Source organism: Kolteria novifilia (genome assembly GCA_007748055.1).
In the GTDB taxonomy this organism is placed as follows: Bacteria; Planctomycetota; Planctomycetia; order Kolteriales; family Kolteriaceae; genus Kolteria; species Kolteria novifilia.
The window spans coordinates 7,497,291-7,554,961 of the sequence record CP036279.1 but is presented as its reverse complement, the minus strand read 5'-3'; the positions used below and the strand labels follow the sequence as shown (position 1 = coordinate 7,554,961).

The window sequence follows — 57,671 nt, the reverse complement described above, 5'->3', positions numbered from 1 at the left end:
TCAAGTCGCGGCAGACGTCGCCGATCGAGCGGCCCTTGTGCCGCATGCTGACGGTGATCGCGCCGAGGTCGTGCACCGCCCCCATGAAGATGCAGCCGACGATGACCCAGATGACGGCCGGCACCCAACCCCAAATGACAGCGATCGCGGGGCCGAGAATCGGGCCGAGACCGGCGATCGACGCGAAGTGATGGCCGAACAGAACAGGCTTTTTCGTCGGTAGGTAGTCGACCCCGTCCTCCAACTCATGCGCCGGCGTTCGCCGATCGGGATCGAGCTGAAAGATGCGGCGGGCCAGAAAACGTCCATACAGGACGTAGGCGAGGCCCAATGCCGCGAACGAAAAAAGCGTGACGAGTGCCGCGTTCGGACCCATCGCGATAGTTCTCCCTCAATGGTGCTTACTGGTTACTTCACGGGTTGGCATGCGCCCTTTCGATCGGGCGTGCATGGAAGGTGGGTCTTGACCCACCAGGAGCGCGTATCACCGCTCGGCCTTGATCTTCCACCCCGTAGGTCAGGCCATTGCCCGAAAGGAGCGCGGAGAGGTCCTCGCGTCAGCCTCGGACCGAATGCTCTCTATCCCCGTAGGAAACGAGTCCTCGTTTCGGCTCCGCTGGACATCAAAAACAGGCGGGTGTCGCGTTCCCACGGTACTTCCCCAGGCCCTAATCTACCGCAAATGATGGGTCTCACCTACCCCTATCTCCTGGGTTCCGCAACCCGGCTGCCCAAGACCTCCGGGCCGCAAATGAAGAGATGAAACTTCCCGCCAAGGTCGATCTCGCGGGCCCCTTCGAGCAGCGGGGTTGGCCGGACCTCCCCGAGTCGGCTGTCACGTGAGACGAAGATCGTCGGCACCTCCGGACGCTCTTGGATGTCGTCGTAGTAGACTCGCCGAAAGGTGATCTCCTTGCCGTAGTGCCGCGCCGACGGGGGGACGTGATTGAACCAGAGGACCGGCTGGGGGAACTCATCCATGGTGCGTAGTCGCTCCACGACCGACCGCGCCGAGCGTCGATACGCGACCTCCGGCAGGACCAACGAATTGGCCACCGCGACGAAGACGGCTACCCCCACCGCGATCGCTCCCAGATGCCAGCTCGCGTGGCGAGCGTCCGACGTCTCATTCGTAGGGTGGGTCTTGACCCACCAGGATTGCTCTTGTTCCCCTCTCCCCGTGGGAGAGTGAGCCTCTTGTTCCCCTCTCCCCGTGGGAGAGGGGTTAGGGGTGGGGGTGAGGGGGTTCTTCCCCAGCAGATGCTCCTTGCCCTCAGTGCCGATCATCCCCTCACCCGGATCGGGTTGCTCGCCGACCTCTCCCCAAGGAGAGGTGATCAAAGAACACCCCCGCCACCAGATCACCAACCCCGCGCCGACCAGCAGCGCGACGCCCCACCACGCCGCCGGGAGCGGTCGTCCATAGCCAAGGATGGCGCCGGCGGGCACGAGGATCGCCGTCAGCCCGATGACGACGAAGAGCGATCGCAGGGTGACATCCAATTGGCACTGACAGTAAGATGTCACCAAGGTTCCGGCGAGCGCGCGCCCCAAGAGGATCGCCAACGGAATGAACGCGGGCAGGAGGTACGCCGGCGAACGCGAACCGGCGAGGGCGAAGAACGCGATGGTCGCCCCGAACCACAAGAGGGCCATGCGAACGCGGCGGTCGTGCCAGCTTGCCAGCACCCCTGCCCTCCAGCCACGGTTTGGCCGGATCCCCAAGAGCACGATCCACGGGGCGGCCCCGATCAGCAGCACCGGCAGATAAAGGATCGCGGGCTTGCCACCGTGCCGCTGCCCGGAGGAGAGAAAGCCGAGCAAGTGCCGCTCGATGAAGAAGTAGTGCAAGTACCCTGGATGCTCGAGGTGCATCAGCGCGTACCAACTGCCGCCGACGAGCAGCGCGACCGACGTCTCGATCAGCAGCGGAATCGGTCGCGGCCAACGCCGCGCCGCCAGATGCCAACTCCCCAACGCCAGCCAGGGCAGGACGATCCCGAGTAGTCCTTTCGCCAGAATCGCGAGCCCCATGACAAGCCCCGTCGCCGCCGCCAACGCGAGTTGATGCCGCTCCGCGCGGCGCTGGGCAAGCCCCCAAGCGATCGTCGACGTGACCAAGCAAACCAGCAGCGAGTCGTGCCCGATCGCCAAGGAGATGACAACGCGGGCGGTCATGGTCGCGAGCACGAACGCGGTCGCGGCGGCGGCGAGCCGGCCGAGGAGCTGTCGCGCGATCGACCAGGCGGCGCCGACCGTCACCAGTCCGAGGAGCAGTCCCGGCAACCGGTAGGCCGCGTCGTGATCGCCGAGGAGAAACTCCGAACCGGCCAAGAGCCAGAAACCGAGGGCGGGGCGATCGAAGAAGGGCTTGCCCTGTTTGATCGGCGTGAGCCAATCGCCGGTAGTCAGCATCCGGTGGGAGATCACCGCGTAGAGCGACTCGTCCGGGTCGAGCAGCGGGAACGGATCGGTCAGGACGACATACGCTTCGGCCAGCAGGACAAGGATCGTCGCGCCGATCAGGAACCGCGTGAGCCGCGAGTGCCGGTTTGGCTCGGGTTGCTCCCGAGACACGAGCCGATTCGAATGGTATGCTGAGGCACTTGCCACGAGGTGCTGTTGCTCCAAAGCGGACCGTTGGTTCTTCCCCACCCGGCGTCGCCGAGTCATCGACGCATGGTCTCTCGGAGCTTCGTTTTGTCAAGACGAGGAGCGTGACGCGATGGATCGAGCATGGCGCTACCGCCTCGAAGCGATGCGCCGGGCCGGATTGGAGTATGTCGACAAGGGCCGGTTGGAGGAAGCCAGTCCGTCCCCTGCTCCGTCGATCGATGCTCCCATGGAGTCGGCCGTCGAGGCGGAGACGGCGATGGCGTCCTCACCACCGTCGCCAATCGAGGTTGTCGCCGAGCCCGTCACCATCCACCAGGCCGCCGAGGGACCGGAGCCAGGAATGCCGCGGAAGTCAAAATCGGACCTGCTCAAGCTTCTTTCCGAGGAGGTTGCCGACTGCACGTGCTGTTCCGTCTTGGCGGAGCATCGAACCCAAACGGTCTTCTCCGACGGCAGCTCCAAGGCGGAACTTTGCTTCGTCGGCGAGGCGCCGGGCGCCGATGAGGACCGGCAGGGTGTTCCCTTCGTCGGCCGCGCGGGCCAGCTCCTGACCAAGATCATTGAGGCGTGCAAGCTGCAACGCGACGAAGTCTACATCTGCAACGTCCTGAAGTGTCGGCCGCCGGACAATCGCAATCCGATGCCCGACGAGATCGAGAATTGTCGGCCCTTCCTTGAACGTCAGCTCGAGATCCTCAAGCCGAAGATGATGGTGGCGCTCGGTAAGTACGCCGCCGCCCACCTGCTCCGCGAGCCGCCCGCGAAAGTGCCGATCACGCGCCTGCGTGGGCAGATCCGCGAGTACTGCGGGATCCCGTTCATGATCACGCTCCATCCTGCCTATTTGCTCCGAAACCCCAACGCGAAGCGAGATGTTTGGGAGGACATGAAAGAGGTGATGCGTCAGATCGGTCGCCCTGTCGATTGAGAGCAGGAGGGCAGCTGGGGTGTTTTGCGCAATTGGGGAGAGTCCGGTAGAGTGGGGCTTGACCCACCACTGATAGGTACGACTCACCGAAAGAGACCTCCCTTCAGGAGACCAATCATGATGCCTGTTGCTGTCCTCCTCGTATGCCTTCCACTGCAAGCGTCGGCCGAGCACTCCCCCAAGCCGGTCCCCGCCGTTCAGTCCCTGCCCCTCCCGCGCGGCGAGGTCTCCTTCCAAAAAGACGGCCGGGAGATCACCCGCTACATCGCCGATCCAACCACCAATCGCCCCTTCCTCTACCCGGTCAACGGGCCGTCGGGACGGTCGCTCACTCGGATGGGGCACCCCCACGATCCTCATGGCCACCGCCATCACTACTCGGTTTGGACCTCCCATCAGAAAGTCGACGGCGTCAACTTTTGGGCCGATCAGGGAGACGGCCGCATCGTTCCCAAGGAGGTGATGAAGCTCTCCGATGGGGACAAGGGAGCCGCGATGCTGACCCGAAACGAGTGGGTCGATGGTGCCGGCAAGCGCCTCCTCAACGAGTTTCGCCAAGTCAGTGTCGAGCCGCTCCCAGATGGCGAGTCGTTGATTACAATCGATCTCGAGTTCAAATCAGACCGGCCGACGACGTTTCAGAAGACCCCCTTCGGCGTCATCGGCGTCCGCATGGCCAAGCCGATCGGCGTCCACGACGGCGGCGGCGTGATCCAAAATGCCGAGGGAGCGATCAACGAGAAGGCGATCTTCCGCAAGCCGACGCGCTGGGTCGACTACTCGGGAAACATCACCAACGACTCGCGCGAGGGGATCACGCTCTTCGACCACCCGGCGAACATCAACCACCCCGCTCCGTTTCACGTCCGCAATGATGGGTGGATGGGGGCGTGCCTGACGCTCGACGAGCCGATCGAGGTCGCGCCCGACAAGCCTCTCCGACTTCGCTACCAGCTCTACGTGCACGGCGACGCGGATCCCTCGACGATCGAGGAACGCTGGAAGCAGTTCGCCAAGACGACCCCTGAGCCGCTTCGGAAGTCGAAGTAGTCGTTCAACCTGTCTCCAAGTTTCACTCCCCTACCGGCAGGCAATTGGCAGAAAGCTTCGCAGCCCATGCCGAAGAAGGCATTGACGAGTGAGGCCCAGGGTCGCGCATCGCGCCCTGGGTGAGGAGGAGTCCCGCAGGGGTTGTCCAACTTTCCAAACAGGTCCGCGTTTGCCGAGGGTCCGCCTCATCCTATTTAGACAACCCCTGCGGGGTTCGGATCTCCTATGGTTCGGTACCCAGGGTGCGCGAAGCGCGACCCTGGGCTTCATTGGAGAATGGCGCTGCCGTTCGGATTCACTGGAGAATGGCGCTGCCGTTCGGAGAGTGACCATGTTGCGGCAATGAACCCCGCTCTCAACGGGAGAGGGGAATCGTGTGGCCAGACAGCTCGAGGGAGATGATGTGGTAGATCAGGTTCTTGCCCGGTGCTCGGAAGCGGACGGTTGCTCGTGTCGGGCAAGAGTCTGACCTACGGATTGCCGTCGGCGGCGATTGCCTACCTATCAGGTAAGGTTCTCCGAAGGAGCGCGAGGCTCTGACATTGCTGGCGCGGTTCGGTAGGTCTAGAATCGACGAGCGACCGTCTCGGGAATACCTGAGACGAGCGGCGCATTTCTCGGGGGGAAACCGCAGTGGCGACGAAGACAGTGGCGATTCTGGGCGCAAGCTCCAACCGGGACAAATTCGGCAACAAGTCGGTCCGAGCCCACTTGCAGCAGGGCTTCAAAGTCTTCCCCGTCAACCCGCGAGCCGAGACGATCGAGGGTCTTAAGTGCTACCCGTCGATCAGTGAGGTGCCCGGGCCGCTTGATCGCGTGAGCATCTACTTGCCGCCGGCGATTGGGCTCGAGGTGATCGAGGAGGTGGCGGCCTGCAAGCCGAACGAGGTCTGGCTCAACCCGGGCGCCGAGAGTAATGAGCTGATCCGCCGTGCCGAGGAGTTGGGCCTCCACGTCGTCGTGGCGTGCAGCATTCTCGGCGTCGGTTTGTCGCCCGCGTCGCTATGATGGTATAAGGAACATCTGAGCAATTCTCCCTTCGGTAGAGTGAGCCGGGATCGTGAACGACCATCGACCCTTGAGCTACCCCGACCATTCTGAGGCGTCGGTCGAGGATATCTTCATTGCTCGCTGGGGAGACATGGCCGCCGCTTGGGGCATCAGCCGGACGATGGCGGAGGTCCAAGCCCTGCTCTACATCACCGGCGCGACCCTTTCCGCCGACGACATCATGGCCCGTTTGGGCATCTCCCGAGGCAGCGCCAGCATGACGCTCCGGTCGCTTGTCGACTGGGAGCTCGTCCGGCGCGTCCACAAACGCGGCGATCGACGCGACTATTTCGAGTCGCTTTCGGACGTCTGGGAGATCTTCTCGCGGATCGCGCGTCAGCGGAAACGGCGCGAGATCGACCCAATTGTCCAGAGCCTCCTCGACTGCCAGAGTCGGTTGGAGGGCGAGGAATCGTCGGAGCCCGGGGAGCGAGAGCAGCGCGAAATCTGTCGCGAACGGCTCGGCCAGATGCTCAGTTTCCTCCAAACGATGGAGGCACTCGCACACCGCTTCGTCGCGACGGAGGATGATCTCGCTCGTGCGGTAGGTCTCCTAGGCGGACCGGAAAGTGAGTGGTGAATATTCCCCAAGCCACCAAGAGCCCTCATCTCGCTATTCTTCGCCATTGTTCCACGTGGAACATCTCCTCGTCGTGCTTGCCGTGTTGGCGGGATTCGCGCTGAGAGTCTACGGGATCTGGGAGGTTGGCCTCTCTCACTTCGATGAGGGGATCTACGCAATCAGCGGGCTTTGGCCCTGGACCGATCGCTTCGAAGCGAACCAAGGTTTCTATAGTCCTCCTATCCACCCCATCAATGTTGGCCTCGCCATGTTGGCGCTCGGGGGCCCGAGCGACACGGCAGTTCTTCTCCCGAGTCTCCTTTTTGGGACGCTGCTGATCCCCCTCGTCTGGTGGATCGGGAGGTCCTGGTGGGAACCGCGGATCGGAGTGTTGGCCGCCTGGCTGGTCGCGGTCGACGGGCTGCAAGTCTCCTTTTCGCGAACCGGGCTCACCGATCCGACCTTCACCTTCGCAGCGCTGCTCGCTCTCTACTTGTGCCGTTGGGCGCTCGACGCGAACCCGGCGAAGGGTCTCGGTCCGACGCTCTTCCGGGTCCTGATCGCTGGCTCTGCGATCGGCGTCGCGTGGAACGTGAAGTACAACGGGCTGCTCCCGGTCGTTCTCTCGTTCGGGTTCATCCCCGGTGAGCATTGGAAGCGGCGTGCGGTTTCTCTTGCGTTGATTGCCCTCTTTGCCACAGCCACCTACTTACCCTGGGCGGCAATGTTTCACGTGGAACATGGCTACGGCAGTCTGATGGAACACCAGCGCGGCTACGTTCAGGGCCTCGCCGCGATCCCGAGAAACCTCCTCGCGGCTTCGCATGGCATTCGATCCTTGGCCCTCGCGTGGCCCCCGTTGGTGATCGTGGTCGCCGGTGTCGGGCTCCCGCTCATCTCTGGATCGTGGCGATCGACCCTTCCCTGGGGAGTGCTCGTCGGTGGCTTGGCCGCGTTGGCACTCGCTTGGGTTCCGACCGTCACGCTGGTCGTGCTCGCTTGCGTCGGGATCTGGGGGATGGCGACTCGGCTCGACCGGATTGCGTTCTGCTGGATCCAGGTTCTCATCCTCATCATCCCTTCGCTCTACACCCCCTACCTGAGACTCTGGCTCCCGACCGATGCGCTCCACATGCTGCTCGCAGCGGTTGGGTTCGTGCACATCGTCGACACGCTTCCGACCCGATTCGCGGCCCCACGGAATCGTCTCGCGGCGTCTCTTGCAACAGGGATTGGCGGCGTGGCGAGTCTGCTGGCGCTCGTGGTCGCGCTTTCGACGAGCTTCCTCCCGGAGCGAGCAGTTGGCTATCGCTCCGCCGCGCGGTCGATGGCGAGCGCGCTGAAGGATTCGAATCGAGCTCCCGTCGGCTTGGTCCGGCCGCCGTTGGTCTTCTATCTGGCGCTGGACGGGATGAGCGTCGGGCGGTTGGCAGGCGAGTCACTGGGAGCCATCTCGGGCAACCAGTGGCTCCTCGTCGATCGGGCGGTCGAGGACAGTCCGGACTTCGAGCGTGAACTTCAAGCACGGGTGGGCGTGTCCCTCAGGGAAGTCGAGACGTTCCCTGTGGAACCGAGTCACATCACTCGGCTCGATGACGTCCCCTTCGCTGGTTCGTCGGAGGAATCGATCGACTACGACGTCCACGTCTACGAACCGGCGGCGGGCGGTCGATGACGCGATCGGGGAGGCTTGGCGAAATGGGATGTTCCACGTGGAACATCGAAGATGTAGCGATCACACCGATCGAGAAATGGTCGGTCTTGTCGCTGCCGTTTCCCGAGCCCGACTATAGAATGGATTGCTCGGTCGCAGTTTGAGGGCGTAGCTCAGTCGGTAGAGCAACGGACTTTTAATCCGTAGGTCCTGGGTTCGAGTCCCAGCGCCCTCACTCGGCCCGATCCCTTCCCGCACTCCCGCCGAGACTTTCACGGTGGGTCAAGCATCACCCTACAAGTGACAACTCGCCTTCCAACAATGATCGTTGTCGCCGGTCAGCGGACGGGTCTCTCCTTTCTGGTGGCGATCTCGATGAGGTCCGTGGGGACGCCCTGCTTCTTCACCTCGGGCATGATGCCGACGATGCGGTTGTCCTCAAGCAACGAGAACCAACCGTCTAGGAAGAGGCCGAGCTGATCGTGCCCCGCCCCGGACCAGTCGCCGGCGACGAGCGTGCTGCCCGGGACGCCGGCCGCTACCGTCGTGTCGACGCGCGGATCGTAGCGTCCGTCGCCGTTGGTGTCGACGATGGCCGAGGAGCCGCGAAGGACCCCGATGTCGTCGCGTCCGTCACCGTTCCAGTCCCCAGCGATCGGCCGATCGCTCGCCACGCCGTAGTAGACTTCGACGTACCCGTTCGGTGCTCCTACTTGGCGGAGGAAGAAGACGCCGTTGCGGAAGACTCCCACGTCGTCCTTGCCGTCCCCATCCCAATCCCCGATCACTGGATCGTCGCCTGGCTCGCCGAAACGAAGGGACAGTTCACTCTCGGCGTCGAACCGTCCGTTTCCGTTGAGGTCGAGCACGAAGGAACCCTCGCGGTAGACGCCCACATCGTCGATGCCGTCCCCGTCCCAGTCTCCGGTGACCGGCTTGTCGGAGGGAATTCCAAAGGCGACGACGCGATCGCATTCCGCGTCGTAGGCGCCGTCGCCGTCCGTATCGAGGGAGAAGAGCCCTTGCCGGAAGACGCCGATCTCGTGGCGCCCGTCCCCATTCCAATCACCGGCGAGCGGGATGTCTCGCTCGACGCCGTAGGTGAAGTGGCGACCTCGGGGCGTCGTCCAGAGGAGACTCTTCTCGACCGCGATCGACCAGTCGACTCCTGGAAGCGAGACGATGCCAAACCCGAAGGCCACCGGGTCGGCGAGGAACCGGTGGAAGTGTTCGTCGTCGGCGAGCTCCGGCAAGTTCTTCAGAGCCGGACTCAGGACGACCATGTTCGTCCCGCGATCCTCGAGGAGTTGCTTGAATCCGTCCTCGTTCTCGATCGGATCAATCCAGTAGAAGTGCCGACCGGCGAAGATCGCCAGTCCTCCCTCGGCGTCGAAGACGATTCCCGATTTCCGCGAGGTGACGAAGTCGAAGCTGCGTAGGTACGCGATCGCTTTGCGAACCGGTTGTCGGTAGGCGTCCGGGTGCAGTTCCGCGAAGGTGTGGCAACGCCGGGGATCCCAATGAGGATTCCGGCGCGGCTCCAGGCACCAGCCCGCTCCGACCAAAAGTACCGCGAGGGCGATCTGAACGGGCGCGGGAACTCGGTTCGGACGTCCCGAGAACGCGGCGGCCAACACCAGGCTTCCGACCAGGAGCAGCCCCGGAAAGAGATAGTGCACGCGTGGAAACAAAATCAGCGAGGCGGCCGACGTTGGAATGAGGATCACCACCGCGAGCCCCAAACCGATCAGCATGGGCGTTGCGGGGAGCCGGCCTCGGGCACTGGTGTAGAAGAGTCGCCCCGCTCCGAAGAGAGTCAGGCCGACGACGAGCGAGCCGATTAGGTAGCCGATCGCGCGGTACGGAAGGTCCATGTCCGGGTGGAGCAGCAGCATCGTTTGCGGAGCGAGCTTCGACAGGTTGTCGACGATGTGGGCGCTGAACGCCCCCGGGTTGGCCCAGAGACACCCGAGCACCGAGTCGGCGGAGCCGAAGTGCTCGGCCATGATCTCGGGGTGATTGAGCCACGGGTTCTTCGTCGAGCCGGTCCGCTTCACCCAGCTATACGAGAAGTGTTGACTGAACGCGAGGAACTTGCGGTTGGTCCGATCCTCGAATGGATTGCCCAGCGAGAGGACGAGCATCGGGATCGTGAACGCGAGCAGACCCACCCAAGGGGTCGCGGCGAGCACGTCCCGCCGATCGCGGAAGAGCTGGACGAGCAGACACAGCCCACCGAGTGACGCCACGATCAGGAAGCAGAGTCCGTACTCCGGACGGATGTAGTTGGCGATGAAGAGGCCTGTCGCGAGGATCACGAACCGCGCGGTCAGCGAGCGAACCAGCATCGCGAGGATCGCGAAACCGATCAGCATCGCCAGCGCGAAGTGCCCCACCCAGGGCCACGCGACGAAGACATTCGAGAAGATCATGACAAACGACACGAGGAAGGCGAGGAGCCGGCCGACCCCAAACATCCGCAAGAGAGCGAAGACGCTCGTTGTCAGCAGCGCGGTGATGAGCGTGTAGTTGAGCTGATAGAGGTCGAGTGTGTCGGGCGTGAAGGAGTGGAGGAACGAGTACCAACTCTGGTAGAAGGGAGCGTACTCCGGAGAGCGGAAACCCCAGAATCCGATCTGGGCACCATCGCGAAGGTAGTTCGCCTCGTCCCAGAGAGCGATGTCCCGAGCGGCGAAACCGGACTGCGTCCAAGGAATGGCCGTGAGCAGAAGCAACCCGACCATCACCAGGTCATAGGCGATGGAGGTGATTCGTCCCTCTGTCTGGGAGCCCGGCGTGTCGGCCATTGTCGATTTCTCCTAGCTTGCTATTCTCCCCGCGCGGCTGTCGAGCCCCGGATTCGTCGAGGTGGCCCAGGGCTATAGCCGCCCCGGAGTTCCGCGGCAATCCGAGTCCGTCCACCCAGGAGACCGCGTCTTCTCGTTCCCCCTCACTCCTGGGAGTTCTCTTCCGCTCCCCCTTGGCCGAGGGAACATTCTTCTGCTCCCCCTTGGCCAAGGGGGAGATAGAGGGGGTCTCTTCCTCCCGGCTTCGGGTAGCCTCGATTGCTTGCCAACCGACGTGGCGCAGCCACACGAGTCCCTTTGGAGACGGGAGCATCGGACGTTGGAAGGGCGCGTCCTCCGGGGTCTCTTGTTCGCTGCGCGAACCCAGATTGACGAGCAATCTGGACCACCCATGAGGAAAGCCGTCGCGCTTTGAACAAGAGAGCTGGACGGGCAAACTCAGCGGAGGGGCTCAACGTCGTCGCTGGCGAACCGAGCGGGAAGTTCGCGCAATCGCGGTGCCGTCTCCCAGCCGGGTCCAAAGAGTTGGGGATCCTCGATGAGCGAGAACCATCCGTTGACAAAGACCCCGAGCTGGTCGCGGCCGAGCCCGCTCCAATCGCCAGCGACGGGAATGCCCTCCGGGAAGCCCGTCGATACCACAGCGTCGCGCTCGAACTCGAAGACTCCGTCGCCGTTGGCGTCGAGGATGATGCGGTGACCGCGAAGAACGCCGAGGTCGTGGCGGCCATCCCCGTTCCAGTCGCCGACGAAGGGACGATCCCCCTTGGCACCGAAGATGACCGACCGCGGGCGCGAGTCCTTCCCCCGGCACAGGAGGTGGAAGACTCCGTCGCGGAAGACGCCGACGTCGTCCACACCATCGCCGTTCCAATCCCCCGACACGGGGAAATCGTCGGCGAGTCCGAAGGCGAGTTCTTCGTCGACAGCCGGGTCGAAGATCCCATCGCCGTTGACGTCGAGTGAAAAGATCCCGTCGAGAAAGAGCCCGACATCCTCGGTGCCGTCGCCGTTCCAGTCGCCGGGGACGGGTTGGTGGGCGTCCGATCCGATGCCGAGTTGCCGATCGCGTTCGCTCGAGAACGAAGCGTCGGCGTCCTGATCGAGCGTGAAGCTCCCCGCGCGAAAGACCCCCACTTCGTCTTTCCCGTCACCATTCCAATCGCCGGCGACGGGGCGATCGCCCGGGCCGCCGAAGTGGAATTGCCGGTTCGAACGCGTTGCCCAAAGGTGAGCTGTTTCGACCGCGAGCGACCAGTGGCTGTGGGGGATGGAGATCTCCGCGAAGCCGAAGGCGGATGGGTCGTTTGCGAATTCCTGGAAGGTTGCGTCGCCTGCGAAGCGAGATCGCTCCGTGAGAGATGGAGAGATCAAGACCATGTTCATCCGTCGCTCGTTGAGCAGGTCGGCAAAGTCGTCCGCTTTGTGCAGCGGGTTGATCCAATGGAAGTGCTCCCCAGCCACCAACGCGAGACCACCCTCGGCGTCGAGCAAACTCACGGGATGCTCGGGGCCGACCAGTTCGAAGCGTCTCAGTAGCGCGACGATCTCGCGGTGAATGTGGACTCGAGACTTCGTCGGCAGGGAGTTGATCGCGTCGCTGGGCATCGGTTCCCAGAGCGGGTTTCGTGTCGGATGAACGAGGTAGACCGACGCCGCGAGCACCACGAGCGTTCCGAGCTGGAGGCCTTTGGGAAGCGACACGCGTCGGTACCCCAAGACCGCGGCTGCCCCAAGGGACGTGACGACCACCAGCGCCGGAGCCAGGTAGTGGGGTCGCGGGTAGAGCAATAGCGCGGAGATCATCGTGGGTGTGAGGACTCCTGCCGCCATCGCGATCGCCGCTCCCCAGTGACCGGAACTCGATTCCGACGCGACGCGCGGCGTCTTGCGCGTCCACCAGATCGCGCCGGCAAACGCCAGCAAGAGGACTGCCGCCAAGCCCACCATCGCGGCTCTTGAGAGAGCGGCGTCGGGATGGAGTAGCGAGATCGTGTTCCCCGCGAGGTACGGCACGTTGTGAATGACGTGCGTGATGAACTCGACGGGGTTGGCGATCAGGCAGTCGAGCACGCCGTCGACGGGGCCGAACTGCTCTTCGAGAATCTCCTCGAACTCGAACCAAGGATTCCGATTCGCCCCGGTTCTCAAGATCCACTCGTGTCCGAAGTGCTGGCCGAACGCGACCAGCTTGCGGTTGGTTCGGTCCTCGAACGGGTGCCCCGCGAGGAGGAGAAGGTCCTGGCCGATGACCGCGAGTGGGATCGACCAGAGCAGCGACACGAGTACGAGGCGTCGATTGGAGCGAGCCTGAATTGCGAAGCTCACCGCGGAGGCGACGAGCAGGAGCAGGCACGAAAGGGAATACTCCGGGCGGATGTAACTCGCGACAAAGAAGCCGCACGCGAGGAAGAGCAAGCGTCCGGTCAGGGTCGCAATGGCGAAGGACGCCGTTGTCAGCAGCAGGACCATGGCCAGCGCGAAGAGAGCGACCCAGGGCCAGGCCACGAAGATGTTGGTGAGTTGCAGCGCGAAAGCGGTGACGAACGCGGGCAAAAGGCCGACGCCAAGACCCCGCATCAGGACGTAGACGGAGGCGATGACCAAGGTCACGATCGAGATGTAGTTGAGCCGACTGATGACCATCGGGTCGTCGCTCAGCAGGCTCAGCAAGTAGTACCAGCACTGATAGAGCGGAGCGTACTCCGGCGTCGACAGTCCCACTTGGGGAAGCTGCGTTCCCTCGTGGAGGTAGTTCGCCTCGTCCCAAAGACTGATGTCTCTCGCATCGTGACCCGTTCCGGCCCACCCCCAGGAAGCGATCGCCAAGAGCGCGACCGCGACGAGATCCCAACGAAGCGACGCTCGCCAGGTGGATGGTTGGGGCTTGTCATCGTCGGGCATGGGCCGCGCCTCGCGTTGGGTCATCAGGGACTGTCGTCGATGTCAGTTCCGGGATGCGGAAATCCCGTCGCTCCCGCTCGAACCGCGACGCTATATCGCTCGGCGTCGATCGCAACAATCCGGATTTCCGCGCGACGACACCGGGTGTGGTAAGTGTGTCGACTCGCTAACGTGTTGCTCGGGGGCGAGTTGCAGTCTCGTTGACAGGAAGGGGCCGGGGAGGTATCGACCGGGGAAGGCGCTCTCGTTTCAATCAGCCGGAGACCCCATGTTCTCGCTGCCTCTCCAGTCGCTACCTATTACGCTGTCAGTACTTGCGACGTGGCTTCTCTCCTTGGTCGTCATCGTTGGGATCGGTATGCTCGCGTCGCGCGTGCTTGGCGTGCGACACGATGGTCTCGAGGGTGGGCTCCGCGCGTTCTGGATAGGTTGGGCGACGCTCATCACGCTGCTGATGACGTGGCACTACGTGTTGCCCGTCGATGCGCGAGCGACCGACGCGGTCATCGGCTTGGGCGTGTTGGGTTGGTTCATCGCGGTGTTGGATCGTCATCCGAAAAGGCTCGTCTCGCGTCGAAGTCTTCGGGGCATGCCGCGGCATCCGATCTTCTTCGCGGGTGTCGGCGTCTGTGCGGGTTGGATATTGCTCACGGCCGCGAACGTCGCGCTCGGCCCGCCGTGGATGTATGACACCGGGCTCTATCACATTGGCGCGGTTCGTTGGTCGATGCAGTATCCGCTCGTCCCCGGACTGGGGAATCTAATGGCCCAGCTCGCGTTCAACAACAGTAGCTTCCTCGTCGCCGCGCTCCTTGGAAGTGTTCCCCCCTGGCAGGAGATCAGCTACCACGTCGCTAACGGCGTGATCCTGTTGCCGGTGGTGCTGCGCTGGGCGGTCTCGCTCTTCCGGGTGCTAGCTCGCCCCAAGCGAACGTCACTTGTCGATGGCTACTTCCTCGCGCTGACGCCGTGGATTTATGTCTGCGCCATCTCGCACGAGGTGCGCAGTTTCTCGACCGACTACGTGACCTCGCTGCTTGCCGTCGCGCTGGCGGGAGAGGTCTTGGGCATGTTCGGACGGCGTCTCTCCCAGCCCTCTCTCTATTCGCGGACAGTCGTGATCGTGGCGCTTGCGGCGGTCCTCGTGACGACCAAGGCGAGCGGGATCATCTTTGGCACGGCGGCGGCACTGATCGCGGGGATCTACTATCTGCGGCGAACTCGCGCGTTTCGGGCGAAGGACCTCATCGCGATCGGTTTGCTCCCCACCCTGATGGCGGTTCTGTGGGTGGGACGAAACATCGTGCTGAGCGGCTATCTGCTCTTCCCCGTCCCGTCGCTCGGCTTGCCGGTCGACTGGCGCGTCCCGCGCGCGGAGGTGCAGGCGCTGGCCGACATCATCAAGTCGTGGGCCCGGACGCCGGGCACCTTCCACACGCAATCGGTACTGGGCAACTGGAGCTGGGTGGCCGGGTGGGCGGAGCGCCTTTGGCTCGGTGAAGGTCGCTTCCATCTGGTGCTTCCGCTGGCGCTCGCCGCGGCGTTGGTGCCGGTCTGCCTCGTGCTCCGGCCGTGGCGACGCGCTCGGGGATGGTGGCCGATCGCCTTCTGCCTCGCGCCCCTGGTGGGGATCGGATTCTGGTTCTCGTCGGCGCCGGAGGTTCGGCTCGTTGGTTCACTTCCCTGGATTGTCGCGGCGGTCGCGATCGCGATCCTGCCACTCGGTCGTCGGCGATGGGTTCGGTTGATGACAGTGGGAAGCCTACTCGTGGTGGTGACCATTTCGGGTTGGCCGAGGGAGTTCCACGCGAGCACGTCGCTCGAGTCGACCCCATCACCGATGATCCGGGGAATGCTCACCGATGGCGGAGTGGTGATCTACACGCCGAGGTTGACCGACCAGTGCTGGGACTTGCCCTTGCCGGCGGCGCCGGTGGTTCGCCCGAAGCTCGCGATGCGTGAACCGGGGCGCCTCGAGTGTGGGTTCCGCAACATGGCCGAGTTCGAGTCGCTTACCCGAATCGCCGCCGAGCGCGCCGCGACCAACCGCCGATAGCGCGACATTTCTCTCAGCCTGGAGTGGCCATCGGTAGGTGGCCGTTCGGCGACTCGCTGGGTGCCATGTCCATGCCAGCGTGGGCATGTGGGTGTTGCCACGAACCCAGTAGAGCGATGCCGCTTGCCGGTCGAGAACGCTGTCGCAATGTTGAGTTGTGTCGGTGGTTGTCGCTGGCTGGCAAGCGGTCATTGACATTCGAGAAGCTCAACGCACGGGATAGTCAGGTTCCGTCTATTGTGATGACATGGCGTCGTCATTCTGCTCCGTCCAGCCAGACATTCCGACCGACAAGAGGAGGAGCCCGACGACCATCAACGCGGCGAGCGAGACGATCGCGCCTACGCGGGTAGTGCTCGACCGGTAGGCGAAGACGACCTGGTGGTCGCCGGCGGGAACGGGGACGCCGCGCATCGTGTGATTGACGCGTTCGATCGTCACCGGGGCGCCATCGACGGCGGCTTGCCATCCGGGGTAGTCGGCATCGCTGAGGATCAGGATCGACGCCGATCGCGAAGAGGTAGCGATTGTCACGCGGGTCGTGGTCTCCGCAACGACCGTCGCCGTCGCCTCCGGGTCGGGCGCCCCCAACTCCAGTTCGAGAGGGGACGCCAATAGCGCGGTCTTCCGGGGATCGAAAGGGTCGCCGTCGGGGAAGTGCCCCGTCTGTAGGGTGGCGAGCGTACCCTCCTCGCACGGCTCGCGCGCCTCTTGCACCAGCCAACAGCGCGGGCAGGCACGCTTATTCTCGAAGACGACGAACTTGTCGGTGCGGGCGACCTCGGCCAATCGGTCCGAGGTCAGCGAGGACGCGAGCACGGTGGCGTAGCGCTGGCACTGAGAAGTCGACAGCAGCAGGTAGCGGCAAGCGAGGACGTCGAGCACCCTGCTCTCGTCGCCGAGATTCGACTCGACGGCATCCCAATGTTTGGTCATCTCGAGCAGCGTTCTGGGTGCCAGCGGGTTGTCACCGGTTGCGATCGGGATGCGGTGAAGGCGCGCGTACTGGCCCGCCAACAACTCGGGGGTTCCGGTGGCGGGCTGGAAACTGAACGCCCGCTGGTTGGTGCTGGCTAGGTGCTCGCGAAGTGTCAGTAGAGTGTCGCTAGGTGTGAGGAGGACCGCCGGGGCGCTGCGTGGGCGCCACTCGCAAAACCAACCGAACGTCCCCAGGTCGAGGACGACCGTCGCGATCAGGAGCCCCGACCAGATGGCCGAGCACCGGCGCGACCAGCCGATCAGCACGGCGACTCCCAAGGCCGCGGCGAGCAGCGGGCCGCCGAGCGCCGGGTTGAGCCAGGGAAACAAACGGACGTCGTGCCCGGCGACGATCGGCATCTTTCCCGAACCGGTCCGGTGGAGATAGGTCAGCGCGAAGTAGCCGTAGGTGATGAAGAGAACGAATGCGAGCCCGGTCCCCGCGAGGATTGCGAGCTGGCGCCGCTTCTTCTGGGGCAGCCGCGCGAGCGCGTCGAGGCCGAGTCCTGAGAGAACCGCCAGCCCGAGTGACATCTCGAGGAAATGCCGTCCCGGGCACCGGAACCAGTTGTAGCCGGGGATGCGAAAGAGGAACACCGACAAGGGTTCGACATCGCTGCCGAAAGTCATCAACAACGCGACCAGGGCCACCGCGGCCCAGAACCAGGTGAGGGCTCGGAAGCGACTGGCGTGGAGAGCGATGCCCGCGAGCGCCCAGGTGAGCAAGCCGGCAAAACCGATCACCTCGACGTAGCTTTCGTATTCGCCAAAGGAGGGCTGCGTCGCCCCCGAGGCGGGATTCCAAAATCCGCCATAGAGATAGGGAAACAGGACGCGCGGCCACTCGCGCAACCGCAGGTTGAAGATGTCGTAGAAGTCGTACGTCATCGCGGCCCGGCTCGAGAACCGTGTCAGTTCGAGCATCGGAAGCAGCAAGATCGCGCCCAGAGCGACACCGAGTAGGACCGCGAAGGCGCAGGCGGAGAGGTAGCGAATTGGTCCCGAGCTGGCGTCCCACGAACGAACCAGCGCGTAGAGGCCGCCGAGCCCCATGGCGTAGATGAAAATTTGCGGATGCCCGGCGACGAGGCAGAGGCCAATCGCGAGCGCCGTCAGCGCGATCCAAGCGGGCCGGAGGCGATCGCGCAACGACTCGAGGCCGAGCAGGATCAGCGGTGGCCACGCGGCGGCGTGGATCATCGACGGGTGGCCCAGGTGGGAGACCATGAAGCCGCCGAGCCCATAGACCAGTCCGGCCAGGAACGCGGGCAGCGCGGCGGCTGTCACCTTCTTGACATACGCGTACATGCCGAGACTCGCCACGACATAGGCGGCGATGACGAACCCGTTCCAGGATCCGGTCAGGCGGAAGAGTTGTAGGATCGGGTACCACGTCATGTTCTGGGGATCGGCCGCGATCGGGAACCCGCACCAGTTGGCGTTCGACCACAGGCCCGTGGGAGCGAGGAAGGCGGGGAGGAAGAAGAGGCCGCCGTCGCCGGGGGCGAGCAGCCGTCCGCTCAGTAGGACGGGGGAGAAGAACGCCGCCGCGATCGCGACGTAGCCGATGGCCGCGAGGAGGCTTATGCCGGCGCGGCGCCCCTCGGGCCGCTTGGGGTGATCGGTTGCCGCATCCACGAGTGACGACTCCTTGTCACTGGCGTGCCGCCTACGCTCTCGTGGGCAAGGCACCCGGCTTGTGTCAACAGCCTGCTAGATCGCTTGGACCGCCGCGCCGCGTTCCCGCCGGCGGGCGACAGCGATCAGCGAAAGACCGGCAGGCATCGTCATGCGGGGAAGAAGGCGCGATTCGAAGGAAAAGATGGTCGCGAGCATTCGGTTGACCGGCCTCGGAGGGATCGAGAGATCCCCTTTCCCGCGGGAGACGCCGAACCACCTCTCCTTGAGGCGAATCATCGCGGCGGGTGGGAACAGGAGCGAATTGTAGTACGAGAAGAGTTCCAGCTCGACATCGAGGTCGGCGAAGAGTTGGCGGAACTGATTGCGGGCGTAGCGCCGGTAGTGGTGATGTTGCTCGTCGCGGGGCGAATAGAGCCACTGATAAGCCGGAACGGTACAGAGGAGAATGCCGCCGGGAACGAGAAGGTTCAAGGCGCTGCGTGTCGACGCGGCGTCGTGCTCGACATGTTCGAGCACGTCGGTCATCACGACGATGTCGAAACTCTCGGGGGCGAAGGGAATCTTGTCGGGCAGGCGGCCCTCGCGAACGCGCTCGCCGAGCCGGCGTCGGGCGAACTCCAGAGCGACGGGGGAGGCGTCCATGCCGTGAACGTCATGCGCGATCGCCCACGCGGCCAAGTTGGCGCCGCAGCCGCAGCCGAGTTCGCAGATCCGCTTGGGGCCCGAGCCGTCGATATTCGCATAGCGCTTGATCAACGAGGTGACGATCCGACGTCTTCCGAGAAACCACCAATGGGTCTCCTCGGTGCGCCACATCTCCTCGTACAAACTGACATCCATCCTAAGATCCCTCGTGACGTTCTCTCGGATCCCACTGCTCGGCGAGGAAGTAGAGGGGCCGACGTCTGACCTCGACGTAGATCCGTCCGATGTACTCGCCGAGAATGCCGAGCGTCAGGAGCTGCACTCCCGAAAGCAGGAACATGGCGATCACCTGGAACGCGTACCCCGGAATGCCGATCCCGAAGATGAGTTTCTCGGCGAAGACGACCAGTCCTCCGGTGAAGCTGAGGAGGGTGACGATCATCCCCAGGGTGTTGATCCAGCGTAGCGGTTCGCTGCTCATGCCGCAAATGGCGTCGAAAGCCAAGCGAAGCCTTTTGAAGAAGCTGTACTTGGTCGCCCCGGCGAGCCGCGCGTCGCGGTGGTAGTTGACCGAGGTTTGGCGATAGCCGGTCCAAGCGATCATGCCGCGAACGAAGCGGTTGCGTTCTGGTAGTTGGTTGAAGGCCTCGACGACGGAGCGGTCCATGAGCCGAAAGTCGCCCGTGTCGAGAGGGACCTCGACCTCCGAGACGCGCGAGAGGAGCCGGTAGAAGAGGTAGCTCGTCGCCTTGGTCAGAAGAGTCTCGCCATCCCGTTTGGTGCGTTGGCCGACGATCAGGTCATAGCCCTCGCGCCAGCGCTCGAGCATTTCGTGAATGACCTCGGGAGGGTCCTGGAGATCGGCGTCGATGATGACGACCGTTTGGCCGTTGGCGCGCTCGAGCCCGCAACTGGTGGCCGACTCATGGCCGAAGTTTCGTGAGAACGAGTAGTAGCCGACTTTGGGATCGCGCTCGGCGAGCTGGCGCATGATCTGGGCGGAGCGATCGCGGCTGCCGTCGTTGATGAAGATGATCTCGTAGCCGTCCTCGAGATCGGCGAAGACCTCGGTGAGACGTTGGTGCAGCGCCTCGAGACAGTCTTCTTCATTGAAGACGGGGACGACGATCGAGAGCAGCGGGCGATTCGGATCGCGCTGACGCTTCGTCGTCGGTTGGTCGGATGCCGTGTTGGAGTGCATGCCTCATCGCGCCTCGTCGCTGCGTCGGCCCGCGGATCTCAGCCGGCGAGGGAATTGGTTTCGTTGATGAGATTGAGTTTGTTGTAGAGGGTCTTGAGGCTGATGCCGAGTTGCTTGGCGGTCTCGGGCTTGTTGCCTTCGTTCTGGTCGAGCACGCGGACGATGTACTGCATTTCCAGTTCGTGCAGACTGAGCGTTTGGCTGGCGGGCGGAAAGATCGAGTTCGACGCCGCGCCTCTCAAGTGACCGGGCAGGTGATCGGGGCCGATCGGTTCGCCGCCGGAGACGATGTAGGCGTACTCCATGACATTGGCGAGTTCGCGGACGTTGCCCGGCCAGGTGTAGGTCTTGAGCGCGTCGATCGCCTCGGGGGTCAAGAGCCCCGAGATGTCCTTGCCCTTGGCCGCCCGCATAAGCAAGTGTTCGGCGAGGGTCGCGATGTCGTCGGGCCGCTCACGCAAACCGGGCAACTCGATCTCGAAGGTGTTGATCCGGAAGTAGAGGTCCTCGCGGAAGTCGTCGTCGGCGACCATGTCACGCAGGCCACGGTTGGTCGCGCACAAGACGCGGACATCGACGCGGAATGGCTCGTTTTCTCCGACGCGGCGCACTTCGCCCGACTCAAGAAAACGGAGGAGTTTGGCCTGCATCGATTTCGGCAATTCGCCGACTTCATCGAGAAAGAGCGTCCCGCCGTTGGCGACTTCGAAGAGCCCCTTGCGGTTCTGGTCGGCGCCCGTGAAAGCCCCCTTGCGATGGCCGAAGAGTTCGCTCTCGACGAGATGTTCGGGCAACGCGCCGCAGTTGACCGGAACGAACGGCATCGAGGAGCGCTGGCTCTGCTCGTGCAGCGTCCGGGCGACGACCTCCTTGCCCGTCCCGGTCTCCCCGAGCACCAAGACGGTCGAGTCGGTCGGCGCGACCTTCGCGATGATGTCCGCGACACGCTGCATCGGCTTGGAGCCGCCGACGAGCCTCGGCTGGCCCTCGGCGGTTCGCAACCGGTTCTCCAGGGCGATGGTCTTATTGAGCAGGGCCCGCTTCTCGGCGACGCGATGGAGCACCGCTTCGAGTTCGGCCATCTTGCACGGCTTGGTCAGGTAGTCGAAGGCGTGATAGCGCAGCGACTCGACCGCGGTCTCGACGGTCGCGTGTCCGGTGAGGAGGACGACCTCGGTCTCGGGAGCGACTTCCTTGATTCGTTTGAGGACCTCGATGCCGCTAAGCCCTGGCATGCGGATGTCGAGCAGCGCGACGTCGAAGCTCGCTTTCTCGATCACGTCGAGGGCGCAGCGGCCGTCGTCGCAGACGGTGACGTCGTGACCGAGTCGAGGTAGCTCCAGGCGCATCAACTCACGCAACGGCTTTTCATCGTCCGCAAAGAGAATCCGCAGCTTCGTGCAATCCGCCGTTGCCATTGAGGCCCCTCGTCCAAACGCTACCGAAACAGATCGTTGCTCGCGACGATGATCGAGCGATCGTCATCCGCAAGCGCCTAGTTGTCGCTCTCGATGCTGGCGGGACGTGGCCCACCAGAAAGTTTCCGTCTCTCGTGGTGGATCAAGACCCACCCTACGTCTACCCCAGAAGTCCTGTCGGCCGCCCCGAACTAGGCGGCGTGTGCTCTGATCTTCTCGCCGAGATGAATCGTGAAGGTGCTTCCATGGCCCGGACCATCGCTCGATGCGTCGAGCGTGCCGCCATGCTGGCTGATGATCAGATGGCTGATCGAAAGCCCGAGCCCCGTTCCCTTGCCCGAGCGATTCCGCGTGAAGAACGGCTCGAAGAGGTTCTCACGCACTTCCTCGGTCATGCCACAGCCATTGTCGGTGACCCGGATGACGACCGAGTCCTCCTCGCGGCAGGTGACGACGCGGACCACCCCCTGCTCGTCGACACTCTCGAGGGCGTTGACGACCAGGTTGAGCAGCACTTGCTTGAGCTCTTGCGGATTGACGCGAGCCATGACGATGTCTTCGGGCTCGAAGACGATCTGCTTGTCGACCGCCCGGCCGAGGTGCTGCACCATCTCGATGACGTTGCGAATGAGCGAGACGAGATCGGTTTCGACTCGTTCGGGCTCCCCGACGCGCGAGAAGTCGAGCAGTTTCTCGGTGATCGCCTTACAGCGGAAGGCCTCTTGTTGGATCATGCCGAGATAGTTCTCGACGACGTCAGCGTTCTCTCCGTCGGCGGGGAGAATTTGCTTGAGCCGTGCCTCGAGGGCCTCACCACAAAAGGCGATGCTCGCCAGTGGGTTGTTGATCTCGTGCGCGACCCCGGCCGCGAGGAAGCCGACGCTGGCGAGCCGCTCGGAGCGGATGAGCTGGCGGCTGCGTTCGCGGACCTTGTCGTTGAGTTCCTCGTAAACGTTTTGGAGCCGGTCGGCCATGTTGTTGAACGACTCGCCGAGTTCTTGCATTTCGTCGCCGGTTTCGAGGCGGACGCGGAAGTCGAACTTGCCCTCGGCCAGTTTGGTGACGCCGCGATGCAGCTCGCGAATCGGATGGAAGATCGCACGATAGCCCAGCCAGACAAGGACGACCAGCATGACCAAGACGAGCACCGTCGTGCTATAGACGACGGCGAGACTCGCGCGGTAGTTGTTGCGGTCGGTCTCGACGTGACGGGTGACCTCTTGATGGATGACGCCGCGCAGGTCGACGAGCGTGTTGATCAGCTTGGCGATGACGTCGCGTTCGTTGCCCAGGTACCAGATCGGTCTTGGGGTGTTGACCTCGACGGTCGGTTTCTTGCCGCTGACGGAGTCTCGCAACTCGGCGAGATAGCCACGCATTTTCTGAAGCATGGCGACTTGTTTTTCGGTCTCCGCCTTGGAGAAGGAATAGGCGGCGGCGTGCTTGAGGCCGTCGTCGTACTTCTCGAGCATGCGTTCGATGCGCTCGAGCCGTTCCAGCTTCTCTTTTCGGGCGAGATCCTGATCGAGTCCGGAAACGGTTTCCCCGCTCGGGAAGTTCAGGCCGCTTACCGCCAACTCGAGATAGCCGAGCACCGCCAGTTGCTGATGCTGGTAGTTGAACACCTTGTTGGTTCGGCGATACGAGTAGAGGCCGTAGAAGGAGCCAATGGAGAGCAAGGTGGTCATGCCGGCTACCAGGATCAACCCGGCGGCGAGCTTTTGCCGAATGCGCCACCGAAACTTCACCGCATGACCTCCTTGTCTTGCAGCCCGATCCCTGTTGATCGGGCTCCGCGCGAACCGTTCGACGTGCTCAGCGCAGTGACGTCCTGTCACGGCGTCGAGGGCGTGATAACAAGGTCCGAATAATTAACAAACCCCTTTTGGGTGCGGAATTCTCTCGCCGTCAAAAACACGCGGCGGCGAATGATCCACGCCTTCAGCGTCAATCGACCGACAGTCGCGTCGATCTCCGGGAACGCTACCGCTGGAGGCTCGGACGAATCGGCACAATTCTTCGCATCGGCCATCGCGACCGGGATCATTGAGTCCTGGAAAAAGAATGGCTCGCTCGAGCCGCCGGGGCCGCGCCGGCGCTTTCGTGCCTCTTTGACCACTGATCTGGGCGCGGAAGTGACGCGAGCGGATGGAAGAATAGGGGTCTCCGAGCGAACTTGGTGGTCCAGATAGGTTGAAAACGGGAGAGACTGGGGGGATCTTGCGGCTTGGTGGGTCCCGAATCGAAGAAGAATCGACAACATCGCCGCCGATTCGTCGCAATCGATTCTTCTACCTCTTAGGATGAGAGGACGTGCGCGGATTCAACCGGTCAATGGCATTGGCCGGATTTCGCGACACCGAACGAGACAACCAGGGAGAGGATCGCACCATGAAGGTTCGCAACGTGCTGTTGGGTGTCATCGCCGCCGGGACGATTTGGTTCGCCTCCGCGTCGAGCGCTCAAGCTCAAGTGGTGGTCAGCTACTACACCCCCGCCGTGCCCGTGGTGGCTCCAGCTCCGATGGTCGCGGCGCCGGTCGTTGCCGCTCCCGTCGTTTCCTACTATACGCCTCCGATCGTCGCGGCTCCCGTGGTGTCGTACTACGAGCCGGCGGTGGTCGCCGCGCCGGCGCCGGTCGTGAGCTACTACGCCCCGCCCGCGGTTTCCTACTACCCCGCAACGGTTCGCCGTGGACTCTTCGGCAAGACGATCGTGAAGACGCCTTTCTATAAGGTTAAATACTAAAAGAGGTTGTGGCCTAGTGCACTGGTCCAACTAGCTTTCGGGGTGCCACAGGCTGCTTGTCAGCCAGTGGCAAAGGGTTAGGGTTGCACGAACACCAGCGTCAAGTTGGAGAAGAGCACTCGTCGGCGCCGGCCCAATCGTTAACATCGCGTCCCTGTCCGAGTTTTCGGGCAGGGTTTTTCATTTCTTGGGCCATCGTCGTATGGCGTGGGTCATGCGGACCTCAATTGTGAAGTTGTCGTCTACGGACTTCAGAATCAGACATTTCTAGTAGCACAGGAACCAAGCCCTGACCTAAACTTGGGTGATGGGGGCGTTGGGAAGACTAGCGGCGATGACGGCAACTCTCCCATCGTCCGCTTGCTAGGCACAAGTGTCCGTTTCGGAACGCGTTGTCATGCCCACGGCTCACCCAAACACCGTAGATCCTGCCGCCCTGGAAATGGTCGAGCGGATCGACCAGATCCCTCCCTCCTCCCAACTGTTGGTCAAGTGTTCGTCCTACTTTGGAGAGGGCGACCATGGAATTCCCATGCAGCAGCTCGCTGCCGACGTTGCGCTCGATCCGCGTGCCACCGCCGATGTCTTGCGCCTGGTCAACAGCGCCGCATTCGGAATGTCGCGCGAGATTCTCAACGTCGCCGAGGGGGTGAAGCTTCTCGGGACGAAACGGACGATTTGCACTGTCATTTCGGCCTGCATGGCTCAGTTTCAGCAGATGCTGAAGTCGAGGACCGGAGGAAAAGAGGTCAACTGGTCAAATCGCCGGGGAGTCTTGATCGCCAGTGCCACCGCGACCTTCGCGGACCGCATGAGTGATGTCTGTCCCGACGCCGCCTACGCGCTCGGACTTCTGCAAGATTTTGGCATCCTCGCCCTGATGCGTGTGGAGGGATCCCGCTACATCCGTCTGCTCAACCGCTTTCGGGCCAGCAAGACCTCTCGGCTTGAGGTGCTGGAAAAGGAGGAGTTTGACCTGAATCATGCCGATATCGGGGCGGCGTTGCTTCAGCACTGGGGGTTGCCCGAGACCATGGTCGGGCTCGTCATGCGTCACCACGATCCCCTTCCCGAGGAGACAATCACTGTCGAGCAGAAGTTCCTGCATCTGATGAACATCGGCGAGGCGTTGGCCAACTGGCGTGACCATTCGGTCCCCGAGCGCTACGAGCGTTTTCGGCAGTCGCTGGGAAGCGCTGCCGCCGTGCCGGTGGAAGACATCAAGGACTGCATCGCGGAGATAGCTCACCGAGCGGAGGAGGCCAACCGGCTCTTTCGGATTCCGCAGCCCGATCCCCAAGAGTTGAGCGAATTGGCTCACGGTTTGGCCACCAAGATCACCGAAGGGGCGGAAGGGCGACCGGCCGTCGAGACGGAGACCCCTTCGTTTTCCCTGAACGATGTTCGCCAACGGGTTCAGATTCTCGTCGTCGACGACGATTCGTCAACCATTGCGTTGACCAAGCATTTTCTCGGCAAGGCGGGGATGGAGGCTCGGCCCTGCTCGACGGCGCGCGAGGCGCTTCAGCTAGCTCCCGAGTGTCATGCAGCCCTCGTCGATGTCCATTTGTCCGATGGAGCTAGCGGCGTCGACATTGCCAAAGAACTGAGGCAGGGCGGGTTTACCAGGCCGCTGATCATGATCTCCGCCGATCGGCGTCGCTCCACCGTGGTCGCGTGCGCGGTCGCGGGGGCCAATGACTACGTGACCAAACCCTTCACGTTCGACACGCTCGTCCCAAAGGTCTCCTCGCTGGTGAGCGCGCATCTGGGGCACCCGGCGCGGAGCTGATGTCCCGACGACCCGTCTCCATACAACGAAAGACATGGACGCTACCTCCGAACCCATCGTCATTCCGGCCGGTGTCATCTTCGACATGGACGGGACCATTGCCGACACGTGGCAGCATCATTTCGAAGCCTATCGCGAACTCGGGCGACGGTTTGGGCAAGAGCTTTCCGAGGAGGCGTTTCAGCGACTCTTCGGCACGGCCAGCAGTAGCGTCGTGACCCTTCTCGCGGGAGACGACCTTACCGAGGAGCAGATCGCTGGTCTCGCCGCGGAGAAGGAAGTTCTCTATCGGCGACTCGTTGAGGACGACCTGCGACTGACCAAGGGCGTGCGTCGTCTGATCGCGTGCTTGCGAGGTCATGGGTGTCGGCTCGCGATCGCGTCGTCGGCCCCACGCGACAATGTGGCCCAGGTGCTGCGCCTCGCGGGAATTCAGGATGACTTCGACGTGATCCTCGGCGAAGAGGACGTGTCGGTGACGAAGCCCGATCCGGAGATATTTCTCAAGTCGTTGCAAAAGCTTGGGTTGGGCGCCGACGAGTGTTGGGTGATTGAGGATTCTCTCCACGGAATCCGAGCGGCCAAGGCGGCGGGCATCTTCTGCGTGGCGCTGACGACGACCCACAATATCGACGAGCTTGGAGAAGCCGACCTCGTGGTCGATCGCCCGGCCGATCTTCTCGAGCGCCTTGACGTCGCGCCGGGCTGATCGCGTTGCCGTCAAAGTCATCCTCGGCGGCTCCGCTTGTTTCCCTTCCCGAGATCGCCTGAACCAGCGATATTCGTCTTGCTCGGAATTCGCGGTTGCTTCACTTTCGTAGCGCCGGCGCCTTCGCGCTGGGCCTTCAAACCGGGAACCAAGGGAGAATGCGAGCATGTTACATGCGTTGATCATGGCGGGCGGGAGCGGCACGCGTTTCTGGCCGCTGAGCCGACAACGCTTGCCCAAGCAGTTCTTGAAGTTGCACGGAGAGCGGAGTCTGATCCAGCAGGCCCACGACCGAATCGCCGGATTGGTGGGCGAAGAGCGTCTGCTCATCCTGACCAATCAGGTGCAAGTGCCCAAGACGCGCGAGCAGCTCCCCGAGCTGCCCTCGGGGGCCGTCATCGGAGAACCCTGTGGTCGCGACACCGCCCCCTGCATCGCCCTAGGGGCGGCACTGATCGCCAAGAGCGATCCGGATGCCAACATGGTCGTTCTGGCCGCGGATCACCTCATCGAGCCACCCGAACGCTTCCATGACGCGATCGAGACGGCCAACAAGTTCGTCGACGACGATCCCCAAACACTGGTGACCTTCGGCATCCCGCCGACATTCCCCTCCACCGGCTACGGCTATCTTCAGCGCGACGAGCCGCTCGCGTCGGGCGACATCAATGTCTTCCAATTGAAGTCCTTTCACGAGAAGCCGGACGCCGAGACCGCCAAGTCCTTCGTCGACAGCGGGACGTACTATTGGAACTCGGGAATCTTCTGTTGGCGGGCGAGCACCATTCTCTCGGAGATTCGCCGTTGCGCCCCCGAGATTGGCGATGGCATCGATCGCATTGTCGCGGCCTGGGACAGCGACGAGTGTGAGAAAGTCTTCGCGGCGGAATTCGAGGCCCTTCCCAAGATCTCGATCGATTACGCGGTAATGGAGAAGGCCCCGAAAGTCGCGATGGTCGAGGTCCCCTTCCAGTGGGACGACGTTGGCAGCTGGGGGGCGCTCGAACGCGTCAATGAGATCAACGACGAAGGAAATGTCGTCCTTGGGCGACATGTCGGTCTCGACACGTCCGGCTGCATCATCGTCGGCGATGAGGACCATGTCGTCAGCACCATCGGCGTTCGCGATTTGATTATCGTGCAGACGCCCGATGGGACGCTGGTTGCCGACAAGGCCCACGAACAGGACGTCAAGAGATTGCTCGAACAGCTCAAAGAGCGTGGATTGAACCAGTACCTGTAGGTCGCACGCCGACCCACGAGGGGAAGGAATCGTTCGTCCGTAGAGGCAGGTCAACCAGCGTCGATTCCAGTTAGACAACCCCTCCGGGGTTGGTTTCTCCGTTCGGTGGGTACCCAGGGTGCGCGAAGCGCGACCCTGGGCTTCAACAGAGAACGGCGTTGCCGTTCGGATAGGGAAGACATCACCATTCAGGGAGAGACACGTCGCCGTTCGGAAAGAGTCGTCGCCGTTCGGAAAGTGTCGTCGCCGTTCGGAAAGAGTCGTCGCCGTTCGGAAAGTGTCGTCGCCGTTCGGAAAGTGTCGTCGCCGTTCGGAAAGTGTTCGGGAAAGTGTCGTCGCCGTTCGGAAAGTGTCGTCGCCGTTCGGAAAGTGTCGTCGCCGTTCGGAAAGTGTCGTCGCCGTTCGGAAAGTGTCGTCGCCGTTCGGAAAGTGTCGTCGCCGTTCGGAAAGTGTCGTCGCCGTTCGGAAAGTGTCGTCGCCGTTCGGAAAGTGTCGTCGCCGTTCGGAAAGTGTCGTCGCCGTTCGGAAAGTGTCGTCGCCGTTCGAACGCGGCGTTGCCGTTCAGGAAAGCGAATGACGTTGGGGTTCAACGAGAGATTGTGGTGTCGCGGCTCGAGGCGAAAGACCGAGTCTTTTGTCCCTATGCCGAAGGCATTGACTAATGGAGCCCAGGGTCGCGCTTCGCGCACCCTGGGAAAGGATGATCCACAGTCCCCAAACCCTGAAAGGGTTTTCTAGGGGACCTGCCTGCATAGGTTCCGGAACAACGCCCCGGTCCGTGGAGACTCGGACTCGGGCCAGCTGGGTCTTGCTCGAACAAAGACCGATGAACAAACAAAGGGCCGGGAACGCTGAGACGCGTTTCTCCGGCCCTTGGTCGTTTGATCACCTCTCACTGGCTGAAAATCAACCAGCGGCCCGTTGACGATTGAGGACGGACAGGCCCCTCGCTCCACCGACGTGGCGCGAGCGAGCCGGCATCACTAGCGCAGTTGGAACTGCATGAAGTAGATGCCCTTGTCGTCCATGATGCCGTAGCTGCCGGTCGGGCTGCTCAGGTACTTCTTGACGGCGTCGAACTCGGGAAGGTTTGAACCGTTGAGGGCTTGGATCAAGCCGCCGACGTACTCGTTGACGTCGTCGTCCGCTTGGGCCGCCTGCGTGAGGACCTGGGCGAACTTGCCCGACTTGAGCATCTGCCAGACCGCCCGCTGTTGGACCTCGGTCTGCGAGTAGGTGATGATGCTCGTCTCGGCGGGGAACTTGCTGGCGACGCGTTGGTAGCCGGGCGTCTCCGCCAGACCGGCTTCGCCGTCAAAGTTCAGCACCATGTCGAGCACCTCGACGAAGGTCGCGACCATGAAGTGGGTCTTGGTCACGGTCAGGCCGAGCATGCCAACGGGAGGAGCTTGGTCCGGGGGCATTTGAGCGGCCAAGACGTCGCCGAGCGGGAAGGTGTAGACGTCGTAGCCCTTGACGGTCTTCTTTTGGAAGCCGGCGACAACGCCCAACTGTCCCATGATGCGATCGAAGAAGGCCTTGAAGCGGCCCGCATCGTCAAGCTGCCAAGCGATGAGGAAGCGCTGAACCGGCAGGTTGTCGCGTTCGGTCAGGTCGCTGATCGCGGTGATGCGGTTGCCCAACGGGCCGATGATGTCGTTCTTGAGGCTGATCGGATTTTGCGGATCGAGCTGGGACAGGGCCCGGTCGACCTGCGCCATCGCTCCGGGCTGGAAGCCGTTGACGAGTTGCGTCAGCGTGTTGTAGAAGCCGTCGACATCCCAGTTGAGCGACGTGTAGGTCACGATCGACGCGGGAACCCATGGCTCGGGCTTGAGCGGCTTGGCCGGCATGCGGAAGAGATCCAGCAACAACGACTGGCCCTGAACCAAGACCATGAGCTGCGAGGTGAACTCGTAGTCGTCGTAGGCGATCTTGCCGCTGACACCCGCGGCCTGGAAGGCGTTGAGTCCGAGCATGCCGCTGATGACTTGGGCTTGCGGGCCACCCGACTGCAGTGCGAAGCTGATGATCTTGGCGAGATCGACGAAGACCTCGACGTCACCGATGCCGCCCGAACGAGAGCGGAACTGGCGGAAGCGGGCGTTGTCGGCCAAGGAACCGCGCATCCCCTCGCTGAGGGCTTGAAGCGTCTCCTTGAGAGCGGCCGGATCGTTGGCGAACGCAAGGACCGAGCCCCGCAGCGCCATGCAGAGTTGCTCACGCTCCTTGGGAGCCCCCTTGCTGAAGATGGTGATGTCGCCCATCTCCTGCTTGGTGAGCCCTTGCCCCTCCAGGGCGGTCTTCAAGCGGCCGACGAGGCCTTCCACCTTCGTCTCGTTCCCCGCGACGTCGGCGAGGAAGTAGACGAACGGAGGCTTCTGCGGATCGGTCGGATCGAGCCGCAGCGCGAAGGCCATCTGCCCGGACGGCAGAGCGAGGACTTCGGGGACGTCGACACCGACTTGCTCTTCCACCTTCGCGAAGATCTTGCCGACCTCGGCGGTGATGGCCGCCTTGAACCGCGCCATCGCGGGATCGTTCCAGAGCTTCCAGACGTTGGTCTGGGTGAAGCTGCCCTTGAGCTTGCTGACGCTCGGAACGTTCGCGTAGACGATGCAATCGTCGGGCAACGCGCTCTCGAAGGGGACGGCCTTGGCGACGCTGGCCCAGGAGAGGGCGATGAGCGCCGCGGCAACCGCCCCTTTGGTTGCTCGGCTCGTTCTGGCAATGAGATTCACACGTGGCTCCTTGTCTACACTGCGACGGTCGGCCGACCCAACCCAGGCCGTACCCTACGTCCCGACGCAACGAACTCTACAGCGAAGTACCCGCCGACACCCCATCGGGTTTCCCTATGCCGGTCGGCTTCGTGTTCTACCTTCGACGCGGGCCCATCGACCCGCCGTCGGTATCCACTAGACGCGGGCCCATTGACCCGCCGTCGGTGCCTACTTCGACGCGGGCTTTTCGAACCGGCGTCTTCGGGGCGGATCCAAATAGCGGTAGCCCGTGTTGGGCTGATCCTTGTTGAACGAAAAGGCCTCGCGATGCCGTAAGAAGTCCTTCAGGTAGTTCACGGGAATCGCGAAGCCGAGCCCCTCGCCGAGCGGCACCTTCATGTTGATCACGCCGATCACTTGACCGCGGGTGTTGAAGAGGGGGCCGCCGCTATTGCCGGGATTGATTTGCGCGTTCGTCTGCAAGTAGACCTGGCCGCTGAAGCTGCGATGGACGTTGCTGATGGTTCCGTCGGTCACCGTCCGCGAGAGCCCCAGCGGAGCTCCGATCACGAAAACCTCCTCGCCAGGACGTAGTTCGTCGGAAAAGCCGAGGAAGACGTGCTTGAAGACGATGTCTTTTCGGGTGGGGACCTTGATCAGCGCCAGGTCGAAGAAGGGGTTGAGGGCGACGATCTCGACGTCGCCGATCGACTTCTCCGTGAACGATTGGCCCGACTTCTGGAAAATATCGACCGTGATTCGGCTCTCTTTCTCCACGACATGGTAATTGGTCACGCAGTGACCGTCATCGTCGATGAAGAACCCCGAGCCGGTCCCGCTGGGGGTTTTGACCACGACCACCGCCTCGCCGAAGCGTTTGACGAGGTCCTTGATCGGGGCGGGAGGTAAGTCGGCGGTGGCGAAGAGGTGTCCCGAATCGCCGTAGCGATGCGAGGCGACCGACATCGCTTTTACGGGCGAATCGCCGCTGGAACGGCGGACGACGTCGGCCGTCGGAATGACAATGACGTCCGACCCGAGATCGACGACGATCTCGTCGGCTCGTTCCTTGAGCACTTCCCCGACCACCGCGGTTCCCGACCGCAATTCGATTCGCTCGTAGTCCGCGGCGACCGCGGCCAACGCCAGCATGGTGGCACCCAGCAGCATCACTGCTCCTTTCTCCTCATCATGAGTCGCAAGGGGATGGGGCGGTGCGCGACGCCACCCTTGTCCGGCTCATTTTTAGCACTTCCCTCGCACCGGTCCAACTAGATTCCCTTCTGGCAACGGCTTGGGACGAATTGACGTCACCTCGGGGTGACCGCGACGTGACCAACCCTCGGAAATCCGTCCGAGCACAACCACAAATGTCTCTTGGCCCATGACCGACGCCCTGCGTAAGCTAGGGAGGTTACTAGCATCGTTGAAAGAGGACGACTCCCGTCAAAGGGAATTTCCAGAAACCAGGTGCCCAATCGATGGAACGTTTTGTTGGCTTCGCGATCGTGGCGTTGTTCGTCTCCACTCTTCAGGCGGCCGCTCCGACCTCCGAGGGGGATTCGCCACCCATCCGCGATTACTCGCTCAAGGACGACTACGGCTTTCTTTCCCCAGAGATTTACAAGCTCGATCCACGCATCAAGAACCTGCTGCTGCGGGATATCGACGGCGATGGCAAGCTCGACATCATCGTCATCAACAATCAGAAGAACCGCATCGACGTCCTCAAACAGCGCCCCGACGGCAAGCCAATCCCGACGGCCGACCCCTTCGAGGTCAACGATATCCCCAATGACGCACGCCTCGAACACGTCAAGCTGACACAAAACAAGACCATCGCCTCCCTGACCGTTGGCGACGTCAACAATGACGGTCGGGCCGACCTGGTCTACCTTGCCGATCCTTCCGGCCTCTATGTGGAGTACCAGAACAAGGACGGCAGCTTCGGCCGCCGGCGACACTTCGACATCTCGGACGCTCAGCGTTCGGTATGGGCTCTCGACCTCGGCGATCTCAACGGCGACGGGCTGACCGACATCGCGTTTCTCGGCCGGAACAACCTCTACGTCGCCTACCAGGGAGCCGACGGACGCCTGAAGGAGCCGGTTCGCTATCGGCTCGACGAGGGATCGATGAGCCTCGTCCGCGTCTTGGATCTCGACCAGGATGGCCTCAACGACATCGTCTACCTGAGCGACGATTCGCAGTTTCCCGTTCGGGTTCGCTTCCAGCGGAAGAGCCATCGGCTCGGCCCGGAGCGTCGCTTCGAAATCGACGAGCCGCGCGGGGTTTCCTACGCCGACCTCGACGGCAAGCCCGGTCTCGAGATGCTGATGATCAGTGCCCTTTCGGATCGCTTCCTCGTCTATTCGCTCGGCGATGCCGCCGAGGAGGAGGAATCCCCGACCAGCCAGATGGTCGTTTTCCCCTTCGCGCGATCGGGCGGTAGCCCGCAAGTCGACCTCGTCGTCGCGGATGTCACCGCCGACGCGAAGAAGGATGTCGTCGTCTGCGACGCGAGCGCCGCTCGACTGCTGCTCTATCGGCAGGACGACCAGGAGGGACTCGATCTGGGCAGCGAGTATCCGAGCCTGATCGGGACCTCCCTGCTCCGCTCGCTCTCGTTGGGCGATGGCCCCGAGACGATCCTCTCGCTGAGCGAACGCGAACGAGCGATCGGACAGAGCCGCTTCGACGGCCGACGCATCACCTTCCCGTCGCTACTGGGCACGAAGGACGTGCCGCTGACGATGGCGGTGCTCGGTTCGGGGATGGAGGCGCGGCTCGTCTATCTCGCCCAGGTCCGGGATGAAAAGGCATCGAAGGACAGCTTTGTCCTTCGCAAGCTCAAGCCGACCAAGGATGGCGACTCGATTCGTTGGGAGTCCGATAAGTTTGGCGACAAGGAAGAGCAGAAACTCGACATGTCGGGCAAGCCGTACGATTCCCGCGCCGTCGACGTCAACGCCGACGGACATCTCGACCTGATGTTCTTCTATCTCTTCCAGTCGCCGCAGATTTACCTCGGCAACGAGAAGGGAACCTACACGAAGGCTCCCGACTCGACCGGCGGTGCTCTCGGAACGATCTCTCCGGCGGCGGTCTACTACGGCAAGCTCGCCGGCGACGACCCGGTCTTCCTCGTCGCTCAGAGCAACTTCGCCCGGAGCCTCAAGCTAAAGAACGGCCGTTGGGAGGTACTCGACCAGTACAACGCGACCGAGGGGTCCGCCAAGGTGATTGGCGTCCACGCGATCGATCTGGACGGCGACGGCGACCGCGAACTGGCGATGTACGATCGCTCCTCGCAATCGCTGGTCTTCCTCAAGGCCGACAATGGCCTCTTCCGCCGTTGGCGCACGCTGAAGGTCGGCGCCTTCGCCCTTCGCGGGATGGAAGTCGCCGACCTGGATGGCGACAATCGCGGGGACTTGCTTCTGTTTGATTCGGAGAAGATGGGGATCAGCTTCGTCGGCAAGCGCGATCGGGTGTTTAAGGAGATCGCCAGCTACGAGTCGAACATCCCCGACGGCCAGCTCTTCGACATGATTCCGGGCGACCTCAACGCCAACGGCAAGACCGACGTGTTGTTGCTCGAGCCATCACGCCATCACCTGGAGATCCTCGCGGTCGGCCCCGATGTCGACCTGAAGCGTGCCCAGCGTTGGCAGGTCTTCGAGGAGAAGACCTTCCGTAGTGGAGCCTTTTCCGGTGGCGGGCTCGAGCCGCGCGAAGTGGTGATCGGCGATGTCAACAGCGACGGTCGGGAAGATATCGTCCTGGTGACGCACGACCGAATCCTGATCTATATCCAAGATCCGGGCGAGCCGAAGGTCGACGAGCAAGCCGGCGCGAAGAAGTCATCCAACGGCGACGACACGAAGAAGAAAGCCGACGCGAAGAAGCCGCTGACGAACTAACAGCCCGTTGATCTATTCGCAGCGGGCTGCGAACTGCTCTCTTGACCAATCTCGGCGCTGGAAGACCTCGACGAATCTAAGGGTTCGCCTGCGCTATTCCTGCTTGATCTTGGCCAGCATGGCTCGTTCTCGCCTTGGCCCGCTTAAATCAACGGACTACTAAGTCGCCAGCGAGGAGCCCCAACAACGCGTCTTGGCGATGGCGAGTGCATGCTGAAGGCATGCAACAGCAAAGCCCAACGTCGCGCAGCGCACTTTGGGTGGACATGGTGAAATGCTGCAAACCCTACAAGGGTTTGACAGCGATAGGCGGTGAGTTGCTTCAACGACCGGCAGGTGGGCCATTCTTCAACGCGTCGGTAGGCCAGTAGATGGGATGCGCCGGAACGAACTCGCCGTTGACAAGTTCGTAGGCGAATAGTTCCGATTCAATTGTGGGCTCTATTGGCGAATCTGTGGGTCCTAAAGAGGACAAATTGCTTCTCTGCCGGCCGGCTCGTCTGGGACCCGGACGCCACCCTGGTGGGCTGTCTTTGCAGGGGCCCGGCGTCACCCAGCCGATCCGGGCTGGTTTTTTAGGCGAATCGGGCGTTGGCGTTCCAGGACCAAGCCTATTCTCCAGCCAAGCGGTGAGGTGACGAAATTTCGTCACCTCGCAAGAGAGGGCTCGAACACGATTCGCAATTTGCCGGTCCAATTGCCAGCAGGCCTCCGAAGCCAAAAACAGCGGTGTTTCTCGAAGAATTGGCCCACTGGACGCCAAAACAGCCAAGAGATGACCCACAAATTCCGAGGAGGAGGCAAATTGTGGAGAGACTCTCTAGGCACTCGATCGCTCGTGCATTGAGTTCGTGGGGGTCTCGTTTGACGTTCTTGTTCACATGGTGAAAGTCATTCCTGTCCTTGTGAATCTTCTCAAACGCCTTCTTGCACTCCTTTGAGATGACCTTGTTTTTCTGCAAGATCCCCAAGTTAGCTTTGAAGTTCTTCCCCTGAGCAAAGCCGTTCTGTTCCAATAGAAACTTGGCCAAACCTTCGACAGCCGCTTGGCAGACTGAAATACAATTGTAGAAGTAGCCATCGATATAGGTGTTCTCACATTCTGTGGCGGCTCCCAAGAAGGGCGCAACGGGAATATCACGTTGTAGCGAGGTGTTCAGCTCCAGAGCACGTTCGACCCGGCCATCTATGGAGTCTTCAGGCTTCTTGCGCAAGTGCTCAGCGATTTGGGCTGAGCCTCGGGCCGACGACCTACTCTTGAAACGAAGCCCAATACTTCACCCATGGCTTTCGAAGTCCGGTGTCGAGTAGTTGCAGCGAAGTTTGCTAAGGGGGCAATCGCCCCTGCCTTCGTCGCACAACATTCCTTCGTCGTGGTGGGCCGCGGCCCCATCCTACTTTTCTTTGGACGGCAACTCGAAGACCTGGGCGTCGCCTTCGGGCTCGGTCGTGAGTAGTTCGTTGATGTCGAAGCCGTAATACTTCCGCTGCCAGGCCGGCTCGCCGTTCGGGCCGGCGTTGGCGACCCAGAGCTTGCCGAGCCCCGGAGCGAACAGAACGTTGTGAAGGTTCGACTTCATCGCGACCGGAGCATCCATCAGCCGACGAGCACGCTCGAACGAGAACTTCTCCTTCGTGTCGCGAACGTCGCTCACCAGCCGGCAGAGATGTCCGTAGCGATCCCCCGCCGATAGAAGCACCGTTCCGGGGACCGGTGTTGGAAGGCGCGGGTGCGATGCGCCCATCTTGATCACTTCGAAACGATCGGCACTGCCATCGAGTCCCACCGCGTCGTCGGCTTCCGCGTCGGCGATCACGTAGTAGTATTCGCACGTGCGCCGGCTATCGCGAAAAATCTCGATCGCTTCGTCGAGAGAGTCAGCTTCTTCCAAGACCCGCCGAACGAGAAACGCCATCGGCGTCCCAGCCCATTTGCCGGCACCGCGTCCCCCCATCTCTCCGATGGAGACCTGTTGCGTGTTCATTCCCCCAACCGAACCGATGAACCCGGTGTAGGTGATATTGGCGAAGGGAATCTTCCCCTCAGGCTCGGCGAGGACCAAGACGGCGAACTCCTGTAGTCGCCAGTCGATGCCATAGTCGAGCACCCGCCCGTGCAGCATCGAGCCCGATTCCGTGAGATCGCTTCGCAGTGCGAATCCGCTGCAGTGGAAGAGCTCGGGGATGCTGTTGGCGACGAACGCCTGCTGGAGGGGTAGATCGGCGCCGGCGGCGAGACCCTCCAACTCCTCGACGTAGCGCGGCGGCACGTAGGGGCGTTGCAACGCGAAGATCATTTGAATGATCTGCACCGGCGAGACCGTCATGCCCATGAACTCGAGGCTGACTTCCTTCGCTTTGACCTGCGTGAGGTGATGGAGCAATTCGCGGCATTCATCCTTGAGTAGCACGCCGTGCTGGTAGCCCATTTCGTAGGGGGAACCCTTCAGGTGCAGGACGCGATAGCCGTCGACGAGTTCCAGGTAGCCCTCGCCGCAGCGGGCGACGATCTCCCGTTTGGGACGGGCGACCACTAGCTCGTCGGCGCGAAGGGCGACAAGTGATGGCAGTCCACCGACGAGGATCGCCAGGGCCAACAAGGTGGACCGATTCGGGGACGACGTCCATTTCGGCATGGTTCAGCTCCTACTATCGAGAATCGTTGCCAGTTTCTCTCGGGTTTGCTGTTGCCGCAGTTCCGATTTCCCGAAACCGGGAGCGGCGCCCGCCTCGACGGCCTTCTCTTGCCATTCGGGATAGTTCGAGACGAGCATGCACGGCAGATCGCGGAAACGTTCGTCCGCCTTGAGATGTTTGATGATCTCGATGCCGTCGGAGTAGTCGGCGTCGAGTTTGCGATTGACCAGGACCAGGGCGTAGTCGTTGGCTCCCAGCTTCTCCAGGGAGTCCTTCAGGAGGTGACCGCGATCGACCTTGGCGTCGAACGAACTCTCGATGAAGTGAGTGATCGAACCATGGTCGGGGGCACATTGGCCGACATTGAGGACACGTTTGGGCATGTGGGTCTCCGCGGTCACCGGCATCGGCCGTCGAGCAGGTCTGTTGGTCCGTGACCATTCTTTGTCGCGGAGCCGAGACAAGTCAACGGGGGTCGAGTCGGTCGAAGAAAGAGACACGAGAATTCCCCAGCGTGGTGGTGACGCATCGAATCCGCTAGAACGCTAAGATGGAGAGGGATGACGGCCGTTCCGTGATCACGCTGTACTCCGTTGGCGAGGTGTTCCCATCGCGGTTTCTCGGTCGACTCGGAATCAGGAGATCGCCCTTCGTGCCGCCGTGAGCGGACCGTCTCCCATTTGGCTCAAACTTCCCACCGCACGGCCCTATCGGTCGTTGGTGCTTCTCATCGCCGCAACGCTTCCCGCCTTCTACACGTGGTCCTACGGCAGTCTCACGGAGGCCCAGGCGGTTTGGGGACTTCTGGGACTCGATGTTCTCGATGGGACCTGGCAAGTTCCCGAGGTCCCGACGAGTTCCGTCCCTCCCTTTTTCACCTGGATGTGCGCCCTGGTGCTGTCGGTTCCCTTCGGCGACCCCTTCCTAACCCTTCCGACGCCAAGCTACCTATTCGGTCTGCTCTCGATCTGCACGCTCTATTGGATCGTGCTGGAGATCAGCAACGAGGCGACAGCGCTCTTGAGTTGTTTCCTCCTGACGCTCAACCGATTCTTTCTCGAGCAGGTTCAAAGTGGCGAACCGACGACAGCGGTACTCTTTTGGTCGCTGTTGAGTTTCGTCTTCTACTTGAAACATCTCGCGGTTGACGGCGAATTGTGGTCGCGCTGGACCTTTGCGGGCGCGTTTTCGTTCGCGGGTCTGCTGCTTTCGTCGGGTCTGTTCGCTCTCTGGCTGCCGGCGCTCGGCCTGCTGGAGTTCGTGTGTCGCCAGATTCGCGAGGGGGACAACATGTCCGAAGCCCTCACCGAGACGCGCAAGGCGCCCACCGTTTGGGGGGGCGTCGCCGTGGTCGTCGGAGGGTTCGCCCTCGCCGCTCCGTTCCTCATGGGGGCGGGCTGGCATCTGAGTTCTTATTCTCCTTGGCCGGCGCCACCCACACTCGATCATTTGGGCTCGCTACCGATCGAGTTGGCGATGACGATGCCGGCGACGATCGTCCTATCGTGCGTCGGATTGTTTTTGGCGCTGCGCGAGACCCTCAAGAGGCACGCTCGCGACGGCAACGCGATTCCGCTTCTTTGGGTTCTCTTGGCTTCGCTCGCCTTTTCGACGACCGCGCCGACACCGGCGACGTTGCTCTTCACGATCGCCCCACTGCTCATCCTCGCGGTCAACACGCTGGGGCAGATCATGACGCGACAGATCCGAGACTACTACGTCCAGTTGATCTTCATGCTCGTCGCGGTGGTCTTTATCGTCGCGCAGAACGCCGCGCTGCGTTCGCTGCCGAGTTGGATCAGTGCCGGGCCGCTAAATGCCGGGCAGAAGTGGCACGTTCACTTGGGTGTCGACCTGTTGGTGCTGGCCGCGGCGCTGTTGATATGGCTCTATCGCCTCACGTCACGCAGCGATCGCGATCGCCGTTGGCTCTTCGGGTCGTACGTGGTGGGAACGGTCTTGCTGGCGTGCTTGCCGACCTTGAGTGAGTTGAATTCGGCGCGGCGCAGCGACGACCCTTGGTATCAGCTGTCGCAGCGTCTGCACTCGTACCCCAACGTCGACTTGTTGCTCTTTGTCGGTGAACCACCCAGTAGCCAGTTGCTCCTGACGGTGCGATCGCTCTACCCCGAGGCGCAGCGTTCGCAAGCGCCGGACCGAACGCAAGCGGAGTCGATCCTCAAGGTCACCGGCGACCGTCCCCTCGTCCTGATGACCGATCCGCTTCGTGCCTTTCAGAGTCCCCTTCCCATCTCCAAGGGGGGAAAGACGGTCACGCTGACCGAGATTTTCGGCAACGACGTGGTGGTGGCGTACGCTCCGTTGGGAGCGGTCGAGACGAAACCGGACGGGCTCTCTCTCTCAACGAAATGATCGCGATTCAAACCGCTGGCCACACGCGTCGCAGAACTTCGCGTCGGGGTCGTTTTCGGCGCCGCAGCTCGCGCAAAACTTCTCTTTCGGCATCGCCGCGCCGCAGGCGGAACAGAAGTTCGCGTCGGCGTCCTGAAGTGATGAACATTGTGGGCAGTGGGCTTTCAGCCGACGATCGTCGACACCCGACGCCAGTCCCTGGCTAATCGCCGAGGTGATCGTGCGAATCCCATCCTGCGTCCCGTCGGCCATGTAGTTGAACGTATCGCGGCCGACCGGCGAGATTTCCTGGGAGAGATAGCGTGTGATCGCGCCCATGTAGGCGAATTTGGTGACGCCGCTGCCGATGCCAAAGAGTGGGATGCCGAGAAAGGCGCACCAGAAAAAGCGGGGAGGGCCGAAGCCGCCGAACGCACTGAAAAAGCTGATCATCCCAATGGCGATCAGGATGCCCCCGACGCCCATCATCGCCGGTCCGACAAGGCGAAGGACCGGCCGAATCTGATCGTGACGCGGGTCTATCTTGCGATCCATGGACGTCGTTCCCCAAGTGACGTGACGAGCGAGGCAACCTCCAGCCTATTCGCTGGCGCGGCCCAAATCTTGGGGAAACGTGGTCCGATCGTGACGAACGAGTGCTCTGTTCCGACTTGCAGTTGGTGTTGGTGCAACCCCAACCCTTTGGAACTGGCTGACAAGCAGCCAGTGGCACCCCAAGACTTAGATGGGCCGGTGCGCTAGTGTTTGGCTGGCAAGTTCGCTACATGACATCTCGGCCCTCAGATCGTGTGCGAAATTGCCCCATCACAGGCGTGTCCCGCATGCCCACGGCGAGCGTGGGCATGACACCCAAGGAGCCTCTTGAGCAATCAGGACCCTAGCCAACGGCGGTCGGTTGTTCGATGCCGGGAACGGGGTAGTCGTTGCAGAACTCGGCGATCGCGGCCCGGATCTGGCCGAGACGGTCCTCGTTGTCGGCGGCGGCGAGCGCTTCGAGGATCCACGCGGAGACCTTCTTGATCTCCGCCTCCTTCATCCCACGCGTCGTCAACGCCGGCGTGCCGAGCCGAATCCCGGAGGGATCGAGCGGCTTGCGCTCATCGTAGGGGATCATGTTCTTGTTGACGGTGATCCCCGCCTTGTCGAGCGACTTCTCGGCGATCTTGCCGGTCATCCCTTCCATCTTCGTCACGTCGACGAGGACGAGATGGTTGTCGGTACCGCCGCTGGTGATCCGGAGGCCTCCCGCGGTCAGTTCTTCCGCGAGAACCTTGGCGTTGGCGACGACTTGGTTGGCGTACTCCTTGAAGGAGGGCTGCAACGCCTCGCCGAACGCGACCGCCTTTGCGGCCACGACATGCATCAAGGGACCGCCTTGGGCACCAGGGAAGATCGACGAGTTGATCGGTTTGCCGAACTGCTCCTTGCAGAGGATGAAGCCGCTGCGTGGGCCACGGAGGGTCTTGTGCGTCGTCGAGGTGACGATGTCGGCGTAGGGAACCGGGCTCGGATGGGCGCCCCCCGCGATCAGTCCGGCGATGTGTGCCATGTCGACCATGAAGATCGCGCCGACCTCGTTGGCGATCTCCGCGAAGGGGGCGAAGTCGATCACGCGGGGATAGGCGCTGGCGCCGGCGAGGATCAGCGCGGGCTTCTCCGCGCGAGCCAAGGCCGCCACTTGGTCGTAGTCGATGCACTCGGTCTTGCGATCGACGCCGTAGTGGACGACGCGGTAGAGCTTGCCGGAGAAGTTGACGGGGCTGCCGTGTGTCAGGTGGCCGCCGTGGGCCAGATCCATCGTGAGGATGGTGTCGCCGGGCTTGATGGTGGCGAAGAAGGCCGCGAGGTTGGCCGAGGCGCCCGAGTGGGGCTGCACGTTGACGGCTTCGGCGCCGAACAGCTCGGTGGCGCGTTCGATGGCGAGCCGCTCGACGACATCGACGTGTTCGCAGCCGCCGTAGTAGCGCCGCCCGGGATAGCCCTCGGCGTACTTGTTGGTCAGCACCGAACCCTGGCACTCCAGGACCGCGGCACTGGTGTAATTCTCTGACGCGATCATCTCCAGTCCGGAGAGTTGCCGGGCCTGTTCGTCCATGATCGCTTGCCAGACCGACGGATCCGCCGCTTTAAGCACTTCCATGGATGTCCTTCTCCTACCGCAAGGATTGTGTCTCGGGGAAGCCTGCCCGACATTCGTCACCAAAGGGGAACGTCGTGAGCGATCACGGGTGATGGGGAGGCGTTTCCTCTATGTCTAGCCGAGCACCGTTGGCAGACAACATCGTTCCTGCCGAGCGGAGGCCGCATCGATGAGTACGTCGATTCGCCAGCGACTTGATGGGCAAGTTCGTTCATGAAATCTCGGCTCTCATATCGTGCGGGAGATTGCCCAATCACAGGCGCCTCCCGCATGCCCCCGTCGAGCGTGGATCCTATTTGCATGCCCCCGTCGAGCGTGGATCCTATTGGCATGCCCCCGTCGAGCGAGGGATTGGCACCCAGCAGTCTCTTGGGCAATGAATTTGCCAATCAAGACGCGAGAGGCTCAAGTGACCCAGCAAAAGAGGCCATGCTCTTCGGTTGTCAAGAGTCCGGCGTCGGTGAGTCGGCGAACGAGGCGACAGGGATCGTCTTCGCCGGCTCCCAGTTCGGCGAACCGCTTCACGAGCAACTCTTCCTCGAATCGCGCGGGAAAAAGGTCGGTCGCGACCGGTTGCGTGTAGAGATCATCGCGCATCCGCGCGAGTGCGTCACTCACCAGGACGCGATGATCGAAGGCGAGCGGCGGCGGCAATCGAGTCGACTTCCAACCGGCTTCTTTCGCGTCGCTCTGGGCGTCCGGCACGTGCCCGGCGGCATCGACAATGGTGTAGAACAGGGCCGAAACGGTCCAGCCACGCGGATCGCGCCCCGGATCCCCGTAGGCGCCGACCGGATAGAACTTCCGTGGTCGCAGCCCGGTCTCCTCCTGGAGTTCGCGAAGGGCCGCCAGCGAGATGGGCTCCTCGGGCTCGACGAAACCGCCAGGAAGAGCCCAGCGATCGCGAAACGGCTCGCTGGCCCGACGAATGAGGAGAACCTGGAGTTCTCCGTCGATGGGCGCGAAGACGGCGACATCCACCGTGAGCGCCGGTCGGGCGTACTTGTAGGTGTGGCTCAGTGCTCGCTCCTTGTCCGTGGGTGGGAAAACGGTCCACGTCGTCTTCCCTCTGAATTGACTCTCCACCACGGGGGAGAGGTTCACCAGGGAAATCGGCCGGTGCGGTCATCCGCTCGCCGTCGAATACCATAGACAGCTCCAAGGGCGGCGTCGACGTGCCAGCGCGTCAACTTGGGCGTGCGACGTCCCGCGGCATGCGACCAACGGGATGCGATGACCGTGGTAGATGATTCGACCGGAAAGCGACACGGACTCCCGAAACTCTTCGGGAACAGGACCGGAGCGATCCTCGTTGCCGAATTCATCGTTCCCGGCCTTGTCGGTTCCATCTTGACGTTGGCCTTTTGGTGGCCGCTCGCCCTCGGTGGCGGCTTCATCGGCGGCGACGTCTACAACTACTTCTTCCCGCTCAAGGACTACTACGCCGAGGGGCTTCGCGAGGGGCATATCCGCACCTGGCACGCGCGGATCGGCAACGGCGTCCCTCTGGTCGGCGAAGGGCAAACCGCTCCCTTTTACCCTCCCAACGTCATCGCCTACCGATGCTTCGACTTGGCGACCGCGTACAACGCCGTCCATGGGGCGCACTACCTCTTCGCCTTCCTCGCGGCGTACTGGCTCGGGAGAACGCTTTCAATCGGACGGCTAGGCTCTCATCTGCTCGCACTCGTCTTCACGTTCGGCTGGTTCCCGGCCCGCTCGAGTCTCGAATGGGCGATCGTCACCGGTTCGTGGATGCCGTTGGTGATCCTCTTCGAGATCCGCTGGATTCAAACGAGACGCGTCGCTTGGGGGATCGCGCTGGTGATCGCGATGGGAGCCCAGCTCCTCGCGGGCCATTTCCAACTCGCCTTCGTGACGATTCTCGCGGCGCTGTGGCTGGCGATTACCTTGCCCATCGGCGGCTACTCTTGGAAAGACCATTGGCGTCTTCGCTTGGCGGTTCCGGGGCTGCTCGCGCTGGGCTTTCTTCTCGCGGCCCCGCAGGTCTTCTCGACGTGGGAGCTACGCTCGGTCAGTCAGCGCGTGACCGAGCGGTTCGCCGAATCGACCGGCTACGGTGGCATTCCGCCCCTTTACCTCGTGTCGCAGCAACTCTTTCTCGGCGATGAGAGGGAACTGACCGACCAGTACCTCAACTCGATCAAAGCGAACACCAACCGCGTCGAGGCGTCCTTTCATCTCGGATGGGCGTGCGTGCTCTTGCTGATGTTGGCGACCGCGGCGCGCTGGTGGCGCTGGCAGGCGCTGCCATGGTTCGGACTCGTGGTGGTCAGTCTTCTCGTCGCGACCGGGGTGCTGATGCCCTTCCTCAAGGATCTCCCCGGGTTCAGCTTCTTTCGCTACCCCAGTCGCTACTCGTTGGCGGCGCAGTTGGGATTGGCGGTCCTGGTCGGCATGGCGGGAGGGGCGTTGCGCAAGAGGCTGCCATGGGTCGGGCTGGTGACGCTCCCGCTCGTCCTCGTCGCCACGGCGTTCGAATACGAGTATGTCGGCCGCCACACGAGCTACGTCGACGTTCTCCCCTACGCCCCGATCGCGAAACGCGACGCGTCGATCGTGGCGAAACATCTTTCGCCCATCGACCGCGTCCTGGCTCCCGATCCCAACACGTTGAGCCTCATCGACGTCGCGGCGGTGCCGACCTATCTCGGGCTCGGACCAGAGTTGTATGAGGAGTGGCGCTCGATCGACGGGCCCTTCGACGGCGATGTCGCGGCGACTCCCGAGGCGGTCGAACTCCTGAGACGTCGCGGCGTCACCCATCTGCTGACCTTCAAGCCACTCCCCTCGAGTTGGCCGGCAACGCTCGTTTGGAGCGGGGACGATCCGTTTCTCAATCCTCGTTGGAAGCGAGCCGCCTCGGAACCGCTCTACCTCTATCGCTTCGACGCGGCACTTGGTCGGGTCTACCTCGAGGACGACCAGGGACAACCCGTCGAGCAAGGCACCGTCACCATCGAAGCCCTGCGACCGCATCGCGTCGACATCGACGTCGAAACTCCGGTCAAGACGCGCGTCGTCCTGACCGATCTGCTCTACCCCGGATGGACGGTGACCGTCGATGGGGAGCCGGTCGAGCCCGTCGCCGACTCTCCGATGCGCCGGGTCGACGTCCCTCCCGGCCAGCACGTCGTCGAATGGACCTATCGCGATATCTCGGTGACGTGGGGAACGCTGGTCAGTCTGCTGACCGTCGCCGGCCTCGCTCTCTGGCTCGGGCTCGATCGGCGCCAGCGCTCCTGAACGCCACTCGCATTCTTTCGCTACCCGCTCGCCAGGGAGCCGCGCGTCCCATATGGGGATAGTGGGAGCGCGGGTCCGGGGAATCGACCGACTCCCGGGTTGTCTTGATGTGCTTCGAACGCTTCCACGTCCCAATCGATGCCCGTTCGGGAACGTTTGGCCCAAGAATGGGCGTTTCTCAGCGAATGGTCGATCAGACCAGCTTCATTCTGCTGTCTTTCGTAATGTTGGGTTTGTTCCTGCAGGAAAGGTCAATTCGATGAAGAGATGCCTAGAAGGTCGCCGACTCGCCCGCCGGGCGGGGTTACTTGTCGCGATCGCCGCGATGTCGATCGCTTGGATACGACCGGGTCGCGCGGAGGATCTGGCCGCGAAGATTCCGGCGAGTTCCGATGTGGTCCTGATCACCGGAGATCTGTTGAAGCTGGAAGCCGACGTGCGCGCCTTCGCGCAGGCAATCGACACGCCGTTTCCCCCGAAACCGACGCTCCAGAATCTCGCGGCCAGTCTCCCCTTCTCGCAGACGTGGGATCCCTCCGCGGGCATCGCCTTGGTCGTCAACGAGTTCCCCGAGTCGATCGACGGACCGCCGACGCGATTTCCCCGACAACTGGTCCTGCTCGTCGGCGTGACCGACGCGGAGAAGGCGATTGCGAGCTTCGGCGGCAACAAGGAAGGGAATTTCACCAAGGCGTCCCTCATGGGTAAGCCGGTGACCATCCTTCCCCACGGCAAGACCTTGGTGATCGCCGAGAACTCCGAGGCGCTGGCTCCGTTCGAGAAGCTCGACAAGCCAATCGCCGATCGTTGGACCAACGAAGAGAAACAACTCGAGGCGAAGTCCGGGCTCTTCGTCTGGGTCGACGTCAAGGCGTCGCGACCGCTCGTCGACTCGTTGCTTGGACAGGCCAAGGAGGGAATCAAGGGTCAGTTCCGTCCAGGTAATCCTGCGTTCGAAGCCGCCGGTGGGAATGCCGAGATGCTCGGCACGATCCTGCGTTGGTATGTCTCCGGCGCCCAATCCCTGGTCGGTCAGACCGACTCGCTGAGCGTCGGCTTGAGTGTCAGTGCCGAGCGGGTGGCCAAAAACGTCGCGTTCAACTTCAGCGAAGGCTCGTACCTCGCGAAGGAGTTCGCCGACATTCCCGCGGCGAGGAAGGATCTCCTCGCCGGACTTCCCGTGACGAACTTCTACATCGTCCAGGCGATCGACATGGCCCCGCTTCGCGGCCTCTCCGAGAAGATGGCAAAGTCGCTTTTCGAGCTTCCGGGCATCGCCGACGGGGTGTCCGAAGAGGAGAAGGCGGCCTCCATCAAGCAAACCGAAGCGATCTTCGAGCAGATCGAGTCCTTCAACCTGACGAGTTCGTTCGACGGCGCGGGCTTGTCGATGATGGGGAGCTACTCCGTCAAGGACTCGTCCGAACTAATCGGCCAAATGAAGTCGGTGCTCAAGGCGATGGAGCCGATGCTTGGGTCGATGATGATGGGCGCCAAGCTGGTGAATCTTCCCGACGAGGAGGTCGACGGCATGACGGTCACGCGCTTCGGCTATGACCTGAAGGACGCCTCGCCGATGATGAAGCAGACGTTCGACAAGATCTATGGGCCGAGCGTCGAGATGGACTTCGCCCCGGTCTCCCCGACGAAGGTGGCGTTCGTGTTCGCCGGCAAACCCGATATGCTCAAGGAGGTGAAGAGCCCGACGTCGGAACTGTTGGGCGAGGAGCGAATCAAGCGGATCGTTGCCGACCTCCCGGAGAACTCCTACGCGACGTTTCTTGTCGGCCCCTTCGGCTACATCCAATTGATCAAACGAAGCATGCCGGACGTTCCGAACACGCCACTGAAGAATTTCACGGCTCCGAAGGAACTTCCCAGTCCGATTGGGATGGCGATGACCGCGGAGAACGGTGGAATGCAATTCCACGGCGTGGTCCGTGCCGATACGGTTCGGATCATTGTCGAGTCGGCTCGTAGCGCGTTCATGCCGAAGCCGTAGGGATGGGGGTGAGTCTCGCGATCACTGCGCGAAACGGCGTCGACTTCTCGTTGTCGGATGTCACCGGCTGCTGGTCGGCCGGTGAGGAGATCGGCGGTGATCTCGACTGTTCAGAGATGGGGCGATGTAGCGAGGTCCGCTCCGCTTGCCCACGCGAGCGTGAGCATGGCACCCAGGACAAGACACAAGAGTTCTCCGCGGAGCACTCTTGCTGAGCGGAAGCGAAGACTCCGCTCACTCTTGCTGAGCGGGAGCGAAGACTCCGCTCAGGGTGCCTTGGATGGCCGCTCGGCCGATCGCGCCGGCGGTGCCCGAGGGGATAACGAGTACGCCTTGGGCTCCCGTATCGGAGAGCGTCAGGGCGGCCCCGATGGGCGGGGTGCTCGGATCACTCCCTTCAACGCCACTGAGGAACGCGCTCGTGGACGCGCCCGGGCTTCTCTTGGCGACCTTGGCGGTCTCCGCGACATTGAACAGCGCGATGCCGTAGGGCCGGCTCGGGAGCAGGCCAAGGGTCGTTTGAACGGCCGGGCTGTCGGCGAGCGTCGCTTCCCCGCTTCGTAACGGGAGATAGGCGTTCGCGGTCACCCCAGTGGAATAGCCGACGACATTGCCCGTGAGCGGGGCGAACTCCTGAACGATCTTCGTGCCGCCGAAGAGTGATTCGGTCCCTTTTCGCAAGGGGCCGCGTGCCCGGCTAAGGTCGGTCTGGAGTCGCAAGCTCGCAATGCCATCCTGTTCTCGCGGCGTCAGGGCTTGCAGCTTGGCGCCAGGATACTTCTGATCAACGAAGCTCGTCGAGTTGGCGAGGATCGTCTTGATGTCGGTCATGACCGCCGCCGAGTCACCGACGGCGAGAAGTCCTTCGTCGACGTAGTTGCCGTTCGTATCGAGCGAGACGCGCTTGTTCGCTCCCTTGAGCTGCTCGAGCAGCGCTTCCGCGGCGGCCAATTGCTTATCGAGTTGATCGGCGTCGATGCCGTTGACTCCCTTCGAGGCTTCGAAGGCCGTCTTGGCAACTCCCTTGAGAACATCACTGAACCCGGCGGTCTGAATCCCCGCCGCGTAGGAGTAGGTGCCGCCGGGAAGGCCCGCGAGCAGGTTCTTCGCCGCCGGGGGGCGATCCTGGCACAGCTTCTGACAGGTCGATCCCGACGCGAAGTTCAGTTCGCCGCGAGCGGTGATGGCTTGGTCGGAGATGCTGACGCCTAGGGAGATGGAGTTGATCTGCGAGAGAAACGACATTACGCCGCGCAGGTAGTCCTTGATGACGTCTCGCTGGCCCTCGAGGCTTGGCAGCGACGTCGACATATTCAGGCCGGGATTCGACTCGATCATGTCAACGAGCTCGTCGGACTGGCTGAGCTGCGCTTCGATCTCGGGCCGGAACTCCATGATGCTCGCCCAGCCGAAGAGATTCGAGGCCTCGTACAGATCCCGTTCGTCCTCCGTCCATCGGGCGAGAATCCCGGCCCCGGGGTTCTCGAAGAGGGGCAGGATATCGGGGTCTGGCGACAAGATGGCGGTATTGTCGCGCAGCAAAAGCGCCAGCGGCGGGGAGCCGGGCATATTCGCTTGATGGTAGTCGCCTTGCGTGACCGCGTTGAGATTCCGCAGCGTTTCCTCCTCGTCGGTCACGCCCGCGACGAAGGCGACGTTTGAGGAAGACGTGTCGAAAGCGACCGCCGCGAGACCGCGGCTCGGGTCGAACGTCGCCGCGAGCGGCGTTTGGGCCATCATCTGCGAGGGCGCGATGCCAGGCGGCAACGCGATCCCGGCCGACTGCGCGAAGGACTGGAGATCCCGATCCAGCTTGCCGAGATCCCTCACGACGAGCGCCGCGCGGGCTTCGGGAGGAATCATCTTCAAGAGGCTGGGAGTGGTGCTGGTCGGGATCGACGCTTGGCGACGGCGGGACGGCTCCTCGTCCTCTTCCGTTCGCATGCTCGGCGGCTTGGCCTTCTTCCAAACGTCGTAGTGAGGCCGCGACCGGAAGCGGGCGTAGGGGATACCCGGGCCGATCGCGAAGGGATTGGCTCCCACCTGGTCGGACTCGCTCGCGGAGATCACCTGGCGCAGTTCGTCCAGTCCGACCGACCAGTCGAGCGGATTGGTGTCGTGACGGAAGGGGCCGAGTTGCAGGCGGTAGACCGCGATGGGGGCCTTGGCACGTTTGCTGTTCTTCTCGGCGGTGCGGAAATAGGAACGCCAATCACTGAGCGTGCGAACGTTGTTGGCCTTCGGCGGCCCGTCGCTGATCCAACCGCGATTGTCGTAGAGATTCCGGCCTCCATCCCACTGGCGCGGCCCGGTGCCCAGTGATCCGAAGATCTTCGCGGTGCGGAAGATGCAGTGCTCGGCCTGGGCGACGAACTCGCCCTTGAGATCGCCGACCTCCACCAGGTCGTCACTTTGTACCGTCGACTCGAAGAGCCAAAGTCCCACGCTTCCGGTTCCCTTCGCCACGAGGAACGTCGGGGAGAAGGTGAGGCAATTCGCCGCGAGGATGGCCGCTTGACTGTCGGTTTCGACATAGAAGTCGTTCTGGAAGCCGCAGAAGAAGCAGTTGTGGGCGATCGCCTTGCTCGCCCCATCCATATGGACGGCGTTGACGCCGCTACGAACTGACTCCGAGAGGGTGCAATTGAGCAGTTCCAGACGGCTTCCGTCGAGGCACTTGAACATCGTCCAGGGAATATCCGACGCGTTGTCGGTCGGGTCCATCTGGAAATGAATCCCTTCGAAAGTCACTTTGCCTGGAACGATGAAGAGTGATGCCGCCTCGGGCTTCTCGGCGATGCGGACGGGGAAGCCGTACTGGTTCTTCGGCCGATCCCACGCGAGTACCGGTTCCCAGCCCTCCTCGGCGCGGATCGTCACCGGTTTGTCGAGTCGAACGCCCGAGAGCTTGTAGGGGCCATCGCCGCGAACGATGATTGTCGCGCCACTGCCGACGGAGGCGTAGGCCTCGGTGAACTCCTTGAACTCGCCCCCGTTCTCGACGGCGAAGGGCTTCGTCGGAGGCGGTTCGAGCATCCGCGTCGCTTCGCGTCCGACGTTGGCGTTGGTCAGGAACAGGATCGCGTAGCAGGTCTCGGGCAGATTGTAGTCGGGAAGTTCCTGCTCCTCGCGTTCCTCGAGCGGAAGCCCCCACGATCCATCCATTAGTTGCGTCGAGAGCAGTCGGCGGGCTCCCTCGTCGTACCAATCGCGTCCGCCGAGCGTTTTGATGCCCATGATCGAGGCGAGGCGCTGGATTTGCCAAAGGTCGTAGGGTCGTCCCCCGATGCCGTTTTTCGCGTGTTCGTTGACACGCTCGAACGCCTTCATGAAGATCTCTTCCTGGGCCAGAGGTGCCGACTTGGTGACATCGAAGACGGGCGGGGTCGATTTCTCGAACTGATGGTACAGTTCACCATTCCCCTCACCGGGAGGAATAAGATTCTCCTCTTTGCGGCCGCTGGTGTTGACGGTGTATCCCTTGTGAGCGACCGGCCAGCCGCGCGATGCTTCGCGCGTTCCCGACTTGTTGACGCCGCGGCGCCAGCGGTTGATATCGAGCTTGGCTCGTTCGATGCCGCGCTGGATCGCGTCATAGATATCGATGGGACGCTCTTGGTCCTCGGTCTTCAGCGCGACGAGTTCCTCTTCAATCTCCTCCTGCTCGAGTCCCTCTTCCTCCTTCTCCTCGCGGAGCGCGATGCGTTCGGGCTTCGACTTGCGCGGTTCGCGCGGCTCAGGGTAGGTTACCTCCGTCTCCCCCTTGCGCATCGCCCACTTGCCTTCTGAGACCGACGTCAGGATCCACATGTAGAGTCCGGCGCGGGTGTGGGTGGCGTCTTCGGGAAGGTCGGGCACGGTGTGGTAATTCCAACCACCCGACGGCGTCCGCGTGAACGCGAGCCGTTGCCGAACGCGGCGGAACGATTTCTCCATGTCGGCGCCCGCCGAGCGCGCTTGCCAGAGCGCCATGACGACGAACTGCGCGAGCCACGTCGGCCCCAGGGTGATCTTCTGGGGTTGGCGGAGCGAGGCGTTGCGTTGTTGCTCGGCGGAGATCCGCTTGGCGGTCCCTTCCCAGCCGCCGGCCATCGTTTGGGCCGCGACCAGTTTCGTCGCGAGCGACCGGATCAGCGCCCGATCCTCGCGCCGCCCGATGCGCGCCAGGGCGCTCAGGGCGATGGCGTTGCCGTAGGTATCCTCGTTCCCCTTGGCTTTCTCGCGAATGTACTTGAGGGCCTTGCGCATCCGCGGGTCGCGCGGGCTGACCCCCGCTTCGTAGAGCGCCATCACCGCCAGGGCGGTCATGCCGAGCCACTGCTTGCCGTCCTTGAACTTGGGGCCGTCGTCCTCATCGCCGTCGCCGCCGCCGAGACGAAACCGGCTGCGCCGGTCGTTGTCATCCTTTTTGTCGTCGTCTTCCTCGATCTCCTCGGGCGGGCCGTACTTCCAGTAGCCATCCTCGGTCTGCTCTTCCCAGAGCCAGTTGACGGCTCGTTGGACCGATTCGTTGACCACGGTTTGGTTGGCGGCTTCAACGGGATAGCTGGGTACAAGGAGCCCAACGATGATCGCGGCGACAATTGGTAGTCTCATTCCCAACCCTTTACGGTAGATGTCGACGGGCGTGGTCGTTGCGCGAGATGCGTCACGACCGAAGGTAATAGGCGTCGTGAGTGCCAGTTTGGCCGAGTGGCCAACTGTCGGGGATCGGTGGCGTGGCCACACGATACTCCACCATTTCCTATCCTCTATTCTGCTTCGAACGTTGTCAATCGCGCAGGTGCTCTTGATCAACCATTTCGCGCGGTTCGCGGGAAACCTTGCCCGTCGTAGGGAACGTCACGCGATCGGGCTTGATCCAGATTGACGATTGGGCATTATCCGCACCCCTGGGTCCGTTTGGGGCTGGAGAGGCCATTTCCAGGCAATGACGAGTTCGCGGAGACGACATGACTTGGGCGCCGGCGATCAGTGATTCCCCTTCTCACGCGCCCCGGTGGCGCCAGACCTCCATCCTGATGGTGATCGGCTTGGCGTTGGCGGGTGTCGGGCTCACCCTCGAGGCCGACCGGTACGTCTACGACCTCGACCTCTACGTCTACAACCTCGCGCACGACGTCTTCAACCACAACACCCGTCCCGTTCCCGACCACTTCAAGCCCCTCAAGCGGATCTTCAGTTCCGTCGAGGTTTGGGGCGAGAACATCTTCGTCTTGCTGGTCGCGTTCGCGATCTGGCGACTCGATCGGCACCGGCGCAGCCGCGTCGTCTTCCTCGCCCTCAGCGCGATCGTGGTCGCCCTCGGCGTCGAAGGGGTCAAGCGGGTCACCGGACGCGAGCGACCGGAGGTTAGTCAAGGCAAGACGGTCATTCACGGCTGGCACAAGTTCACCGCGGGCGGCGACTATCAGTCCTTTCCCTCCGGGCATACGGCGGCGGCCGCGAGCTATGGTGGTTCGCTCTCCGCCTTCTATCCTCCCCTGCGTCCCGCGATGATCGCCCTGACGGTCGGTTGCGGCGGCAGTCGGATTTGGAAGGAACGCCACTTCTTCAGCGACTGTCTCTTCGGCGGACTGATCGGTTTCCTGGCCGCGTACCTATTGCCGCGTGCCGGTGCCGCCCGTCGCTTCGCGGAGTGGTTCGATCGCCGCTTCTCCGTTCCCTATCCCCGCGATGCCTCTCCCACGCGGACCTCGCTCCGCGCGGCGTGACGATCAATCGTTCGATTCCGCGCAACGATTTCAAACGTTGGGCTTGACCCGACCGGTAGTATTCACTGCACGACGAAGCCGGTCGCACCTCTTGCTCACACACCTCGAATCACCCGGTTTCCGAATCGCTCTTCCAAGGACGACGTATCTGGTCTGGCACGGACGCCATGATCGGTCCATTCGCGCGGGAATCCTCGTGCGGGTCGGCGCCGCTCTGTCGGGCGTTCGGTGACGAGGCTGTGATCTTATCCAGTTTGCCCAAGATCACTCTAATTGGCAGTTCAGCGTCTCTTTCATGGTTTCCAAGTCACGCTAGGGTGACTTTTCTGCCAATGACACGCTCTTTCCTCACGCGCCTCAGCCTGCAGAACGGACCAATTTGCCCGTAGGTTTCCTAACCGACTCGATTCTGCTCATTATCACGCGCGGATTTACCGATCTCTTAGCTAGACCGCCATGGTGACTTCCCTGGAACGGAGAGCGGGAGGCCTTTCCGAACCAGGATCAACCAGGGAGCGAGACGTCGGTTTATCCGCGTCGCGCCACTTGGGCGATGTCATCCGCGGCTTAACCCGGAGAGTCGTAGTGACCTTCCGACCGAGACTGAATGGAACCAAGGGAGTGTGCCGGCCCTTTCCCCGGAGGGGCGGCCCCGAACGCGCAGTTGTCGGAACTGGAGTGCCAACCAATGAAAAAGGTGTTTACGACCGGCCAAGTGGCGAAGATCTGCAAGGTCGCCCCGCGAACGGTCAGCAAGTGGTTTGATTCCGGCCGCCTCGTCGGCTATCGAATCCCGGGCTCGCAAGATCGTCGAATCCCACGAGAACACCTCATTCGCTTTCTCAAAGAGCATCAAATGCCCTTGGGAGAACTCGAAGAGGAATCAATGAGCAAGTTGCTCATCATCGGGACCGACCGCATGATGATCGACCGTCTTCGTGCGATGATGCCCGAAAGTGAAGATTACAAGGTTCAGATCGCCCACAGCGGATTCGAAGCGGGCATCCAAGCTGAATCTTTTCATCCCGACGCCATCGTTCTCGACCTCGCCATGGGGCGGAGCGAAGGCATTCAGATCGCCAGCAACCTCCGACGCAACAACTCTTACGACGAGTGCGTCATCATCGGACTGGCATCCGAGGACGAAGCGGATCCCGATTCGCTGACGAATCACGGCTTCACGGAAGTCTTCAAGAAGCCGTTTGATCCCGCGCTGCTTGTGGAGCGTCTCCGGACGATGGTTCGTTCGAAGAAAGAAGCTCTCTAAGGTCAACGACCAGACCCGTGACGACTAGAAGCGAGCTTCGGCGAGCTTCAGACCTCTCCAGTTCCCTCGTCTCGGCAAGCAGATGCCGGCGGCTCGCGACTAGGATTCGCGAGCCGCCGGGTCTTCACGGGTTTTCTTTTTCCTTTCCTCCGCGGTTCGGCGGCACTCCGCCCCGTTTCCCTTCGCGCATTCCGCGTGCCCGTCCGGCTACATCCATCCGCCATTCCCCGTCCATCACCCTTTGACGGATCTCGCGCCTTCTCTTGGCATCTTCTCCAACAATCGCTCTTCTTCCAATCCCCTATCTTCACACGTTCAGCATTCCCGTCATCTGAGAGAAGCCTCTCTACCTCCCCAACCAAGATGGTTTGGCCAAGGGGGAGCACTAGGAAGGAGGAGCTTGACGCGCCGCGCGAAACATCCCTTCCCGCGACGCAAGTGTCCTCGAGACCGCCTTGACGGAAACTGAGTTCCCGTTATCGTCCCGCCCGCTCCATTCCAACTTCGGTATCGGTGTTCCGAACTCGGCCCCGGGGATGGGTCGAGTGCAATGAGCGAGGCCATGATTCGACGACCCTACCGCCGACATGTCCTGGTGCTCCTGCTCGCGGGGCTGTCCATCGCCTGTTCGCCCGGCGTGCACGTCCGCACCGTTCGAACCGATACCATGCTCGCGAAGATGCGGGCCAACGTCCTCAATTCCGGCTCGGTCAGCCCGAGGACGATGCAGCTACTGAGCCGCTACGACCTGAAGGCGAACTTCCGCCGCGACCCGATCGAGACCCTTTCGGTGCTCGACGGCATGGTGCGGGAGGAACCAAACCAGGAACTCGCCTTCGCGATGGCGGAACTCTCCTTCGACGCCGCGCGCCGTGCCGAACGCCGTCACCCCGAGCAATCGCTCGGGCTCTATTTCGGAACCGTCGCGTACGCGTACTACTACCTATTCGACCCGACGCTGCCTCACAACGACACCGCGCAGTTCGACCCGCAGTACCGGCTTACGTGCGACCTCTACAACCGGGCGCTCGCCAAGTGCATTCGCCTCGCGCAGAAGACCCAGAAGTCCGAGAAGTCCGAACACTGCGTCGAGGACAAGATGAACGTCGAGTTCGGCGACGGCGGCATCGAGATCGAGATCACTCGCCATGGTTTCCTCTGGAACGCCGAGGAGTTCGGCCCCTTCCTCTTCGCCAACGACTACGAGGTCCAAGGACTCGAGAACCGCTACCACACCTACGGGTTGGGCGTGCCGTTGATTTGCGAACGCCGCCCGCGCGAAGCGGTGTCGCCGCAGGACAAGTTCTATCCCGAGCGAACGAGCTTCCCGGTGACGGCGTTTCTGCGGATGGACGGAGGGTTGTGCGACGCGAAGGGTTGTCGGCGCCACGCGACCTTGGAGCTTCACGACCCGCTACGGTCGCAGTCGATCGAGGTGGCTGGCCAAGTCGTCCCGTTGGAGTCGAACCTGACCGCTCCGCTCGGATTTCATCTTGCCGAGACTCGGCTCGAACGTCTCGAGCTCAAGAGCTTGCTTCGTCCCGGATCCGTCGCGGATCGGACCGGGCTCTACATGCTCGAGCCGTATGATCCCGAGAAGATCCCGGTCGTCATGGTGCACGGGCTTTGGTCGAGCCCGTTGATTTGGATGACGATGTTCAACGATCTGCGCGGGGATCCAAAGCTGCGCGAACGCTACCAGTTCTGGTTCTTCCTGTACCCGACAGGCAACCCGATTCCCTACTCCGCCGGCTCCTTGCGGAAGGTGCTGACCGATGTCCGTCAGTCACTCGATCCGGACCAGAGCGACGAGACGTTCGAGCAGATGGTCCTCGTCGGTCACAGCATGGGCGGGATCTTGGCGAAGATGATGGTTCAGGAGAGTGGCAGCGATCTCTGGAACCTCGTCAGCACCCAGCCGTTCGAGACGATCAACGCGACGCCCGAGGAGCGGGAGCGGCTCCAGCGAATCTTCTTCTACCATCGCGAACCCTACGTTCGTCGGGTCGTCTTCGTCGCGACGCCGCACCGGGGAAGCGAGTTGGCGGTCAAGCCGCTGGGTCGGTTGGGCTCGGCGCTCATCTCCCTGCCGAAGACGGTGACCGAGGTGGGCGCGAAACTGGCGCAGCGAAATCCGGGCATCTTCAATACGGAGTTCGAGGGGAACCTGCCGACCTCGGTCGACACGCTCTCGCCGGAGAGCCCGATCATCCAAGTGGTCGCGGAACTAAAGCGTGACGATGAGCTTGCGGCCCACTCGATCATCGGAGACATCTCGGGAACGACGCCCGAGAAGGGGACCGATGGCGTGGTGCCTTACACCAGCGCTCATCTCGAGGATGTCGACTCCGAGTACATTGTTCCCGCGAGTCACTCCGACTGCCTGGCTCACCCGTTGACAGTGCTTGAAGTAAGACGAATCCTTCTCGAGCATCTCGAGTCGGTCGACGCGAAGCATCCAATCCAACTGCTCGACCACCGCGAGCCGGCTTCGGACGGGTCCGAAGAACCGAAGCTCCTGCCCGCCGTCTTGAAGTAGCGGCGCGGTTCCCGAATACCGCTGGGGCCTTGGAATCGCGGCATGGGCACCATATCATCGTTCCTCGTTGGGCAACTGAATCGGACAGCGGGTAACCAGACCCGGGGGGTGTGTCGGTTTGGTCCTCCAGCCGTTGCCCTGAGCACGAAATGTGTGCGTGCGACGCACCCGCCGGCAGGCGAAGAGCCAACTTCACCGGCGAGAGATCTCCAGAGGGACTGACCATGTCGATGTACATTGGCGAGGCATTGGTGGGCGAAGGCAACGAAGTCGCCCATATCGATCTACTCATCGGTAGCAAGGATGGACCGGTCGGACACGCATTCGCCCAGGCGCTTGCGGACCAAAAGGCGGGTCACTCGAACCTGCTGGCGGTGCTCGAACCGAACATTTTGGTCAAGCCGGCCACGGTCTTGATCACGAAGGTCACCATCAAGGGGGCCAAGCAGGCCGTGCAAATGTTCGGCCCGGCCCAGTTCGCGGTCGCCAAGGCGATCACCGACTGTGTCGCCGAGGGAACTATTCCGAAGTCGGATGCCGAGAACCTCGTGTGTGTCTGTGGCGTCTTCATTCACTGGGAAGCCAGTGACGACAAGAAGATCTACGACTACAACTACGAGGCGACCAAGCTCTCGATCGAGCGAGCGATGAAGGGCGACCCCAGCGCCGCCGACGTCGTCGCGAAGAAAGACTCCGCGAAGCACCCCTTCGCCGGTTTTTAATCGGCGAAGGCAGATGGTCTCGCCGGTTTTTAATCGGCGAAGGCAGATGGTCTCGCCGGTTTTTAATCGGCGAAGGCAGATAGGCTCGCCGGTTTTTAATCGGCGAAGGCAGATGGTCTCGCCGGTTTTTAATCGGCGAAGGCAGATGGTCTCGCCGGTTTTTAATCGGCGAAGGCCCACGGTCGCCCCGGCTGGCACTCAACCACGCTAGCCGAACTCCAACGTCAACATCAGGGATGCCGCTGGTCGCCTGTCGGCCAGTGGCGGACCATCCTTCTCCATCGGGGCACTCGTCGCCCCACGTTCTCTCCTTCCCTGCTCACCGGCCGTGATGCGGCCGAACTCTCGCGAGCGCTCCAACC

At 62.5% G+C, this 57,671-nt stretch carries 39 protein-coding genes and 1 tRNA gene (1 of these 40 only partly in view); 20 read left to right on the top strand and 20 right to left on the bottom strand.

Annotation, left to right across the window (positions count from 1 at the left end; translation table 11 throughout):
* Positions 1-376 carry the 5' end (the start) of a carbon starvation CstA family protein gene (locus Pan216_RS27685; RefSeq protein WP_145263416.1) on the bottom strand. 1,544 nt of this gene lie to the left of the window's left edge, so 376 of the gene's 1,920 nt are visible here — the first part of the coding sequence; the start codon lies at positions 374-376; the stop codon falls past the left edge of the window.
* Between the two features lie 326 nt (positions 377-702).
* Positions 703-2,577, bottom strand: coding sequence for an ArnT family glycosyltransferase (locus Pan216_RS27680; RefSeq protein ID WP_419193079.1), 1,875 nt, complete (start codon positions 2,575-2,577; stop codon positions 703-705).
* 148 nt (positions 2,578-2,725) lie between these two features.
* On the opposite strand from Pan216_RS27680, the gene Pan216_RS27675 reads away from it, so the two are divergent.
* The 6 genes from Pan216_RS27675 to Pan216_RS27650 all read left to right on the top strand — a co-directional run bounded on the left by Pan216_RS27675 (position 2,726) and on the right by Pan216_RS27650 (position 8,095).
* Entirely contained in the window at positions 2,726-3,544 is an 819-nt protein-coding gene (locus tag Pan216_RS27675) for a uracil-DNA glycosylase family protein (protein WP_145263412.1), read from the top strand.
* Between the two features lie 117 nt (positions 3,545-3,661).
* Positions 3,662-4,594 carry a DUF6807 domain-containing protein gene (locus Pan216_RS27670; RefSeq protein WP_145263410.1) on the top strand — a complete coding sequence of 311 codons (933 nt, stop codon included), beginning with the start codon at positions 3,662-3,664 and terminating at the stop codon, positions 4,592-4,594.
* Positions 4,595-5,227: 633 nt separating this feature from the next.
* On the top strand, positions 5,228-5,602 hold the full coding sequence (locus tag Pan216_RS27665) for a CoA-binding protein (protein ID WP_145263408.1): 375 nt from the start codon (positions 5,228-5,230) through the stop codon (positions 5,600-5,602).
* A gap of 52 nt (positions 5,603-5,654) precedes the next feature.
* On the top strand, positions 5,655-6,224 hold the full coding sequence (locus Pan216_RS27660; RefSeq protein WP_145263406.1) for a GbsR/MarR family transcriptional regulator: 570 nt from the start codon (positions 5,655-5,657) through the stop codon (positions 6,222-6,224).
* Between the two features lie 73 nt (positions 6,225-6,297).
* The gene (locus tag Pan216_RS27655) at positions 6,298-7,881 is read left to right on the top strand and encodes an ArnT family glycosyltransferase (protein WP_145263404.1); all 1,584 of its coding nucleotides are present in this window, start codon (positions 6,298-6,300) and stop codon (positions 7,879-7,881) included.
* 141 nt (positions 7,882-8,022) lie between these two features.
* A tRNA-Lys gene (locus tag Pan216_RS27650) sits at positions 8,023-8,095 on the top strand.
* A 103-nt stretch (positions 8,096-8,198) separates the two neighbouring features.
* Here Pan216_RS27650 and Pan216_RS27645 read toward each other — a convergent pair.
* On the bottom strand, positions 8,199-10,667 hold the full coding sequence (locus Pan216_RS27645) for an FG-GAP repeat domain-containing protein (protein WP_145263402.1): 2,469 nt from the start codon (positions 10,665-10,667) through the stop codon (positions 8,199-8,201).
* A 438-nt stretch (positions 10,668-11,105) separates the two neighbouring features.
* The gene (locus tag Pan216_RS27640) at positions 11,106-13,595 is read right to left on the bottom strand and encodes an FG-GAP repeat domain-containing protein (protein WP_145263400.1); all 2,490 of its coding nucleotides are present in this window, start codon (positions 13,593-13,595) and stop codon (positions 11,106-11,108) included.
* Between the two features lie 244 nt (positions 13,596-13,839).
* On the opposite strand from Pan216_RS27640, the gene Pan216_RS27635 reads away from it, so the two are divergent.
* Entirely contained in the window at positions 13,840-15,627 is a 1,788-nt protein-coding gene (locus tag Pan216_RS27635; protein ID WP_145263398.1) for a DUF8201 family protein, read from the top strand.
* 234 nt (positions 15,628-15,861) lie between these two features.
* On the opposite strand, the gene Pan216_RS27630 is transcribed toward Pan216_RS27635, so the two are convergent.
* The 6 genes from Pan216_RS27630 to Pan216_RS27605 form a co-directional block, all read right to left on the bottom strand.
* Positions 15,862-18,243: a YfhO family protein gene (locus tag Pan216_RS27630; protein WP_145263396.1), complete on the bottom strand. Its 2,382-nt coding sequence runs from the start codon at positions 18,241-18,243 to the stop codon at positions 15,862-15,864.
* Between the two features lie 75 nt (positions 18,244-18,318).
* On the bottom strand, positions 18,319-19,086 hold the full coding sequence (locus tag Pan216_RS27625; RefSeq protein WP_145263395.1) for a class I SAM-dependent methyltransferase: 768 nt from the start codon (positions 19,084-19,086) through the stop codon (positions 18,319-18,321).
* Between the two features lies 1 nt (position 19,087).
* Positions 19,088-20,092 carry a glycosyltransferase family 2 protein gene (locus tag Pan216_RS27620; protein WP_145263392.1) on the bottom strand — a complete coding sequence of 335 codons (1,005 nt, stop codon included), beginning with the start codon at positions 20,090-20,092 and terminating at the stop codon, positions 19,088-19,090.
* Between the two features lie 38 nt (positions 20,093-20,130).
* Positions 20,131-21,510 carry a sigma-54-dependent transcriptional regulator gene (locus Pan216_RS27615; RefSeq protein ID WP_145263390.1) on the bottom strand — a complete coding sequence of 460 codons (1,380 nt, stop codon included), beginning with the start codon at positions 21,508-21,510 and terminating at the stop codon, positions 20,131-20,133.
* A 191-nt stretch (positions 21,511-21,701) separates the two neighbouring features.
* Positions 21,702-23,258 (bottom strand): sensor histidine kinase, encoded by a 1,557-nt coding sequence (locus Pan216_RS27610; protein ID WP_145263388.1) that lies wholly within the window; start codon positions 23,256-23,258, stop codon positions 21,702-21,704.
* An 86-nt stretch (positions 23,259-23,344) separates the two neighbouring features.
* Entirely contained in the window at positions 23,345-23,542 is a 198-nt protein-coding gene (locus Pan216_RS27605; RefSeq protein WP_145263386.1) for a hypothetical protein, read from the bottom strand.
* A 359-nt stretch (positions 23,543-23,901) separates the two neighbouring features.
* Between Pan216_RS27605 and Pan216_RS27600 the strand changes: the two genes are divergently transcribed.
* From Pan216_RS27600 to Pan216_RS27585, 4 genes are all read left to right on the top strand, one after another.
* A complete protein-coding gene (locus Pan216_RS27600) occupies positions 23,902-24,258 on the top strand; it encodes a hypothetical protein (RefSeq protein ID WP_145263384.1) in 357 nt (118 codons plus the stop codon).
* A gap of 532 nt (positions 24,259-24,790) precedes the next feature.
* A complete protein-coding gene (locus tag Pan216_RS27595) occupies positions 24,791-26,050 on the top strand; it encodes an HDOD domain-containing protein (protein ID WP_419193078.1) in 1,260 nt (419 codons plus the stop codon).
* Between the two features lie 34 nt (positions 26,051-26,084).
* A complete protein-coding gene (locus Pan216_RS27590; RefSeq protein ID WP_145263380.1) occupies positions 26,085-26,759 on the top strand; it encodes an HAD family hydrolase in 675 nt (224 codons plus the stop codon).
* A gap of 166 nt (positions 26,760-26,925) precedes the next feature.
* On the top strand, positions 26,926-28,002 hold the full coding sequence (locus Pan216_RS27585; protein WP_145263378.1) for a mannose-1-phosphate guanylyltransferase: 1,077 nt from the start codon (positions 26,926-26,928) through the stop codon (positions 28,000-28,002).
* 188 nt (positions 28,003-28,190) lie between these two features.
* On the opposite strand, the gene Pan216_RS27580 is transcribed toward Pan216_RS27585, so the two are convergent.
* The 3 genes from Pan216_RS27580 to Pan216_RS27570 form a co-directional block, all read right to left on the bottom strand.
* Positions 28,191-28,592 (bottom strand): hypothetical protein, encoded by a 402-nt coding sequence (locus tag Pan216_RS27580; RefSeq protein WP_145263376.1) that lies wholly within the window; start codon positions 28,590-28,592, stop codon positions 28,191-28,193.
* A gap of 393 nt (positions 28,593-28,985) precedes the next feature.
* Positions 28,986-30,743, bottom strand: coding sequence for a hypothetical protein (locus tag Pan216_RS27575; protein ID WP_145263374.1), 1,758 nt, complete (start codon positions 30,741-30,743; stop codon positions 28,986-28,988).
* 210 nt (positions 30,744-30,953) lie between these two features.
* On the bottom strand, positions 30,954-31,895 hold the full coding sequence (locus Pan216_RS27570; RefSeq protein ID WP_145263372.1) for a S1C family serine protease: 942 nt from the start codon (positions 31,893-31,895) through the stop codon (positions 30,954-30,956).
* Positions 31,896-32,206: 311 nt separating this feature from the next.
* Here Pan216_RS27570 and Pan216_RS27565 point away from each other — a divergent pair, with 311 nt between their 5' ends.
* Positions 32,207-34,648: an FG-GAP repeat domain-containing protein gene (locus tag Pan216_RS27565; protein ID WP_145263370.1), complete on the top strand. Its 2,442-nt coding sequence runs from the start codon at positions 32,207-32,209 to the stop codon at positions 34,646-34,648.
* Between the two features lie 611 nt (positions 34,649-35,259).
* Here the strand turns inward: Pan216_RS27565 and Pan216_RS27560 are convergent.
* From Pan216_RS27560 to Pan216_RS27550, 3 genes are all read right to left on the bottom strand, one after another.
* Entirely contained in the window at positions 35,260-35,862 is a 603-nt protein-coding gene (locus tag Pan216_RS27560; protein ID WP_145263368.1) for a hypothetical protein, read from the bottom strand.
* Positions 35,863-36,042: 180 nt separating this feature from the next.
* Positions 36,043-37,284, bottom strand: coding sequence for a C45 family autoproteolytic acyltransferase/hydrolase (locus Pan216_RS27555; RefSeq protein WP_145263366.1), 1,242 nt, complete (start codon positions 37,282-37,284; stop codon positions 36,043-36,045).
* Between the two features lie 3 nt (positions 37,285-37,287).
* Complete coding sequence (locus Pan216_RS27550) at positions 37,288-37,668, bottom strand: response regulator (RefSeq protein ID WP_145263364.1); 381 nt, start codon at positions 37,666-37,668, stop codon at positions 37,288-37,290.
* 277 nt (positions 37,669-37,945) lie between these two features.
* Between Pan216_RS27550 and Pan216_RS27545 the strand changes: the two genes are divergently transcribed.
* Positions 37,946-39,658, top strand: coding sequence for a glycosyltransferase family 39 protein (locus tag Pan216_RS27545; RefSeq protein WP_145263362.1), 1,713 nt, complete (start codon positions 37,946-37,948; stop codon positions 39,656-39,658).
* On the opposite strand, the gene Pan216_RS27540 is transcribed toward Pan216_RS27545, so the two are convergent.
* The 3 genes from Pan216_RS27540 to Pan216_RS27530 form a co-directional block, all read right to left on the bottom strand.
* Complete coding sequence (locus Pan216_RS27540) at positions 39,647-40,192, bottom strand: zinc ribbon domain-containing protein (RefSeq protein WP_145263360.1); 546 nt, start codon at positions 40,190-40,192, stop codon at positions 39,647-39,649. The two genes, Pan216_RS27545 and Pan216_RS27540, sit on opposite strands and share 12 nt — an antisense overlap.
* Positions 40,193-40,535: 343 nt before the next feature.
* Positions 40,536-41,798, bottom strand: a complete 1,263-nt coding sequence (locus Pan216_RS27535) for a serine hydroxymethyltransferase (RefSeq protein WP_145263358.1) — start codon at positions 41,796-41,798, stop codon at positions 40,536-40,538.
* A gap of 405 nt (positions 41,799-42,203) precedes the next feature.
* A complete protein-coding gene (locus tag Pan216_RS27530) occupies positions 42,204-42,902 on the bottom strand; it encodes an NUDIX domain-containing protein (protein WP_419193077.1) in 699 nt (232 codons plus the stop codon).
* Positions 42,903-43,037: 135 nt separating this feature from the next.
* On the opposite strand from Pan216_RS27530, the gene Pan216_RS27525 reads away from it, so the two are divergent.
* The 3 genes from Pan216_RS27525 to Pan216_RS27515 all read left to right on the top strand — a co-directional run bounded on the left by Pan216_RS27525 (position 43,038) and on the right by Pan216_RS27515 (position 47,282).
* On the top strand, positions 43,038-45,065 hold the full coding sequence (locus Pan216_RS27525; RefSeq protein WP_419193076.1) for a hypothetical protein: 2,028 nt from the start codon (positions 43,038-43,040) through the stop codon (positions 45,063-45,065).
* A 259-nt stretch (positions 45,066-45,324) separates the two neighbouring features.
* Entirely contained in the window at positions 45,325-47,067 is a 1,743-nt protein-coding gene (locus tag Pan216_RS27520) for a hypothetical protein (RefSeq protein ID WP_145263352.1), read from the top strand.
* 8 nt (positions 47,068-47,075) lie between these two features.
* Positions 47,076-47,282: a hypothetical protein gene (locus Pan216_RS27515; protein ID WP_145263351.1), complete on the top strand. Its 207-nt coding sequence runs from the start codon at positions 47,076-47,078 to the stop codon at positions 47,280-47,282.
* Positions 47,283-47,301: 19 nt separating this feature from the next.
* On the opposite strand, the gene Pan216_RS27510 is transcribed toward Pan216_RS27515, so the two are convergent.
* Positions 47,302-51,663: a prenyltransferase/squalene oxidase repeat-containing protein gene (locus Pan216_RS27510; RefSeq protein WP_145263349.1), complete on the bottom strand. Its 4,362-nt coding sequence runs from the start codon at positions 51,661-51,663 to the stop codon at positions 47,302-47,304.
* 356 nt (positions 51,664-52,019) lie between these two features.
* On the opposite strand from Pan216_RS27510, the gene Pan216_RS27505 reads away from it, so the two are divergent.
* The 4 genes from Pan216_RS27505 to fae all read left to right on the top strand — a co-directional run bounded on the left by Pan216_RS27505 (position 52,020) and on the right by fae (position 57,309).
* The gene (locus Pan216_RS27505) at positions 52,020-52,781 is read left to right on the top strand and encodes a phosphatase PAP2 family protein (RefSeq protein WP_145263347.1); all 762 of its coding nucleotides are present in this window, start codon (positions 52,020-52,022) and stop codon (positions 52,779-52,781) included.
* Between the two features lie 688 nt (positions 52,782-53,469).
* Positions 53,470-54,048, top strand: coding sequence for a response regulator (locus Pan216_RS27500; RefSeq protein ID WP_145263345.1), 579 nt, complete (start codon positions 53,470-53,472; stop codon positions 54,046-54,048).
* A 562-nt stretch (positions 54,049-54,610) separates the two neighbouring features.
* A complete protein-coding gene (locus Pan216_RS27495; protein ID WP_145263343.1) occupies positions 54,611-56,587 on the top strand; it encodes an esterase/lipase family protein in 1,977 nt (658 codons plus the stop codon).
* Between the two features lie 224 nt (positions 56,588-56,811).
* Positions 56,812-57,309, top strand: a complete 498-nt coding sequence (fae, locus tag Pan216_RS27490; protein WP_145263341.1) for a formaldehyde-activating enzyme — start codon at positions 56,812-56,814, stop codon at positions 57,307-57,309.
* The last annotated feature ends 362 nt before the right edge of the window (positions 57,310-57,671 follow it).

Excerpts from the sequence above, each read along its gene's own strand:
- Pan216_RS27625 (WP_145263395.1), bottom strand. The coding sequence starts at position 19,086 with ATGGATGTCAGTTTGTACGAGGAGATGTGGCGCACCGAGGAGACCCAT.
- Pan216_RS27540 (WP_145263360.1), bottom strand. The coding sequence starts at position 40,192 with ATGGATCGCAAGATAGACCCGCGTCACGATCAGATTCGGCCGGTCCTT.
- Pan216_RS27520 (WP_145263352.1), top strand. The coding sequence starts at position 45,325 with ATGAAGAGATGCCTAGAAGGTCGCCGACTCGCCCGCCGGGCGGGGTTA.
- Pan216_RS27495 (WP_145263343.1), top strand. The coding sequence starts at position 54,611 with ATGATTCGACGACCCTACCGCCGACATGTCCTGGTGCTCCTGCTCGCG.
- Pan216_RS27645 (WP_145263402.1), bottom strand. The coding sequence starts at position 10,667 with ATGGCCGACACGCCGGGCTCCCAGACAGAGGGACGAATCACCTCCATC.
- Pan216_RS27600 (WP_145263384.1), top strand. The coding sequence starts at position 23,902 with ATGAAGGTTCGCAACGTGCTGTTGGGTGTCATCGCCGCCGGGACGATT.
- Pan216_RS27565 (WP_145263370.1), top strand. The coding sequence starts at position 32,207 with ATGGAACGTTTTGTTGGCTTCGCGATCGTGGCGTTGTTCGTCTCCACT.
- Pan216_RS27510 (WP_145263349.1), bottom strand. The coding sequence starts at position 51,663 with ATGAGACTACCAATTGTCGCCGCGATCATCGTTGGGCTCCTTGTACCC.
- Pan216_RS27595 (WP_419193078.1), top strand. The coding sequence starts at position 24,791 with ATGCAGCAGCTCGCTGCCGACGTTGCGCTCGATCCGCGTGCCACCGCC.
- Pan216_RS27605 (WP_145263386.1), bottom strand. The coding sequence starts at position 23,542 with ATGGCCGATGCGAAGAATTGTGCCGATTCGTCCGAGCCTCCAGCGGTA.
- Pan216_RS27670 (WP_145263410.1), top strand. The coding sequence starts at position 3,662 with ATGATGCCTGTTGCTGTCCTCCTCGTATGCCTTCCACTGCAAGCGTCG.
- fae (WP_145263341.1), top strand. The coding sequence starts at position 56,812 with ATGTCGATGTACATTGGCGAGGCATTGGTGGGCGAAGGCAACGAAGTC.
- Pan216_RS27640 (WP_145263400.1), bottom strand. The coding sequence starts at position 13,595 with ATGACCCAACGCGAGGCGCGGCCCATGCCCGACGATGACAAGCCCCAA.
- Pan216_RS27585 (WP_145263378.1), top strand. The coding sequence starts at position 26,926 with ATGTTACATGCGTTGATCATGGCGGGCGGGAGCGGCACGCGTTTCTGG.
- Pan216_RS27675 (WP_145263412.1), top strand. The coding sequence starts at position 2,726 with ATGGATCGAGCATGGCGCTACCGCCTCGAAGCGATGCGCCGGGCCGGA.
- Pan216_RS27500 (WP_145263345.1), top strand. The coding sequence starts at position 53,470 with ATGAAAAAGGTGTTTACGACCGGCCAAGTGGCGAAGATCTGCAAGGTC.
- Pan216_RS27620 (WP_145263392.1), bottom strand. The coding sequence starts at position 20,092 with ATGCACTCCAACACGGCATCCGACCAACCGACGACGAAGCGTCAGCGC.
- Pan216_RS27555 (WP_145263366.1), bottom strand. The coding sequence starts at position 37,284 with ATGCCGAAATGGACGTCGTCCCCGAATCGGTCCACCTTGTTGGCCCTG.
- Pan216_RS27590 (WP_145263380.1), top strand. The coding sequence starts at position 26,085 with ATGGACGCTACCTCCGAACCCATCGTCATTCCGGCCGGTGTCATCTTC.
- Pan216_RS27535 (WP_145263358.1), bottom strand. The coding sequence starts at position 41,798 with ATGGAAGTGCTTAAAGCGGCGGATCCGTCGGTCTGGCAAGCGATCATG.
- Pan216_RS27615 (WP_145263390.1), bottom strand. The coding sequence starts at position 21,510 with ATGGCAACGGCGGATTGCACGAAGCTGCGGATTCTCTTTGCGGACGAT.
- Pan216_RS27635 (WP_145263398.1), top strand. The coding sequence starts at position 13,840 with ATGTTCTCGCTGCCTCTCCAGTCGCTACCTATTACGCTGTCAGTACTT.
- Pan216_RS27550 (WP_145263364.1), bottom strand. The coding sequence starts at position 37,668 with ATGCCCAAACGTGTCCTCAATGTCGGCCAATGTGCCCCCGACCATGGT.
- Pan216_RS27505 (WP_145263347.1), top strand. The coding sequence starts at position 52,020 with ATGACTTGGGCGCCGGCGATCAGTGATTCCCCTTCTCACGCGCCCCGG.
- Pan216_RS27570 (WP_145263372.1), bottom strand. The coding sequence starts at position 31,895 with ATGCTGCTGGGTGCCACCATGCTGGCGTTGGCCGCGGTCGCCGCGGAC.